Origin of the sequence: Sciscionella marina DSM 45152 (assembly GCF_000379465.1) — a bacterium.
GTDB classification, from domain to species: Bacteria; Actinomycetota; Actinomycetes; order Mycobacteriales; family Pseudonocardiaceae; genus Sciscionella; species Sciscionella marina.
This window is the reverse complement of the sequence record NZ_KB905401.1, coordinates 1-57,437: the sequence shown is the minus strand read 5'-3', so window position 1 is coordinate 57,437 and position 57,437 is coordinate 1. Positions and strand designations below refer to the sequence as shown.

The following is a 57,437-nucleotide window of genomic DNA, read 5'->3' as shown; positions in this document are numbered from 1 at the left end:
GGAACGCGGGAATACGGTGCCTCGGCCTCGTCTCCGACGAGGGTGATGGCGCCGTCGAAGCCCTTGGCCCGCAACGAGCGCACCGCGGTCGCTCCTGCCGCCGACCCGCCCACCACGACAATCTCCACCTGGCGTCCTTGCCCCTGCGCCGGTCAGTTGCTATGCAACGCGGCGACTGGGCAGAGATGGATCGCCGTCGTGGCGGCTGGTTCGTCCGCGGACGGCACCTCGCTCACCAACACATGTAGTTCGCCGTTCTCGTCCAGTTCGAACACCGACGGCGCGGCCTGCTCACAGAAGCCGAAACCCTCACACCGATCCCGGTCGACCTCGATGACCATCGATGCCTCCTCGTCCTGAAAATCAGGTTATTAATCTCTTTAAGTAGGACTACGTTAAGTCATGGCCGTGGTGACGTCAACCGAAGCTCCTGCTATTCTGACTCGTATAGTAGGAGTAACATCCTGTAAAACAGGACATAGTGAGGGACGTGAACGAGAGAGAACTGCCCAACGCGAACAACCATCCAGGCGCGGGGAGCTGAAGCAATGGATCTGGGAATCGCCGGACGTGCCGCGCTGGTCACCGGTTCGACGCAGGGCCTGGGGCTTGCCTGTGCGCGGGCGCTGCTCGCCGAGGGCGTAGCCGTCACACTGAATGGCCGGGACGCCGACTGCCTGGACCAGGTTCGTGCCGAACTGGCGGAACAAAGTGGTGGCGAGGTCAGCTGCGTGGCCGCGGATCTGGGCACCAAGGAGGGCCTGGACGCTGTTTTCGCCGCGTGCCCGACGCTGGACATCCTGGTCACCAACAACCGGGGCCCGAAGCCGGCGCCGATCAGCACGCTGGCCGATGTCGACCTCGACGAGGCGCTGCGCCTGCATTTGTGGGCACCGTTCAAGCTGGTGCAACACTATCTGCCGGGAATGTACGAGCGCCGGTTCGGGCGCATCGTGAACATCACCTCGGCGATGGTTCGCACACCGGGTGCGCTGATGATCGCCTCGACCGCGGCCCGGTCGGGACTGACCGGCGCGATGCACGGAACCGCGACGGCAGTCGCGCGGGACAACGTCACCATCAACCAGGTCCTGCCGATGCTAATCGACAGCCCCCGCCAGCACAACCTGGCGCGCCAGCGCGCGGAGAACGAGGGACTGAGCTACGACGAGGTTCGGGCCGAGCAAGGCCGGATGGCCGCGGCACGCCGGATGGGACGTCCAGAAGAGGTCGCCGCGGCGTGCGCGTTCTTGTGCAGCGAGTTGGCCGGGTTCACCACCGGCATGGAATTCCGGGTGGACGGCGGCGGTGTTCTCGCCGTCGACAACGAATGGGAGATGGGAAGCCGATGAGTCATGTAGAGCTGCGCACCTATGAGGTCGCCGAGGGCGGGATGGACGCGTTCATCGAATGGTTCCACGGGCTGGTCCCCATCCGGGAACGCTATGGCTACCGGATCCTGTTCGCCTTCGCCGACCGCGAGGCCAACCGGTTCACCTGGGCGGTCGAGCACGAGCAACCACTCGACGTGGCCCAGAAAGCCTACGATCCAGCACCCGAACGGGCCCAGCATTTCAAGACCAATCCGGGCGTGGTGACCGGATCCACCGCAGTGGAGGTGGACGTGGTGATCCCGACCAGGGGAACAGGGGCGCGCCCATGACTCGCGCGTTCGTGTCGACCGATGTGCTGGTGGTCGGCGCCGGACCTACCGGACTGGTGACCGCAGCGTTGTTGGAACGCCTAGGTGTGAGTACCCGCATCCTGGACCCGTACACGTCCCGGCTCGCAGTACCCAAAGCCCACGTACTGGGTCCGGTCAGCCTGGACGTCTGTGCACAGGCCGGTTTCGACGTGGACGCGATCCGGGCGGCGGCCCGGCCGATGGGCACGGACCGCTGGGTGAGCTTCCGTACCACCCTTTTCGGCAAGGAACTCAGCAGGTTGCCCTTCGAATACCAATCCACCGAGTGGACGGCGCGGCCGCGGGTGAATATTGCCCAGCCGCAGTTCGAGGCGATTCTCGAGAACGAGGTGCGGGCGCGGGCTTCGGTGGACTATGTGACGGGGCGATGGATCTCGATGCAGCAGGACGGCGAGCGGGTCGTATCGACGGCGACCGTGGATGGCGAAGAGGTGCAGTTGGTCAGCCGCTACCTGTTGGCGGCCGACGGTGCGCGCAGCGCGGTGCGCGCCGCGCTTGGGATAGCGAACAGTCCCTTCGGGCCGTCCAGCCAGTCGCTCAGTGTCCACCTGCACGCCGATCTGCGGGACTGGCTGGACGATCCGACGATCGTGCTCACGATGAACACCGATCCCTCCGCTCCGGGTGGATTCATCCTGTACGACCCGGGCCGTGAAGCGACCTTCGCGACCTTCGATGTCGGCGAGCGCGAGTTCACCGACGAACAGGCCACCGAACTGGTCCGCACCGCCTTCGGGCGCGACGATGTGCCCTTCGCGGTACGCGGCACGGCGAAATGGGAGATGGCGGCCGAGGTGGCGGACAGCTTCCGCGCCGGCGGCGTATTCCTGCTCGGCGACGCCGCACACCGGCTTCCGCCCACCGGCGGGCTGGGCATGAACAGCGGCATCCAGGACGGGGCGAACCTGGCCTGGAAGATCGCCGCCGTGCTGGCCGGCTGGGCCGGCGATGCTCTGCTCGACACCTACGAGGCCGAACGCAGGCGCATCGCCATCACCTACACCAGCCAGAGCAGCGCGAACAACGCCGCTCATCAGCGGATGCGGGAGGCGGTCGGGGGCGCACCGGAGGCAGCGGACATCGAACGGATCACCGAGGAGCAGTGGGTGGGCTTCAACTGTCCAGGACTGCAACTGGGGTATGGATATGCACCCGGCCAGGACGTGACCGACCCCGGCCACTACACACCGTCCGCGCAGATCGGCCGGCGGCTGCCGCACACGATCGTCGGGCGCGACGATGCGGCCCGGCCGATCGTCGACCTGGTGGACCGGTCCGGATTCACCCTGCTCACCCAGGGACGCCTCGATGAGTGGGCCACGCTGGTGACCGCCGCTGCAGTCCCGATCGCCGTGCTCGACCTCGATCGACTGGTCACCGATACCGAGTGGCTGGAATTGACCGGGCTCGCCACCCCTGGTGCCGCCATCGTGGTGCGCCCGGACGCGCACATCATCGCGCGCTGTTCCCGGCCCGAGGCGTGGCCGAACGCCGAACAGGCGCTGGCCGATCACGCCGAACACGGTGCCACCTTCGCGGTGACCGCCTCGTTCCGGGATTACGTCCCTCCGCCCGGACACCCGCGTTACACCGGCCTCGACCAAGACATCCGAACCTATTCCGACCGCACGATCGAACGGCTCGACGAGGCCGGCTTGATCGCGCCATTCCGCCAGGCCGTCGAGGTGCCGTTCACCGGCGTGACCAGCGATGGCGTCCGCCGGCCGGGGTTGTTCCCGGTCGACGACGACGGCGCGCCGACCGCAGAGGCCATGGCGGCGGCGCACGGCCTCGTCACGGCGGCGAGCGGCGAGCAACAAAGCCAGTTGATACATCCACTGGACTCGGCGAATTGGGCCAAATGGTCCAACCCGGAAATCTACCTGTACCGACACGGACTACGACTGGATGAGCTGGCGGAGCCAACCCGCGAGGCCATCATGACCGTGGTGCGCGCCAGCCTCAGCCCGCAAGGTTATGCGAAGGCACGCGACAGCATGCGGATGAACGCCTTCCTCGGGACGGTGATGGGCGCGCCACGGATCCTCAACGAGTACAGCTACAACTTCACCATCTTCGGCACCCCGTCGGAGACCGAGCCGTGGGGCTGGCAACTCACCGGCCACCACCTGGTGCTGAACTGCCTGTTCGCCGGCAAGCAAATGGTGATCTCACCGTTCTTCTTCGGTGCCGAGCCCAACCAGATCGACGGAGGTCCCCGGGCCGGCATGAAGATCCTCACCGCCGAGGAGGACACCGGCCTGGCCGTGGTCAACGGGCTGCGGCCCGAGCTACGCGCGCGGGCCGTGCTGTACGAGGATGCCTACGGGCCGGACGTTCCCACCGGACGAGTCCACCCCGTTGACCATCTGCATCTGGCCGGTATGGGACGAGACAACCGGATCATTCCCTACGAAGGTCTCCCGCTGAAGCTGTGTGACCAGACCGAGCGCGAGCTGGCGCTGCGGATCGTCGACGCCTACACCCGGCACCTTCCGGAGGGCCCGCGGCAGGCCCGGGTCCGCGCGATCCGAGAACACCTTCCAGAGACGTGGTTTTGCTGGATCGGTGGCTCCGGTCCGGCCGATCCATTTTATTACCGGCTGCAGAGCCCGGTCGCGCTGTTCGAATTCGACCACCATCCCGGCGTGTTCCTGACCAACGAGCGCGCAGAGAAGTTCCACATCCACACGCTGGGGCGGACTCCAAACGGCAACGACTACGGCATGGAACTACGTAATCCGGCTTAATTCTGGTTGACCAAACATCGTCGGGTCTCAACGGCAGGACCCGTGTATCGAAAGGATTGTTCCGTGATAGAAATTAGGGAGATCGACCCGTCCGCGTCGTTCATGACGCAACTACAGGAGGTCGACAGCGGGCCGGTCACCGTCATCAACACCTTCATATTCCCCGAAGGTGAGTACGAAGCCTTCCTCGACGTGTGGCAGAAGGATTCGTTCGTGATGATGGCCTCACCCGGTTTCATCTCCGCTCAACTGCACCGGGGCCTCGGTGACAGCCGGACAGTGACCAACGTGGCAACCTGGGAATCGGCCGCGCAACTAGGCGCCGCGCTCGCCAGCGACGAATTCCAGGAACTCCTCGCGCTTTACCCAGAAGGCACCGTCGTCTACCCGGCCCTCGAACGCAAAGTAGCCATACCCGGAGTCTGCGAGGCCTGACCTTGGTTCTTTTTACGGGATCCAAGTCCCGCCCAATAGCTCGATAAGGCTAAATCTGGGCTCATGCATCGTTCGGCTGAGAAAGACGGTGAGGCACATGGTGCGCATCGCGTCAACGGAAACTGTTGATGTGGTGATCTGCGGTGCGGGGCCGGTAGGGCTGACCGCCGCCGTATTGCTGGCCGCTCGTGATGTTCGGGTCGTGGTCCTGGAACAACATCGCGGCACCAGCGACGAACCGAAGGCGATCAGCATCGATGACGAGTCGCTGCGGGTGTTCCAACAGGCCGGTGTCGTCGATCGGGTCCTTCCCGTTGTGGTACCGGGAACGGGCACGCGTTACTACGATCAACGCGGGGCGGTGTTGTTCACCGCGCGCGGACCGCGGCCGTTCCGGCTCGGCTATCCGTTCAAGAATCCGTTCGCTCAACCGGATCTCGAGCGGGTCCTTGCCAGTACGCTGGCGGATGCGCGAAATGTGGAGCTGCGCTTCGGACATCGCGTCACCGGATTCGAACACCATGCGGACCGGGTGACCGTGCGCGCGGTCAACGACCTCGGCGAGATGGCAATCGACGCGGCCTACGTACTCGGCTGTGACGGTGGACGTTCGGCGACCCGGCTGTTGCAGGACATTGAGATGACCGGCCGCAGCTACCCCGATGTGTGGCTGGTCATCGACGCATTGGCCGACCCGCATACCCAACGGTTCGCCATGCATCACGGCGACCCGAAGCGCCCGCATGTGATCGTTCCCGGGCAAGGAGGGCGCTGCCGCTACGAGTTCCGGCTCTTCGAGGGCGAGGGCACCTCGGACCAGGTGCCACCGTTCGAGCTGATCGAGCGGCTGATCTCGCCGTATCGCCCGATCACCCCGGATCAGATCGAACGCGCGCTGAATTACCGCTTCAACGCGGTGGTGGCCGACCAATGGATGCTCGGACGTTCTTTCCTGCTTGGCGACGCGGCGCACATGATGCCGCCTTTCGCCGGACAAGGCCTGAATTCCGGTATCCGTGACGCGGCCAACCTGGTGTGGAAGATCGCCGAAGTACTGGCCGGGCGGCTGGATCCGGCGCTACTGGCCAGCTACGAACTCGAACGCCGCCCGCACGCGCTGGCCACGGTGCGCTTGTCCGAACGGCTGGGCCGGGTCGTCATGACGACCTCACAACGCAGCGCCGACCATCGCGATACCGTCATCGCGCGGGCCTTGGCCACCACGGAAGGCCGCACCTTTTTTGAAGAAATGCGGTATCGCCCCACCCAGCGGTACACCGAGGGCCTGCTCGCGTCGACCGACCGGACCGACCTTGTCGGAATACCGATCGGGCAGCCGCTGGTATTCGACACAGGCACGCACACGATGTGCCGGCTCGACGAGGTACTCGGGGCCGGGTGGTCGCTGCTCGGCGTCGAAGTCGCCGAAACCGACTGGGCGGCGGCCACTCCGCTACTGCGGGCAATAGCCGTGGATCCGGTGCAGATCACCATCGGGGAGTTGCTGCCGCACACCGGGCGCCGCGTGCTGATCGACGTCGACGGTGCGCTGGTGCGCGAATTCACCGAGTACACCGGGCGATTCGTGCTGATCCGGCCGGATCACTTCGTCGCCGCGGCCTGGCTTCCCGGCGACAGCGCCGATATCGCCACCCGAGTCCTGTCCTGGACCGGGTTCTCAGCAGAAGGGGTGCTCAGCAATGGATAAGCCACAACGCGTGATACTGGCCGAACACGGCGGCGCCGGGACGCTGACCCGGACCGCCGTCTCCCACCTCGGCCTGCGCATCCCCGATATCACCGCCGCCGCCGATTTCTACCGGCGGGTGCTGGGCCTTGTCGTGCACGAAGAACTACCGGAGGGCGGGCTGCGCCTCGGCTGGGGCAGCGGCCACCACGTCCTCGAGCTCACCGAGGGCGCCAAAGGCTTGCTGCATTACGGGTTCGAGGTCCGCGACGAGAACGGCCTCGAACAGATCACCGAGCGACTCACTGCGGCCGGGCACTCGGTGAGCGAACTGGAGACACAGTATCTGGATGCCGGAATCGGCGCCGTCCGCGGAATCATGGTCACCGATCCGCACGGCACGCCGGTACACTTCCACAGCGCGGTACTGCGCCAGGGCGAAACCGCCGCGGACACCGGCCGCAGGCCCATCAAGTACCAGCACATCACGCTCGGGACCGACGACGTCGAAGCCATGGTCTCGTTCTTCGTCGAACTGGTGGGCTTCCGCATATCCGATCAGCTCGACGACGGCCGGTTCGCCTGGCTACGCAGCGACCGCGACCACCACTCACTCGCCGTGGTCAATGTCGGCCGAGGCGGCGATATCGACCATTATTCCTACGATCTCGCCGAGTGGGCGGACTTCAAATCCTGGTGCGACCGGCTCACCGAAGAGGACGTCGACGTCACCTGGGGACCGGGCCGGCACGGCCCGGGAAACAACCTGTTCGTGTTCTTCGACGACCCCGCGGGCAATCACGTGGAATTGTCGGCGGAAATGGAGAAATTCCACGACGACCGGGTGACTTATGTGCCGCGGCGGTGGAAGCCCATGCCCAACACAGTGAACTTGTGGGGCGGACAGCTCGCCTCCTGGCGGCACACCAGCGAAGGGAAATAGTAATGGCCTATGTGACTTATGAACACGAAAAGGTGCGGCACGTCGGCGAGTTGACCGGGTCTTCCATGGTACCACTCGACGGTCTGACCGAGCTAGGTGTGCGAACTACTCCGGAAGTGTTACGCGCGGCGGTCCGCGACACCCGGGGCGCGGTTCCGGTTGACGCCGTGCGCTGGCTCCCAATCGTCCCGCAGCCGTCGAAAGTGTTCTGCGTCGGGCTGAACTACCGTGATCATGTCCTCGAGACCAGCCGCGAAATGCCCACCTATCCCGTGCTGTTCCCGAAGTTCGCGTCCAGCCTGCTCGGTGCCTACGACGATATCGTGTTGCCACCGGAATCGGACCAGGTGGACTACGAGGGCGAGCTAACCGTGGTGATCGGCCGCACCGGCCGGCGGATCGCCGAAGCGGACGCCCTTGACCAAGTACTGGGCTACACGGTCGCCAACGACATCACCATGCGCGATTTCCAGTCCAAAACTCACCAGTGGATGCAGGGTAAAGCCTGGGACGCCAGCACACCCGTCGGACCGCACCTGGTCACCCCGGACGAGGTCGATCTGTCGAGGGCGGGCATCAGAACCGTGGTCAACGGCGAAAAAGTGCAGGACTCGGATATCTCGATGCTGATCTTCGATATCCCACGCTTAATCGCCACCATCTCCACCTTCACCCAGCTGAACCCCGGCGATCTGATTCTGACCGGAACCCCCGGCGGCGTCGGCTTCCGCCGCGACCCACCACTGCTGCTGCATGACGGCGACCAGGTCACCGTCGAGGTCGACGGCGTCGGCGCGGTGCACAACCTGGTGAAAGGACCCCCCGCATGAACATCACCCATTACGGCCACGCCTGCGTGCTGCTCGAAGTCCCCGCATCCGGCCGGCCGGTCCGCATCCTGCTCGACCCAGGCAGCTACTCACCCGGCTTCGAGGACCTGCGCGATCTGGATCTGATTCTCATCACACACACCCATCCGGACCACCTCGACGTCGACCGGATTCGCGCCCTGAACACCCACGCCGAGCTGATACACAGCCCCGGCGCTTCCACCGCACTAGCCGGCTATCCGGGGCCGACCCGGGTGGCCAAACCAGGTGACACACTGGAAATCCACGGCGTCGGGATCACGGTGGCCGGGGGCCAGCATGCGTGTATCCACCCGGATCTTCCACGTATGGACAACAACGGCTACCTCATCGCGGACTCGGTGTATCACCCCGGCGACGCATTCGACCAGCCGCCCGCCGCAGCCGACACGCTACTGCTGCCGGTCGGCGGTCCGTGGATGAAGATCAGCGAGGGCATCGATTATCTCCGCTCGGTCGCCCCGCGGGTGGCCATTCCGATCCACCAGTCCGGGCTCGCCCCCGTCCATCAAGAACTGCACTACAACCTGCTGCGCAACCTGGGGCCCGCCAACAGCGAGATCGTCATCCTCGATCACGCCAGCACTCACACACTCTGAGCGATGTCGTGGGACATCGCGGCGACGGCCTCGCGGACCGCGCGCTCGATGGAGCTGAGCCCGCCAGGCGGGACCCGCGCGGCGGACGCGCGATGCTGGCGCTGGCGCAGACCGCCCCGCCCCGGAGCGGCGCCGCGGCACCGCGGACGTTTTCATCCAGCGTCGCTATGAGACACCACGGTCGCGGGATTCAGGTCGGCCGGCTGCGCAAGACATTCGGATCGGTCGCGGTACTGGTGGTGAAACGCGGCAACAGAGCCTGCCGCGACATCGCGCTGCCCCCATCGAATTCGTCCAGACGAGCAGCATTTCCCAGGCCGCGCCTGCGGTGATCGGCAGTAACAGGATGTCCAGCGCCCGGTCAGCAGTGGAGTTTCCGCACCCGATACCCACCCGCTCGTCCAGCCAAGCCGTCACACCATGAATCCCTATTTAGTACGATATATATCGAATTCAGGGCTCAGCGTGCCGTCAACGGGCTTTGCGAAGTAGGTAGGACCAGCCTGCGTGCAACTGGGCCGGATTCCATACCTGATCCCGTTTGAAATGGGCCTCCGCCTCGTCCGACCACGCGGCGGGACCGCCGGACGCGGCCGCGAGGAGCTGGGTGTGGCAGGCGCGTTCGAGCAATACCGCGTACATCACGGCGGTCTCGATATCGGGCCCGGCGGTGACCGCTCCGTGGTTGGGGATGAGCACTGCATTGGCGTCGGCCAGACTGCGGGCGAAGGCCTGACCGAGTGCAGGGGTGGCGATGAGGGCACCGGTGTCGGTGAAACGCGGAAGCTGCGGATAGGTGAACGGGACCGCGTCATGACTCAACGCCTTGAGGTCTGTGTCCAGTGAGGCGAACGCGGCGAGCGTCGGGGCATGGGTGTGCACCACGGCCCCGGCATCGGGACGCGCCGCGAGGATCTCGGTGTGGATCGGGTATTCGAGGTGGCGGCGGCCAGTGCCCTCGAGCACCGTGCCGTCCGGCGCGACGAGCACCACCTTGTCCTCGTCAATCTCCTCGAATCCCCAGCCGGACGCCTTCATCCACACGCCACGGCCCTCAGGGTCACGCACGGATGCGTGACCCCAGACCATGTCGCCGAGCCCGGCGCCGGCCAGTACCTGGCCGGCCTCGATCACCGCTTGGCGTGGCGGTTTCCCGTCCGCGTCTCCTTGGCTTTCGTCGCCGTTCGTGCCGATAACCCGCATTCGCGCGCTCACGGATTGATCACGCTCATCCACATGGGGTCCGTGCGTTGCTGCATGGCGTCGATCGCCTTGACCGCATCGCTGAGCGGGCAGCGATGGGTGATCAGCTCGTCGGCCGCCAGGGTGCCCTGCGCGAGCAGGTCCAGCACTTCCCGGGCGTCCGCGCGGGTACACGCCCGGGTGCCGACGAAACGCCAGCAATTGATCATCAGCAGCGCCGGTGGCAGCGGTAGCGGTGTGAGGTTGCCACCCATGTGCACGAGCGCGCCGCCGGTGGCCAGCGCGGCCATGGCCTGGCCGGTGACCGGGCCGGTCGGGACGTAGTCGAGCACCGCGTCGGCGCCGTCGGGAGCCAGCGCGCGCAAGTGCTGAGTGAGCGCGGCTTCGTCGGGCAGCTCTCCGGTGGCGACCACGGTCACCGGAGAGCTGCCCGCCAACGGAGTCACCGCATCGAGGCGCGCCCGGTCGCGGCCGACGAGGATCAGCCGGGCTGCGCCGTAGTGCTCCGCGAGCTTGACCGTGGCCGTGCCCATGGTGCCGGTCGCCGCGGTGATCACCAGCGTCGCGTCCGCGGGCAGCTCGGCGCATTTGAGCGCGCGCACGGCATTGGCCAGATCGTGCACCTTGGCCCCGATATCGAAGCCGACCGAATCGGGCAGGAGGTCGACCAGCCAGTGCGGTACCCGGACATATTCTGCCAGCCCGCCGTCGTGGTACTGCTCGTACATCGGTGCGGAGCCCGCACCGAAGAAGGCGTGGCCGACCATCGCCTGCTGGGCACACATCATGTCCAGGCCGGCGCGACAGTAACGACAGTCCCCGCAGTTCAGGTTCGGATGCATCCGAACCCGGTCGCCGACCGCGAGCCCGGTGACCTCGTCGCCGACCTGCGCGATGGTGCCGGCCGCCTCATGACCAACGGTGGTGGGCAGGTGCTTGAACGCGCCCGATTCGAGCAGCCGCAACATGCCGGGAGCGACACCGGCCGAGGCGACCTTGATGACCACATCCCGCGGCCCCGGATCCGGAACGGGGACATCCTCCAGCACCAGGGCGTCGGCGCCGCTATGCGCACGGAGGGCGAGCATGGAGGTCACTGTGCGGCCACCGTTCCGGCCAGGGCGGCGAGCCGCTCGGGTGTGCAGGCCTCGGCGTCACGGTCCGTTTCGGCGATCTGCGGAAGTTCCTGGTGGGAGAGTAACTTGAGGTAGCGGCCGGGCTCGGTGCTGACTTCGGTGTGCGCGATGCCCAGCGGCACCCGCACGAAATCGCCCGGTCCCAGTTCGACGATGCCGCGCTGGCTGATCACCGTGCGGCGCCCGCTTGCCTGGTACTGGATCTCATCGGCGTCCAGCGTACGGCGGTAACGGCGCTCGTCACCCGGATTGGTGCCCACGGTGCCGATCCGGACGTTCTTGGTGGAGTAGAGCCAGGTGGTGTCCTGGTTAGGGTTGGCGCGCTGGATCTGGATGCGGCGGGCTTCATGCTGCACCTGGTTGAGCAGGAGTTGTTCGTCAGCCCTGAAGACCGTGATGTCGTGGCCCGGTGCGCCCATGCACTGGGTGACCGCTTCGTTCACGTTGCCTGCGGTCCAGCCGGGGAACGGCGGGTCCGCCGGGGCGGACACCCGGTGCGGCGGCTCCAACTCGGTGACCGGAGCGGGGAAGTAGAACAGCAGGTGGCTTTCGGTGCGCCCGTAATTGTCGTGGGCGACTCCACGTGGGATGAGTGAGAAATCGCCAGGGACGTGTTCGACCACGCCGAGCTCGGTCATCAGGGTGCGGTCTCCGGCGATCTGGTAGGAGATCTCGTCCACATCGCAGTTGCGGTGATAGAACGGCTGGCGGTTGTCCATGGTCTGCCATTCGACGCGAAGTTCGTCGTTCTCATACAGGCCTCGCGGCGGGGCGAACGGCTGTGCTCGGTACTCCTGCGGGAAATGCACTACGGTCAGCGGCGGGTAATCGCGCCACAATTTGATCGGGAGGTCCGGCGCGTGTGGTGGCGAGAGGAGCTGGTGCTCGTCGCGGACGATGCTGCGCAGCGGTTGTGCCGCCCCGATGAGCATGATGTCTTCGACTACGGTCATGACTACCTCCTGGAGTGTTGAACTTACCGCCAGATTACCGCGCCGTCCCGTTAAACGACACGCGGCTCCTGCAAAGCAGGACTACGGGATTTGGCGAAGTGAATGAACCAATCGACCAATTCGGGATCGTCGGTGGCGCTCACATCGAGCACGGATGCGGGCGAAGCGCCCTGGAGCAGGCGTTTGAGCGGTACTTCCAGCTTCTTCCCGGTGCGGGTGTGCGGGATGCCGGGCGCCTCGATGATGTCGTCGGGTACATGTCGTGGCGACGCTCCGGTGCGGATTGCTTCGACGATGCGGCGGCGCAGGCCGTCGTCGAGTCGTGTGCCCGGTCGCACCACCACGAACAGCGGCATCCAGTACTCGCCCGTCCTGCCTTCGATGCCCAGTACGAGTGCCCCCTCGATTTCGCCGAGTTGCTCGACCACCTGGTAGATATCGGCACTGCCCATCCGCACACCGTTGCGGTTCAACGTCGAATCGGATCGCCCGTGGATGATCACCCCGCCGTGGCCGGTGATGGTGATCCAATCGCCTTGCCTCCAGACTCCGGGGAACATCGAGAAGTAGGTCTCGTGATAGCGGCGGCCGTCCTCGTCGCGCCAGAAGCCCAGTGGCATGGACGGCATCGGTCGGGTGATGACCAGTTCGCCGACCTTCCCGCGTAGGGAGTTGCCGTTGTCGTCGTAGGCGTCGACGGCGACCCCCAGACACGGCGCGGAGATTTCGCCTGCCCTGGTGGGTATCGTCGGCGCGCTGCCGACGAATCCGGTGACGACGTCGGTTCCGCCGCTGACCGAGGCGATCTGCACCGACGGCCCCAGTTCGGTGGCCAGCCACCGTGCCGTCGCGGCAGGCAAGGCGGACCCGGTCGTCGCGACACACGTCAACGCCGTGAGCGCGCGGCCGGCGCGCACCGTGAGCTGCTGTTGCCGGCAGGTCCGCAGGTATCCGGGACTGAGCCCGAGCACGCTCACCCCGAGCCGTTCGGCAATGTCCCAGAGCGCCGCGATGTGGGGGCCGCCGTCGTAACTGACGATCCGTGCCCCGACCAGCAAGCCGCCGACGAGGGTGTTCCACAGCATCCAGCTCGGCGTGGTGAACCAGAAGAACGTGTCGGCGGCGCCGAGGTCGAAGTGCAGCCCCATGGTTTTGTACTGCTCGAGCAGCACCCCACCGTGCCCGTGGATGATCCCCTTGGGTATTCCGGTGCTGCCGGAGGAGAACACCACCCATAACGGATGGTCGAAGGCCACCGGAAGCGGGGCGAATTCGGGATCACCCGCGGTGGCGGCGTCCCAGGACAGTGCGCCCGGCACGCCGCTGCCGATGCGTTCGACCGCGATCAGCAGGCGCACGCCGGGCAGCGCGGAAACCAGCTGAGCCACCGCCGCTGACCGGTCCTGCACCACGGCGTTGAAACGGTATCCATCGGCCACGATCAGCGCGGCGGGCTCCAGCTGGCCCAGCCGGGCGTGTGCCGCGGGCACGGCGTAATCCTGCCCACAGCAGGCCCAGATCGCGCCGACGCTCGCCGTGGCCAGGAACGCGATCACGGCCTCGGCGATGTTCGGCAGGTAGCCGGCCACCCGGTCGCCGGGCCCAATCCCGTGCTCGGTCAGGGTGGCCGCCAGTGCCGCGACCTGGCGGCGCACCTCACCCCAGGTTAGTCGCACCGGTGCGGTGCCGGGTTCGGACTCACCGACGATGGCGATGGCCTCGCTTTCACCATGGCGCAGCGCGTGCGCGGCGTAATTGAGCCGTGCTCCACGAAACCAGGAAGCCGACTGTGGCCTGGTCTCGTTCAGCGGGGCCCCGGCTCGGTTGTCGACTCCATGGCGAAGAAATCCCATACCGATTGCCAGAAATCGCCGAGATTCTCGGTGGACCAGGCGTGCAGTTCGGCGTAGCCCGGCAGGGCCAGTTGATGACGATCCGCGACGAAGGAGGTGAACTGGGCGATCCGCGATGCCGATATCGCATCAGGATCGGGCTGCCAGATGATGTCGCTCATCACGTCTCCCGGGGCTGGTGGTGGCGCGCGTAGTGCTGGCGCAGCACGTCTTTTCCGTAGTCGTTTCCGTTGGGGGTGCGCACGATGGTGTGCGTGTGGAACGGTTCGGCTTCCTCGTTGTCGAAGAAGATCCCGCCGTGGTTGTCGAATTCGATCAGGATCACCGGGCTCTGCACTTTGTAGTAGAAGGGTCCGTCCGGGTCGTCGGTGCCGATCCAGCCGAACCAGGTCTCGGACAGCCAGCGGTCCACCTCGGCGAATTTGGCCCGGCGCGGCCCGGCCGGCAGCCGATCCAGATAGGGCTCGACCACCTCGCGCAAGCGGCCGATTTGTTGTCCGGTAAGGTCTTTTGCCGGTATCCCGGAGTAGGGGATGAGCCGGTTGTCGTGACCGGCCCCGGACAGGTGGCGGCCTTCGATCAGCCCGGACAGTTCATGCGGCAGATCCCGGGCGCGCATGGACCGATATAGGGTCGCCTCGGCGCGCTGCCGGGCGGACAACGCGGCGTAGAAAGCGAATCCTGCCGCGCGCTCGGCGGCGAGTACTTCCGTTCCCCGGTAGGTTCCCGATTCGGCAAACCACGGCTCCGCGCCCATGAAAGTCGGGGTCAGTATCATTTGCCTGCCGACGAAGACACAGTTGATGTCGAGATGGTGCCCGGAAATCTGCCATCCCCACGGGCGCTCGGGATGCGGTTCACCGAAAACGCAGAGGTGATACATCCATTCGGTGAGCGTGTCGGCGTAGTCGTCGACGAGCTCACCGAGTGTACGATTCAGTCGCATCACATCCCGCGCGCTCCGGTAACCCGAGGCACTCAGACTCGCCTCGATGAGCCGCAGCGCGGCCTGCCTGGCCGCGGGTTCGAGCTGTTGCAGGCACACGCCGTGCGGTTCCCAATCAGGGAAGGCGTTGGTCCAGCGGCGCCAGGCGGAAGAATCCATCGGGAGCACCGCCCGCGCGCGCAGTGTCGCGGGCAGGGCGGCATGGAAGGCGCGGGCCGCGGCCACGGTGGGCGCGGTGTCGAAACCGTGATCCTCCAGGCCGTAAAGCGCGGGGATGACGTGGCCATCGTGGGTGATGCCACGCCACGGCTGTTCGGCATTCGCCACGACCGGGGGCATCGGATGATCGCCGAGCAGCGCACCGAGGGCGCGCACGTCCCCGGACAGATCGACCCGCCCGTTGTGCAGCGGAACCAGCCCCTTCGCTCGTGGCGCGTAGTTCCGCAGACGTTGTCGTGGGCTCGCCGAATCCGGAGCGGTCAAACGCAGGCGCAGCCGACCGTGTGATGCGCGGTCTTCTATATGGCCATCGGGCCGGATGAGCAGCGCGGAATTCTCCTCGTTCAGCCCCACGGTGGTCAGCCATTCGACGGGCACGGCCCAATCGCCGGGAATGCGTACGACGGTCAGTGGTGTGCGCAGATCCGGTACGTCCCGCGTCTGCGCGGAGCGGGTCAGCACGGTGTAGCCCCGGTCGTCCAGCAGGTCCAGTGTGGAGATACGGTCGCGTTCGCCGGCCTGGATCCAGGCGTGTGGCATGCGGTCGCCGATTTCCGCGGAGGGCCGGTAGTGCGTGACGCCGGGCTGCTGGCCGGCGCCGTAGCTGAAGCCGATCTGCCCGGCCAGGCTGTTGAAGTTCTCGTACATGCCGTTGATGGCGGTCCCCACCTCGGCAGGGGTGGAATCGGCGGTGAGTGCGAAGACGGCCGGGACGGCTTGGGCGTTCTTCATGCTCTGTTCGGTGTTGCGGATGGCGACGGGACGCCGTTCGATTTCATAGGTCTGCAACAGCGCCGGATCGGCCTGCCCGTTGTGCACCGCAGCCAGTTTCCAGGCCAGGTTGTGCGCGTCCTGGATGCCGGTGTTCATGCCCATGCCACCGGCGGGTGGGAAACTGTGACAGGCGTCGCCGACCAGGAAAACCCGGCCGGTCTGGTAACGGTCGGCCACCCGGCCCGCGAGGTTCCACGGAATCACGTGCCGCACGTCCAACTCGAGGTCGCTGCGCCCGATGGCCTGCCGCACATGTTCAAGTGCCTCGGCCTGGGATGGCGTGTGCTCGGGGGCGTCGAAGGACAGGTACACCCAGGTCTTGGCGATGTCGTAGGCGATGAAGATCCCGGGAATGCTGCCGGCCAGCGCCCAGTAGAACAACGCCGTCCGCTTACCGACCACGGCGCGCAGATCGGCCTCGAAATGGATGGTCAGACAACGGGCCACGTCGACCGGGCCCTCCAGGGAAATGCCCAGCATTGCGCGGACCGAGCTGTTCGCCCCGTCGGCACCCAACAGGTAGCGCGCAGGCAACCTATAACTGGATCCGTCCTCAGTGGACACCGTGGAGACCACCTGCTCGGCCGATTCCTCCGCCGAGCGCCACTGATGTCCGCTGCGGAGTTCTATGAGCGGTTCCTCGGCGATCGCGTCCAGCAGGATCCGCTCGAACAATGGCTGGGCGAGGTTGATGCGCGGTAACGGGGTGTGCGTGTCGTCGTGGGATTCGAAGGGCAGCCGGCCCAGTTCGGTGCCCGTCAACGTGGTCATGAACACCGACCACCGATCGTCGGTGGCCGGTGTGGCTTCCCGGCACATCCGGGCGACATCCAACCCGGCGGCGCGGGCGATTTCCAGGCTGCGCGGGTTCAGCACATGCGCTTTAGGGGCGCACGCCTGGTGACTTGTCCGTTCGAGCACTGTCGACGCTATTCCTTGCCGCGCAAGCAACAGCGCCGACATCAGGCCGGACGGTCCGGCTCCCACAATCACCACAGCCATGACGGCGTCCCTTCAACGGATCGGCAGCCCATCGTGTTGCTCGCCATTCGCGGCGAAACTGACGCCGACGTCCCACGGCCGGCCTTGTGCGGGCACCGGTGTGATGATCGCGAGATGCTTTTCCGATCCCGCGCCCTCGTTGTACTGGCGATGCGGCACCCCGGCGGGCAGGATAACCAGGCTGTGCGGGCCCACCACGTGCTTCTCCAATGCGACTTCGACGGTCAGTTCACCGTCCAGTACGAGGTAGTACTGGTCGAAATCGTGGATATGCGTGCCCGGTCCGCCGTGCCCCGGCTCGACCTCGGCCATGCTCACCACGATGTGCTCGGAACCGGTGGCCGGGGTGGCCAGTGGGGTCATCCGGAAACCCGGCATCGGCTCGGTCGACTCGGCCGCCTCCGCGGACATCACGTAACCACTCCGGTCGGTGCGATGCTCGGCAGGAACCTCGCCCGGGCCATCGACGAAATACACGATCGGCCACACCGGTGACGGCGCCGGGACAATGATCTCGAAGTGCGTCTCACTGTCCGAGCCGTCGTTCCAGTTGCAGTGCGGCAGGCCGGCCGGGATGAAGACGAGTGAGCCCGGTCCTGCGTGGTGCACTCCCTCGCCGAGCTGGACCTGCGTCGACCCGCTGACCAGATAATAGAGCTGATCGACCTGGTGGTAGTGCAGGCTCGGCCCGCATCCGCCGGAGCCGATGTGACTGGCCAGCATCAGCGCGCTTTCCAGCCGCGACAGAATCTGGGCACGGTAGTGCGGAAAACCGGTGTCGTAGGACTTGCCGATATCAAAGGAGCGGATGAACTCCATAGCGGCTCTATTCGTAAGAGTTGAGGTGTTGCGGTCGGGTACCGAGCCGCTCGGCGCCGCTCTCACGCACCACGAGCATGTCGCCCCAGCTGACGTCGTAGGCGCGCGCGACGACGCGTCCTTCGCTTGCCGGGAACGCGGTCGGCTTGCAGATGAACACCGAGCCCGCCTCGATGGGATCGTCGAGCACGGCCTCCGGCACGTCGTTCGGAATGAACAGCGGCCCGTCAAACCCGCCGTGCAGTAGGAAACACATCCCGAACTCGGTTCCCTTCGCGACGTCCAGCGCGGCCGCCTGCACCGCACGCCAGGTCGCGCCGGGTACGAGCGCGGAGCGGGCCGCCTCGAACGCGGCGATGTTGAGTTCGAACGCCGCACGTTGCTGCGGGCGGACGCGCCCGGCGACGAACGGGTCGGCGACCTGCACCACGTTCGGGTAGCCGGGCATGATTTCCGCCGCGACACACAACCCCTCTTCGACCGGCCCGGTCGGCGTCGCGACGAGGCGGGGCCGCGGGTTGCCCCACATTCCCGGGCACCAGGCGATGGACGGGAGACCGAGGCCAGGACGCATCATCGCCAGCATCCCGGCCCGGTACGCATCCGCCTGCTCGGCGCCGACCCGGAAAGCCGCACCGATCGCCCGGGCGCCCGCCTCGGCCACCTCGATCCCGGCCCGCAGCCCCGCGATCTCCGTCTCGCTTTTCACGTAGCGCGCCGCGGCCATCACCGGGGCCCCGTCGACGACCTCGGCGTCGCCGAGTGCACCAAGGATCCGGGACACCGTCGAATAGATCACGTAACCGTCGGCGTTCCGCACATGGGAATAGTTGTTCCCGTCGAGGCCGGCGATAGCCACGCGTGCGGCCCCGAGCTTCGTCGAGCGCAGCTTCGCGGCAACCACCGCGCCGTAGGGAACCTTGGTGGAACCGTTCGCGGTGGCACTCTCGCGCTGCTTGATCCAGCCCTCCCGGTCGACGGCGAGGTCACTGTCCTCGCCACCGAGCAGCACGAACGGCTCATCTTCCAGCGGGAACAGCACCGCCCCCGGTTCGCCTGCGAGGTACAGGGCATCCGTTGGGTTCGACTCCGGCAACGCGATCAGCAAGTCGATCTCGCGCGCCCGCATCTGCTCGCGTACCCGCCCCCAGCGCCAGTCCCGTTCGGTCACATCCACGTCAACACCCACCTTGTATGTCCTGTTTAGCAGGATATAACTCCTGCAATACGAACAACAATAGCAGGGCGGTGACCTGGTGTGCGCTCGGTTCACCCGTGAGTGCCCTAGGCTGTCCCGCATGTCAGGAAAAGTGTCTGGGACGTACCGCGCCCGCAATTCGACCGCCGATCGGGCACTGGACATTCTGAGCATGTTCACCGACACCGAACCGGTGCTGTCCGGAGCCGCGGTCGCCGACCGGCTCGGGGTCGCGCGCTCCACCGCGTACCGCTATCTGCAAAGCCTGGTCGCGACCCGCTTCCTGGAAGAGGCACCCGAGGGAGGATTCCGACTGGGACTGCGGATCCTGGAAATCGCCCGGGTCGCCCGGCGCAGCTACGGGCTCTCCGAAGCCGCGATGCCAATCATGACCGGGCTCTGCGAAGCCACCGGCGAGACCATCCTGCTGACCCGCCGCGTCGGCGATCTCGTGGTGTGCGTCGAGCGCGCCGAATCCAGGACGCGCGCGGCCAGGATCTCCTACGAACCCGGCAGCACCCTCGCCGTCAACGCCGGAGCCTCCGCACTGGCACTGCTGGCCTGGAGCCCGCCCGAGCAAGCGCGCGCCGTCCTGGAATCCGCGGCCCCATTCCGGCAATTCACCCCCGCCACGCTGACCGACGTCGACGACCTGATGAAACGGCTCGTCACGATCCGCGCGGACGGCTACTCGATAACCAGAGCGGAACTGGATCCCGACGTACTCGGGATCGCAGCGCCCATCCGCAACTCCGCGGACGACGTCGTCGCGGCCGTGAGCGTGGCCGCCCTGGCCACGCGCGTGGACACCAGCGCCGAGGCGAAGTTCATCGAACTGGTCCTCGACGCAGCCCGGGCGATCAGTGAGCGCATCGCCGCCATCAACGACTGACCTACCGGAACCCACCATCTCGAAGCCCAGAGTCTTGTCACCGACCGTCGCACGGTGGTTCCATCTCGGATCCGGCTGAGCGCACGGTCCGTCGAACTTCTTCGCGCGCTCCCGCACGAGGCGTCGGCCCACGATGTCGGGTCTGCGATCTGGTCGAGTAACAGTTGGAACCTGTCCCGACCGCCTTGGTCACGCACGGCGCGCTCGTCGCACCGATCCGGATGGACGGGTTGGACAGTCGGGTCGATCATGACGTCATAGAACTTCCAAGAAGCACCGCCGTGGGTGAAGCGTCCGTGTCCGACCATGCGCGCATCCAGAACACACGAGTCTCCTCGTCACGCGAGGCGGCGTCTGCGTCGACCATCCAGAACCTTGCGAACTCGTTCGCCGGTAGCCCTTTCCGACGCCGAAGTCGAAGCGACCGTGAGAAAGCTGGTCGCGGCCTCTGGTAGTCGACTCCGTCGGGAACGGTCAGTCCGGCGTCCTTGTGCCGCTCGACGGTTTCCGTGTATCCGGCGATCATGGTTGATGTCCGCCGATGTGCCAGACCGGTCGCGATGGGAAGCAGGAGCGCGAAATCCGGCAGGAGAGAACTACGTTTTAAGGAATGGCAGACCGGCCGTGCAGGCGGCCACTGGCTACGGCATCCACCGTGGAGGCCGTGGGAGGTCAACGACGAGCTGTGTTCGTCAGGATGATGCGTCCTGGCGCATGCCGCCCTTCACTCAGTGCGTGCGCCTCGGCAACCTGATCGAGCGGAAATGCCGCCGCGACAGGCACGCGCAGCAAGCCCTTATCTGCGAGCGTGACCGCGGTCGTGAGGCCGTGCAGAGCGAGTGGATCGGCGTGGGGCACAGTGGTTGCGCCTGTCCCGTCAGTGGGCGCGTCATTGGGGGCGCCGTGTGACAGGTGGACGCCGTACGCCGCGGCGTCCAGGTCCGCGATCGTCACCACACGCTCGGCATCGCCGACGATGGTAACCAGGTCGGGCAGGGCACCACCGGCGCAGTCGATGACCGCATCAACCCCGCTCGGCGCCAAGGCGCGGACCCGCTCGACAAGACCGGGTCCATACGTCGTCGGCACCACGCCGAGGGACTGCAGGAACTGACGATTGTGCTCTGAGGCCGTGCCGATGACGGTGGCGCCACGGGCGAGGGCGAATTGCACGACGACCGAGCCGGTCGCCCCGGCCGCGCCCTGCACCAGCACTGTCTGTTCGGCTCCGAGGGCCAGCCGGTCGAGGACGCGGGTCGCAGTCTCGACGCTGCCCGCGGCACCGCCCGCTTCCTCCCACGTCCACACGGCCGGCCGGGGCGCCCAGGCCACCAGCACCGCGAAGTCGGCGTTGGCGCCTCGGGTGGCCGAAGCGGTCATGCCGAATACCTCGTCACCGATGCTCACGCCTGCGACACCCTCACCGACCTCGTCCACGACACCCGCCGCGTCGAACCCCGTCCGGTAGGGCAACGATACGGGTACCATCGCCCGCAGCGCTCCGGAACGCACGCGTACCTCCCCGGTCGTGAGTCCTGAGGCCCGCACCCCGATACGGATCTGGCCCGGCCCGGTATGGGGCTCCTCGACCGTGGCGACCTGCATAACGGTGGGTGGCCCGTACTCATTGAATTGCACTACTCGCATGGTCCTCAACATAACGGGGCACGCCGCCCGTTTCGCTAATATGAGAGTGATGACGGCCCAACCGAGAACCCCTCTCCGATCGGATGCACGCGACAACCGGGAGCGCATCCTGGCTGTCGCCCGCGCCGTGTTCGCAGCCGAGGGCATCGATGTACCGATCCGGGAGATCGCCCGATGCGCCCAGGTCGGCGTCGCGACGGTGTACCGGCACTTCCCGACCAAGGACGTCCTGCTGGCTGCGGCCTTCGCCGACCAGAGGCCCTCATGCGCGAGCATCGTGGAGGACGGCCTGGCACACGACGACCCGTGGCGCGGGTTCGGTCTGGTGATCGAGAAGCTTCTGGAGGTACATGCACGCGATCGCGGCTCCGCCTCCAGGCTCCCCGGGACAGTCGACCTCGTAGCCGAGCGCGACCGAACACTGCGCCAGCTGCTCGACCTCATCCGGAGCGCCAAGGATACCGGCGAGCTTCGGGCGGACTTTGTACTGGAGGACCTCGTCCTCGCACTGATGACCAACGAGGGCATCCAAGCCGCGACACCCCAACTGAGGGCGGCGACGTCACGGCGCTTCGCCGCCCTCATGATTCAGTCCTTCCAAACCAGGCCCAACCTGACCACGCTCCCGCCGGCCGTCCCGCTCCCTCTCATCTCGGAACAAGCAACACACCATCCTCACGTCCGCCCCAAAACCCGGTCATGAAATCCATGCCCGCCAAGGGACCCTGCCGGGCGGCACGAACCGTCGATGAGGCGTCCGCGATGCGCAGGGCCAGAGCGACCAACGACCACCGCCCAAGACAGCCGTGTCCGCGCGACAGCCCAGCTCTACAGAGGTTGTACACGGCCATCCCGTGGCAATTCCTGCGCCAGGAGATAGGGAATGGCTCAGGCATGATCTGCTGGCGGTGGTTACGGGACTGGACCGAGGCTGGCGTGTAGTCACGCCCGCACGAGCTGCTGCTGGCCAGGCTGCTTGGTGAGGTTGATCGCCTGGTCGGGGGCGGCGTAACCGGCAGGATGTCACCCAACTCATGCCGCTGATCGAGGCAATCCTGCCGGTACGTGGCACATGCGCGTTGTCGTGGATGACGAGCGGGTCACGCAGTTGATGCGGACGGGACCAGGATCGCGCGGCCTCGAACCCGGTTCAGGGTGAGATCGTCGAGCGCTTCGGCGGCCGCGTCCAGTGGGTAGCGCCGAGTGCGCAGTGTCACCTTGCCGGTTTCGGCGAGCACCATCAGCTCCACCAGGTCGCAGTAGGTGCCGACCATGTTGCCGACGACGTTCTTCTCCTGCCCCACCAATGCCATGGTGGGGATCCGCAGTTCGCCGCCGTACCCGATCACGAACAGCGAGCCACCGGCCGCGGTGATGGCCCCTGCGTCATTCTCCGCACCCTGTTCGGCGACGAAGTCGAACACGACGTCCGCGCCGCGCCCGCCGGTCAGGTCCAGTACCGCGGCCGTCTGGTTACCGTCGGCCCGGACAGTCACGTCAGCACCGAGTTCGGTGGCAAGCGCGAGCGCGCCCGCGTCGCGGTCGACCACGACGATCCTCGTGCCGGTCAGCGCAGCCAGGACCTGAATGCCGATGTCCCAATCCCCCGGCGCCCTGCATGAGTGCGACGCTGCCCGGTGGCAGCAGTGCAACCGCCTTACGCACCGCGTGGTAGGCGGTGAGCCCCGCGTCCGCCAGCGCGGCTACGTCAGCGGGGTCGGTGGCCGGGTCGAGGCGGACACACGCCCGCGAACTCGTGCGCAGGTACTCGGCCATGCCACCGTCGTGATCGGACACACCGGGGAAAGCGCTTGCCGCACAAGCCATGTCGCGGCCAGCCCGGCATGCCGGGCACAGTCCGTAGGACGGTTGCGGGTGCAGGATCACGGTGTCGCCGACCTCGACGTTGGTGACGCTGGCGCCGACCGCGTGCACCCAGCCCGCGTTCTCGTGTCCCAAGGTGTAGGGCAGCCGCGGGCCCATTGCCTGGGCCCATTGCCTGGGCCCATTGCCTGGGCCCATTGCCCCTCGGTGATGTGCAGGTCGGTCCGGCACACCCCGGCTCCCCCGATCCGCACGATGACGTCCAGCGGGCCGGACAGCACCGGTTCGGGCACCTCCTCGACGGTGGGTTGCTTGTGGTAATCGCGCAGACGCACGGCCTTCATGTACTTCTCCTCGCAGAGTGCCGATCGGGTCAGGGCAGTTGAGCGGGCACCTCGGTGGGCACGACCTTGCGTAGCCGTCGGCGTGGCAGGGTGATCACGATGACCGCGCCGGCCACCACGACCAACGGGACGACGAGCAGTCCGAACAGTGAGCGGGGTGCCCAGGAGTGGTCGAGCAGCACACCGGCCAGCGCCGGTGCGGTCAGGGCGCCGATGCGGCCGAAGGTCAGCCCAGCCGACCCCGGTGGCCCGCACGGGCACCGGGTAGAGGCCAGGGGCGAGGGCGTTGAGCCCGTTTCGTACGCGCCACATGGGAATACGAGCTGAACGGCTCACCGACGCCCGGCGGATTGGCGTAGCTGAGCGTGTTCCGGTGCTCCTCGACAGTCATGAGCCCGCCATGGACGCGGGCGGACGGGCGAGAGTGCCGCCCGCGAGCACCCGGCCGAGCGCGACCGCGAGTTCGCCGTTTTCCCCCGCCCCTCGGGCACGCCAGGCGAGGTGCCCGTCCGGGCGCACGAGAGCAGCGCCCGTATGGCGGATCGACAGCGGTCCGAGCAGGTGCGGCAATCGTTTGACCTGGAACGGTACGAGGACCGACGCGACCAGGTCCTTCCCCGCCCGCTCCCAGCCTTCCGCGTCCGGGCCGCACACGAGCACGAACCTGGTGTCGAACCAGTCGATGGTCGACTCCGCCTTGCCGACGTCCAGCCAGAAGTGCGGGAACCGGGCCCTGGGCCGGTCGGTCGGCCAGTAATGCTGCGAGCCGTAGGGCGGTATCGGGGAGCCGTCGTCGACGATGGTTCCCCGACCGTAGACGTAGCCCAGAGTGTGGCCATCGCTGTGCAACTGCTTGTTCTGGTCGACGAGCAGATCGCGCCAGCGCTGTGGCTGCTCTTCGCGGCGCCGGAACGCCTCGTCCATCTCGTCTATCCGCGTCTGGTTGCGCACGGCTAAATCCGTGTTGGACTGTGCGACCGGGCGGCGCTCGGACTCGTAGGTGTCCAGCAGCGCGTCATCGGCTGGTCCGGACAGGACCAGCGCGAGCTTCCACGCGAGGTTGTGCACGTCCTGGACCCCGGAGTTGAGCCCGTTACCGCCTGAAGTGGGGAACCGGTGCGCGGCGTCGCCGGCCAGGAACACCCTGCCCGCGCGGAACCGCTGTGCGACTCGGGCGCTCATCCGCCAGTTCATAACGTTGATGCGCTCGACCTTCAGGTCGGGTAGTTCCCACTGCTCGCGGACCAGCTCGACCAGCTGCTGCTCGCCGTCGCGGAGCTTCTGCACGGCCAGCCAACGGTCACCGTCCGGGCCGGTGGCCAGTACATTGACGTGGGGACGGGTCGGCTCGGTCGGACGAAGAACCCGATGGCGCTGCACACGTGCGGCAGGTGCCCGAGGCCGGCGCGGTAGTAGCGGTTGGCCATGAGCTCCAACGTCTCCGGGGCATCCATCGCGATCCCCGCGATGTCACGCACCGGGCTGTTCGCCCCGTCGCACCCGACGAGGTACCGAGCGCGCACGTCGAACTCCGCGCCGCCCTCCCTCGGCCGTACCCGTGCGGTCACGCCATCGGCGTCCTGGGTGAACGACACGAGCTCGGTCAGCCGGCGCACCCGTGCCCGTGGCCGGGTGGACAACGCATCGTCCAGCGCCTCTTCCACCGCCTCCTGGGGCACGATCGACCGCGGTGCAGGGTGGGGGCGGGGTCGGTGTAGGCCACCAACGGCCCGTTCAGGCTCCCGCACCAGCACGCCACGTCCGACTCCTGGGGCAGGCCCGCACGGCGCACTCGGTTCTCGATGCCCCACACGCCGAACTGTTCCATTGTCCGCGGGTGGCAAACCCGAGCCTTGGGATGAGTGGTCGTGGCGGGCCGCCGCTCGACGAGCAGGCTGTCCAGACCTATTAGCAGATCACGCTCCGCCCGCACCGACGCCAGCTCAGCCCGAAACGTTTCACCTCAGCAGCCGGATCCTCGGGTATCCCATTGACCGCGCCGCGCTGCTCACGATCCTTTGTTACCCAGTTACCCAGTTACCCAGTTAAGCTGAGTTGATTCCCAGGTCACGGGCAACCTCGGCGACCGATTTGCCCGTGTCCAGAACCAAGTGCACCGCACCGTCCCGGAACTCCGGATCGAACTTCCGTTGTGACTCTGACATGCCCACCCCCTATAGCGCATGCCCTAAGATTGATCTTGTCTTCACGATTCAAGGGAAAGCTCATCGATTCTGAAACGTGGGAGCGGTTTGGGTAGGGACCACGTGATGGCAAACGATTCACAACCGGTAGGACACGCCATGAGCGGAAACTGCTCGAGAAGGACAGTTTCCCCTCGCGGACAGGCCAGCGTGCAGGTTTGGTTTCTGGCGCACGCGTATCCACCGTATGGCGAGTGTTTTGGGGGAGCGAATGTTGATTGCTCCCCACCAGAGGCCGGCGCCGTAGGCGAGGTCGTCGATGCGGCGTCCGAGGAATGTGTTGAGTGGGTTCTGGTTGCTGCCGGGTTTTGCCGTGATGAGGTCGATGATGGCCGCTGTTGTGAGGGCGCGGCGTGCGGTGCGGTTCGTGAGCGCGGCGAGGAGTGTTGCGGGCCACCAGTGTCGTAGTAGTAGTGCCGATTCCTGGCGTAGTGACCAGCCCAATCCGCGGATCGCGAGCCGGTTGGCGAGTCCGGTGCCGCGTACAGCGTCGGGCAGGCTGCGGGCGAGAGATCCGGTGCTGTAGGCGAGGCAGACGACCGCGATGGGGATCGAGTAACGGTGGCGTGTGAGCAGGGCTGTGGCGGCGAGTGCCATGGCGGGTGAGAGTCGTGCGACGGCGGTGTGGGTGCCGTGGCGTTGGGCGAGTGTGGCGCCGCCGGTGCCGTAGGCGAATTTGCGTTCGAGCCATCCGGTCAGGGTGGGTCGTGTGTCGTGTTGGGCGGTGATGGTGGGGTCGTAGCGGATGGTGTGGCCGCTGGTGGTGAGTCGCCATACGAGGTCGACGTCTTCGCCGATGCGTAGGTCGGGGTCGAAGCCGTCGCCGAGTTGGCTGATGCGGGCGAGTAGGCAGGCGCTGGGGATCCAGGCGACGGTGGCGCCTGGTTGTACGGAGCAGGGGCGGTCGCCGAGGTCGAGGGAGGAGGCGGATTCGTCGTATCGTTCGTGCCACCGCGGCCGCGTCGTGCGGGCGATACCGATGATTCGGGGGCCCACCATGGCTACGCAGGGGTCGGTGAAGTGTCGTGTGAGGCGTAGGAGGGCGTCCGCGGTGATTTCGACGTCGGAGTCGACGAACGCGACGTAGGGGGTTGTGACGTGAGCGAGCCCGGCGTTGCGTGCACCGGCTGGGCCCTGGTTGAGCTGAAGCGTGATCAGGTGCGCGTCGTGGCGTGCGGCTGTCTGCGCGACGGTTTCTGGGTCGGTGGAGGCGTCGTCGACAACGACCACCGGGAGTGGATAAAGGGCTGACAGGGCCCGGTCCAACTGTTCGGGGCGGTCTCGCACCGGGATGATGACGGTCAGCACATGGTTCGGCACTGCCGCACTGAGGACGGGGTCGGCGATGTTGGCGTCGAGTAGACGTCGAGCGAGTGCGGCACTGGCTGGGTCGACTACCCGGATCCGGTCGTGCTCGATCAGTGCTGTGGCCGCGTCGGTGAGGCGCAGCGCGCGCAAGGGAGTGCCACCTACCAGTACGTGCCCGTTCGCCAGCCGTGTCACATCCTCTCGGATCCGGACCTCAAAGCCGTCTGGAAGTCGGGCGGGTGTGGTGGTCATGATGCGAAGCCGCCGTCGGCGTGTACGACACTGCCGTTGAGCACACGTCCTGCCGGTGAGGCGCAGAGAGCGATGGTGTCGGCGATTTCGGCTGGGTCGATAGGTTGTCTGATCAGCTGGTGGTCGGTCAGTTCGTCGATGGTGACGCTGTAAAGGTCGGCGGTTGTCTGCAGCATTGGTGTGTTGGTGGATCCGGGTGAGACGGCGCATGCGGTGACTCCGGTCGCGACGAGGTCGGCGGCCAGGCCTTTGACGATGCCGACCACGGCGTGTTTGGCGGCGTTGTAGGCGGCAAGGTGGAACATGCCGTGGGTTCCGGCAGCGGACGCGATGGCCACGAATCGGCAGCCGGACGGATCGGGGCCGGTGAGCATGGCCGGTACGGTGGTGGCGGCGGTATTCCAGACACCTTTGGCATCAACCTCCCACAGCAGGTCCAGGTCGGTGTCGGGGGTTTCCCACAGCGGGGCTCCGCCGCGCATCACCGCGGCGCAGGCGACGACGACGTCGAGTCGATGCCAGTGTTCGAGTGTGCGGGTGACGGCTTTGGCGAGCGCGGAGCGGTCTCGGACATCGGCGATGTGTGCGACTACGTTGTCACTGTGGGCGGCTGTGAGGGCGTCGAGTTCGGCGCGGCTGGCCAGTGGTGGGCCTTCGCAAGAGTCCACTGCCATGATTTGGTATCCGTCGGCCGCGAGTCGCGCGACGGTTGCCGCGCCGATTCCGCGTGCGGCTCCGGTGACGATCGCTACTCGGGTCATACTGCTGCTGTGGTTCGTGTAGCGATGGTTTGCACCATTCGCGCGAGGGTCTGTTCGCCTTCCTCGGCTGTGGCGCCTGCTGGGTCTCCCAGCACTCCATTGGCCGAGACGCCGCCCACACCTTCCCTGACGAGTGCGGGTAGGAGTTGTTGCAGGGAGCCGGTGTTGCCCTGTTCCATGCGGTCGAGCCGCACCGATCGGGGGCGTAGATGCAGCATCAGCGAGGTTTCGGTGCGTCCGGCGTGCAGGTCGCTGTCATCGATTGCGCAGGGGGTCCAGGTCACGTCGTGATCTTCGTCCACGAGCTGGCCGATGGCGCGGTCCAGGGCTGGGAGGTTGCCGCCGTGGGCGTTGACGAACAGTACGCGACGGGCCCAGGTCCGCATGGATCGCACCAGCTCGATCAGCAGTAGTTGTAGTGCCTCGGTCCCGATGGAGCTAGTGCCGGGGAAGGCCTGGTGTTCGCCGCTGGAACCGTAGACGATGGCCGGTGCGACCCAGGCGCCGTCGACGATTTCAGCTACGCCCTGGGCGACGGCTGTCGCGATCGCGGTGTCGGTATCCAAGGGTAGGTGTGGACCGTGTTGCTCGATCGACCCGACCGGGACCAGGATGAGCTCGACGTGGTCGATCTCGGGCCAGGTGGCGTGCGTGAGGTGACCGGTCATCGGCCTGCGACCTCCGGTGTCGGTGCACCAAGCCGGCGTTCGAATCCTGGTGGCACCAGTAGATGCTCCGGTGTCAGTTCGTCGATCGAGGCCACGCCCAGTCCCATCAGCGCCGAGTCGATGCCACTACGCAAGACGTCGAGGACGTTCTCCACTCCTGTTTGACCGTTGGCGGCCAGCCCCCACAGGTAGGCGCGGCCGATCAGCACCGACCGCGCGCCGAGAGCAAGTGCTTTGACGACATCGGAGCCGCGGCGGATTCCGCCGTCGGTCACGACCTCGACGTCGTAACCGACGGCGTCGGCGATCGGCTTGACCATCCGGATCGCGCCCGGTGTCCCGTCGAGGTTGTTGCCACCGTGGTTGGAGACCGAAAGACCAGAGACACCAGCGTCGCGGGCGCGTAGGGCGTCGTCGATTCGGCACACACCCTTGAGTACGAACGGTGTGCCGCTGATCTGGGCCCATTGCTCGCGCATCCACGCCACGTCGGCCCATGAGGGTGGCGGGGTGGTCATCCACTCGTGATACGCCCCGAAAAACGTCGGCGCGGCACCGCCGGGTGGGGCCAGATTCGGCGCGGTGAGATCCGGGATCTGGCCGGTACGGCCGAATTCGTAGAGCCACCGCGGTTTGGTCACGACCTTCGGTGCCATCCGAACCATGGTCTTGAGATCGACCTTCTCCGGAATCTCGGGACTTCCCCAATCACGGCCCATCGAGAACGACCAGTCCAGAGTGGCGATCAGCCCGATCACACCAGCCGCGTGGGCGCGCCGCATCCGTTGGATCATGACATCGCGGTCACCGGTCCAATACATCTGAAAAAAGGTCGGTGCACCGGTGGCGGTGACCTCCTCGACGGACTTGGAGGCGAAGTTCGACAGCCCCATCACCGTCGCACGCGCCGCGGCCGCACGTGCCACGGCGACCTCACCCTCGGGATGCACCGCCTGGACACCGGTCGGGCTGATCAACACCGGCAACGAAACGTCCTGCCCCAAGACCGTCGTGGCCATCGACCGCTCGGGTCGCTGTCCCGCGACATGCGGTGCGAAACCGACCTCGCGGAACGCCGCCTCATTGTCATCGATGGTCTGGCCCCGCTCGGACCCGGCCACCAACGCACCGTAGACCGGGGCGGGCAACCGCTTCCGGGCGCGGCGTTTGGCCACGGCGACCGACTCGAACCACGGGTTCCGCTTCCACGGATTCTCCAGTGTCACGCGCAACAGCCTTTCTGCTCCGGGGCGCCCGGCGCGTAGTCGGCGAGCGGGCTTTCCGCGCACGCGGACACCGGCGGCCGGGACAGCAGCGTGAGCATCACCGGCTGGTTACGAGTCGGCGCGGCTTTGGAATGGTCCCGGCTCGCAGGCGGAACCGTCCGCTCCCCGGCCAGCGCGCTCTCGCCGAGACCCCGCACGCATTCAGGGTCTGGCCCGTCGAGCGGCAACCCGGTGAAGAACTTCGCCGCCATACACCCCCCGCGACACGCGTCATAGAACGAGCATTTCGCGCACGCGCCACCGGTCTGCGGTGAACGCAGCTCGGTGAACAACTCGGAGGCCTGCCACACGCGCTGAAATCCACCGTCGGACAACACGTTGCCCGCCAAGAAATTCTCGTGGATCGCGAACGGACACGCATACACGTCACCGACCGGATCGATCAAACACACCACACGGCCCGCACCGCACAGATTCAAGCCTGGCAGCTTCTCTCCGAAGGCGGCGAGATGGAAAAAGGAGTCCCCCGTCAGCACATCCTCACCATGCGCGATCAACCAGTCATAGAGCACCTTCTGCTGCCCGGGAAGCGGATGCAGCTCGTCCCACACATCCGCCCCACGCCCCGAAGGACGCAACCGGGTCAACCGCAGCGTCGCACCGAACCGGTCCGCCAGTGCTTTGAACTCGTCGAGCTGGCCGATGTTCTCGCGAGTGCACACCACCGAGATCTTCGCGTCCTCGAACCCCGCTTCCTGGAGATTTCGCAGCGCGGTCAGTGCCGTGTCATACGAACCAGGACCTCGCACGTAGTCGTTGACCTCCGCGGTCGCACCATCCAACGAGATCTGCACGTCGACATAGTCGGTCGAGGCCAGGAACCGGGCCCGTTCAGGAGTGATCCGCACGCCATTGGTGGAGAACTTCACACCGACCTGGTGGTCTACCGCGTACTCCAGCAGATGCCAGAAATCCGGCCGGATCGTGGGTTCGCCGCCACCGATGTTGACATAGAAGACCTGCATCCGCTGCAGCTCGTCGATCACCGCTTCACACTGCTCGGTGCTCAGCTCACGCGGATCCCGCCTGCCCGAGGACGACAGGCAATGCGCACACTCCAGATTGCACGCATACGTCAGCTCCCACGTCAAACAGATCGGCGCGTCCAGCCCCAACTCGAACTGGTCGACCAACGATCCACCGACCGGTCGTTCCTGCACGGCGGTCATGCAGCCACCTCCCGTGTGCGCGGTCGAACCATGTCGGTACCAGCCAGACTGTGCAATGCCGAACAATAAGCCCCGTACTCCACTTCGGGGACTCCCGCAGCCACCAGAGCCGACCGAACGTCTGGATGCTCGCCGAGTGTCTCGACGAGCACGACCAGCTCCCGACGTTTGAGGAACGTGAGTTTGCGGTTGCCGAAGTGATACGCCAACGCCCCGAAGGGCTCCGGGCGCAGCGCTACCGACGGTGAGAGCACCCACGCTTGATCCAAGATCGGGTCGTGTTGGGGATCAGACATCAGTACACACCGCACATACCGTCGATCGAGACCTCCTCGACCAGCAAATCCGACGTCACCACATCGGGCGCGTCCACGTCGTTTTCGCCTACTGCCACACGGGAATCGTCAGCCATGTCCGCTCCTTCACACGAAACCTTCAATATTCGGCACTCAGTGCCGAATAGACGGTACGATAACGTCACGGGGTGACACAAGCAATAGTTGCGACGGATAGAAGACAATGACCACGCCTCACCGCGACACCGACGCCCGGCGACGGGGACGCCCGCCGGCCACCAATGCGCGCGAACTCGAACTCGCCGCGCTGCGACTGTTCAGCGAGCACGGTTTCGACGACACCACCGTCGAGGAGATCGCCGCCGTCGCAGGCGTCAGCCGACGCACCTTCTTCCGCTACTTCGACTCCAAATCCGCCGCCCTCTGGCACCAATTCGACGGCGAAGTACAACGACTCCGCACCGCGTTCGACGCCGTCTCGCCCCACACACCACTCATGGACGCGATCCGCGAAGTCGTCGTCGGCGTCAACCACTACCGCGCCGAAGACGTCCCCGAACTACGCACCCGAATGCACCTCATCAGCACCGTCCCCGCCCTGCAAACCAGCGCCGGGCCCCACTACGACGCCTGGGAACGGGCCGTCAGCGATTTCGCCGCCCGGCGCCTCAACCAGCCCCCCGACACCCTCTACCCCCTCGCCATCGGACGCACCACACTCGCCGCCAGCCGCGCCGCCTTCGACCAATGGCTCACCACAGCCGACACCGACCTCACCACCTACCTCGACCTATCCCTCCACGCACTCGCCAACGGATTCGACACACGAACCCGATAACCCGCGAGGGAATGTCTGACCTCGCGGGGTTCGTCGACGACACAGCGTTGAACGGCGGCTCGCTCTCGGCCAGCTGACAACCGAACCACGGCGACCGGCGTCGACGACCCGGACTTGCGCGCGCAACCAGCTCAGCATGATGGCACACTCGACCAGGTCGTATCGTCGGGCAATGGACTCGGCGTTGCGCCCCAATTGCGTAGGCGTGGATTGGCGAACGTAGACGACCGCCGCGCGGGAGCGGTGGGATGCGGTCACCTTGGTGTGCTCACTCTTCATCGTCCACCTGGCCCTCGGCCGCTGCCATCGCGATCAGGTGCGCCAGCAACGTGATGGCCTCGGTCACGCCGGTGTCGGGCAGCTCGGCCGGCACCAGCTGCGGTGACGTCGGAAACTCGGGCGGGAGCAGACTGAGCTGGGCACGAGCGTGTTCCCCCAGTGCCGTTGACAGCAGCACCGCCGACAGATCTTCGACCGTGCCCAAGATCGTTGGCCGCCAGTCGAGATTCTCGTGCGCATGCACGGTACTGGCGAGTACACCATCGCCGACCTTGTCGACGTGTTCACCGTCTCCGCGTCACGGTGTGCCGAACCTTGCATCGACACAACGTTCCGCGGCGCTGACCCACCTACCGTTCAATCAACCCATACCGGCTCTCCACCGAACCTCAGCTCTGTCAGCTCGGCGACGACCTCGGCGGTGTGTTGACGGAGCCCCAGCGGCGGGCGGCTGGCCGTCGAATTTCCACGGCCCGTTGGGGACGCTGATCTCGTCGGCCCCGCCTTGCATCATGGTCAGTACCATGTGCCGGTCCGTCGTATCTGGATCCGCGAAGACTTAGTACTGCAACGACAGTTTGTGATGTCGATGGGGCTCTGACGCACTTTCGGTGGTGACGGACGGTAGTCACAACGATAAGGCTCTGGCGAAGTAAGGATCCGCAGGTCACGGATGCCGAGCTGCCATCGGGTGAGAGTTGGCGAGCTTGCGCCACGGCCTCTGCGGCGCACCGACACACCGAGGTCGCAGCCTGATTGCGACACTATCCGCCCACGGAACATCGAGGCCAGAGCACCGCGATTCCTGCTGTTACCGAATGCAACTAACCGTCACAATAAGTTACGACCGGATTTGAGCCAGAGCCGTTCGCCGGACACTCCCTCGATGCGCGCTCTCCTTGGTCAGGTCAGCAGTAGCTCGGTTTTCGGTCGGTGCAGGATTTGGCCAATTCTGCTGAGCGCCTTGCTTGCGAGCTCGCCGTCGACGATGCGGTGGTCGAACGAGAGGGTGAGCCGAGTGACCCAGCGCAGTTCGATCCGGCCGTTGTGTTCCCAGGGGAGCCTGCGCACCGCTCCGAGACACAGGATGGCAGCTTCGCCGGGGTTGAGGATCGGCGTTCCGGCGTCTATACCGTAGATGCCGATGTTGGTGATGGTGATCGTGCCACCGGTCATCTCCTGTGGGCTCGATCGCCCTTTGCGGGCGGTATCAACCAGTTCGGTGATGGCGCGGGCAAGGCTGGGCAGGGTCAGCGATTGGGCGTTCTTGATGTTGGGTACCAGCAGTCCACGGGGCGTTGCGGCCGCGATTCCCAGGTTGACAGCGGGGTGTTCGAGGATCTCGGTGTCTGCCCAGGACGCGTTGATGGCCGGGTGCTCGGATACCGCGGCCAGGAGGGCACGAGCCACCGGCAGCAGCATCGAGACCTTCGATTGCCCGAACGCGGGGTGGGTTTTGAGCTGGCCGACCAGCTTTACCGATCGTGTCACGTCGACGACGTGATACTCGCTAGCATGTGGTGCGCTGAACGCACTAGTGGTCATTGCCGCCGCAGTGGCCTTACGTACTCCGGTGACCGGGGTCCTCCGAGCCTCGTTGTCTGGCCGGGTCGCTGCTTGTGCCATCGGTGCGGGATCGGGTAGATGATCTGTGGCCCGGTCGGCGTGTCGGAGCAGATCTTGGCGTGTGACAGTGCCGTAGGGTCCGGTCGCGGTGACGGTCTCGATGTCGATGCCCATCTGCTTGGCGTGTCTCCGGACCGGGGGTTTCGCCCGCGCTGCGTTGGGTTGTACGGACCGCGCCACGGGTGGCTGCTCCTGCGAGGTCTGCCTGCGGCGCCTTCGAGCCGGAGCGCTCGTACCAGGGCCGTAGCCGACAAGCACTTCCGGCGCGGGTTCGGCCGGTTCTTCCGTGGCAGTGCCGATGGAGACGACCGGCTCGCCAACCCGTACGGTCTGCCCCGGTTCGGCCAGGATTTCCAGGACGGTGCCCTCGTATGGGGACGGCAGTTCCACCAGTGATTTGGCGGTCTCGATCTCAGCGAGTGGCTGGTTATTGCCGATCGAGTCGCCCACCGCGACATGCCAGGTGACGATCTCGGCTTCTTCGAGTCCCTCGCCGACATCGGGTAGGTGAAATTGTTGGGATTTCGCAGAGGTGTTCATGGGTGGCTCACCACGCAAACGATCGGTCGACCGCGTCGAGGACCCGGTCGAGGTCGGGGAGGTGCTGGTCCTCGTACTTGGCGGGTGGATAGGGGATGTTGAATCCACCGACCCGCAGAACGGGGGCCTGGAGGTCGTAGAATGAGTATTCGGTTATCTCGGCGCCGACCTCGGCGCCGAGTCCCGCGAAGGTCGGTGCCTCATGGGCGACGACGCAGCGCCCGGTCTTGCCCACCGAGGCCGCGATCGTCTCCATATCCAGTGGGGACAGGGTCCGCAGGTCGACAACCTCGATCTCACGGCGGTCTTCCTCCGCCGCGACTGCCGCGGCCCGTTGGCAGGTGTCCACCATGCCGCCGTAGGTGAGCAGTGTCAGGTCGTCTCCCGACCGTAGTATCCGTGCCCGATCAAGTGGCAGCGTTGACTCGGCGGGTGTGTCGGTGACCTCGTCTTTGGCCCAGTAGCGCCGTTTAGGCTCGTAGAAGATGACCGGGTCCTCGGAGGCGACGGCCTGCCGCAGCATCCAGTGGCCATCCTGTGGGTTCGAGCAGCACACCACGCGGAGTCCCGCGGTGTGCGCAAAGTACACCTCGTTTGATTCGCTGTGGTGTTCCACGGCGCCGATCCCCCCGCCGACCGGAATGCGGATCACCACGGGCAGCGCAAGCTGGCCGTGGCTGCGGGCTCGCATTTTTGCCAGTTGGGAGACGATCTGGTTGAAGGCAGGATAGACGAAGCCGTCGAACTGGATCTCGCAGATTGGCCGATAACCGCGCAGCGCTAGTCCGATTGCGGTGCCGACAATGCTCGCCTCGGCGAGAGGGGTATCGATCACGCGCTGTGGGCCGAAGTCCTTCTGCAGGCCGTCGGTGACGCGGAAGACTCCGCCGAGTCCGCCGACGTCCTGGCCCATGACGATCACTTTGGGGTCGTTGGTAAGCGCCTGTTGCAGGCCGGTGTTGAGCGCCTTGGAAAGAGTGAGCTGAGACATGGATTTCCCGTCGATAGGGCCGTAGGTCGGTGCGGCCAGTGCGGAAAGAGGTGCAGAGGCTTACTCCGCGAAAGAGGCGACCAGCTCGGCGTAGCGCCGGTGTTCCTCGGTCAACAAGGGAGTCGGCTCGGCCAGGACCGTATTGAACAGTGTGGACACGTCTTGCAGTGGCAACTGCTTGCATTCCTGGCTTGTACGGTTGGCAAACACCTCGCACTCGGCTTCCAGGTCCGCGCGGAATCCGTCATTCATCCATCCGCGTTCCTCGAGCAGCCGCTCGAGGCGATGGATCGGGTCGCGGGTCTTCCAGCTGTCCAGTTCGCTCGCGTCGCGGTAGCGGTCTGGGTCGTCAGAGGTGCTGTGGCCGGCCATCCGGTAGGTTTGCGCTTCGATCATTGCCGGGCCTCCCCCGCTGCGCACGCGCTCGGCGACCGCAGCGGTCACCGCGTGTACGGCCAGGATGTCGTTGCCGTCGACGAGGTGGGCTTCGAGGCCGAAACCCTGCGCACGCTGGTGCAGCGATGTGCGCGTCTGGGTGTGCGCAGGTGTGGAGATAGCCCACTGATTGTTCTGGCAGAACAACAGCAACGGTACCTCGGTTGTGGCCGCCCAGTTGAAGGTCTCGTTCGCTTCACCCTCACTGGCCGCTCCGTCACCGAAATAGGCGAGCACGATTTCGTCTGTGCCGTCGCGCTGCACGCCCATCGCGTAACCGGTCGCGTGCGGTAGCTGCGCGGCCAGAACCAGAGTGTAGATGTGGAAACGATAGGTCGCCGGATCCCATCCGCTGTTGCGGCTACCGCGCCACTGCACCAACAACTCTGCCGGAGTGATACCGCGGCACAGCGCGGCGGCGTGCTCGCGGTAGCTCGGGAACACATGGTCGTCGGGCCGCACTGCGCTGATCGACCCCACCTGAGCCGCCTCCTGACCAAGCGACTGCAGCCACAAGCCGAGCTCGCCTTGCCGTTGCAGGACGTATGCCTGTTCGTCGAACCGACGCGCGAGGCGCATTCTGCGGTACAGGTCGCGACATAGTTCGGGGGTGAGCTCTAGCGGCCAGTTCTCGTCCTGGGTCAAGCGGCCGTCGGGGTCGAGTAGCTGCACGGGTTCCATGCGGTTCTCCCTAGGATTGATCGGTTGGCCGCAGCGCCCTGTGGAGCGCTGCGGCCGTGGATGCCCCGCCGGTTGGCGAAGCGCAACCACGAAGGTGCCGGAGGACGGCCACGGACCGTCGACGCGGTGGCGTCGGGTGTCGCCGTCATCGGTGGTCATTGATCAGTGAAGATGCCTGCCACGTTCGGCCGTTCCGGTAGTCCGTGCAAGCGTTCGGCGAGGTCGGTGGGAACGTTTGCGCCACCGAACGCGACGCAGTCGTCGAACTTGGCCAGCACATCTGCCATCCGCGCGGGACGATCGGCGTGTCCGCGGGGTGCGTCGCAGCGGATTGCCGTCGTGTCACCGGTTCGGGTCCGCACGGTAGTCTCCGCGGCGAACACCAGCCTGCCGGTCTGCACAGTCGGGAGGGTGTCGGTAGCGGTGATGCGTGCGGCGAGGTCCAGCACCGGTGCGCGATCGACCGCGGCGTCGGTGAACGCGTCGAGTCTGAGGTGCCCGTCGGCGAGGCAAGACGCGACGACGTAGTGGACGCTGAATTTGGCTTCCAATCCCGTCCGGGGAGCGGATTCGATCAGTGGCTGCAGGCCCCCTGCGGGTACGGCTACCTGGACTGTGTCGATGTCTTCGATCCGCAACCCGGATGCTTGTAGTTCGAGTGCGGCGTCTGCGGCGGCGTTGGTTGCGTAGCAGCATGGGAAAAGTTTGAGGTTGAGCGCTGCGCGGCCCGGGTCGCGCAGCGTCGCGACGATGCGTTCGGTGGCGGCGCTGCGCTGTGCCTCCGTGAGGGTGGCTGCTCCGGAGTACAGGCCGAGATAGCCGTATGGGCCGCCGACCGGGTCACTTCCAGCGGTGAGTCCGGCCTGTGCCAGTACGGCGGCGAGCACTCCATCGCTTGCCGCGAGCCCGGCGTGCAGTGGCTTGGTCATCGACCCGAAGTTGTGTCGCGACCCGGCTGCGCGGGATACGGCGATGCCCAGTGCGTGCGCGGTCTGCTGCGCGTTCAGGCCCAGTACCGTGGCGGCCGCCGCCGAAGCGCCGAGCACGCCGAGGGTCGCGGTGGAGTGCCAGCCTCGGGTGTAATGTTCACCGACGCCAAGTCCAGCGGCCAGCGCCCGTATCACGGTAAGGCCACGCCAGTAGCCCTCCGCGGCGAGTGCACCGCTGGCTTCGGTTTGTTCAGCGACGGCCAGCACTGCGGGCACCAGCACGGCGCTCGGGTGACCGGTGAACAGGTCGTCAACGTCGTCGAAGTCAAGGGCGTGTGCGGCGGTGGCGTTGCGCAGTGCGGTCCTGCTTGGGTCAGCGCTACGGCCGTCGAGCCAGGTCACGCAGGGGCCGCTGATTTCGCCGAATACAGCGCCCAGCGCCGAGACTACGGGTTCGCGGGCGGCTGCCAAGGCGACGCCAACCGTGTCGAGCACCGCGGTGCGGGCTAGCTCTATTGCCTCTTGGGGTACCCGCTCCGGTGGCTGCGCGACATACTCGGCCAGGACCCGGGTCGGGGTAGTCTCGCTCGTCTGTGGCGCAGCCTCCCGGTTTGAGCCGTGCAGGATATCCTCCGCTGCGATCTCGGGCATCAGAATGACCTCGGCATGTTGAGCACGTGCTGGCCAATGTGGGCGAGGATGAGGTTGGTCGAGATGGGCGCAATCTGGAACAGGCGTGCTTCGCGGAACTTGCGTTCGATGTCGTATTCGGAGGCCATGCCGAATCCGCCATGGGTTTGCAGCGCGGCGTTGGCCGCTTCCCAGGATGCGTCTGCGGCGAGCAGCTTGGCCATGTTCGCCTCGGCGCCGCACTCTTTGCCCGCGTCGAACAGCTCGGCCGCGCGCCAGCGCATCAGGTCGGCTGCCTCGACATGGATGTGTGCGCGGGCGATCGGAAACTGTACGCCTTGGTTCTGCCCGATCGGGCGGTCGAAGACTACTCGTTCGGTGGCGTAGCGGCTGGAGCGCTCAACGAACCAGCGACCATCGCCAATGCATTCCGCCGCGACGAGGATCCGTTCGGGGTTCATGCTGTCGAGCACGTAGCGAAAGCCCTGTCCCTCTTCTCCGACAAGCGCGGAAGCGGGCACACGCACGTCGTCGTAGAAGACCTCGTTGGTTTCGTGGTTGACCATGGTTCGAATCGGCCGGACCGTGATTCCCTCGATCTCCCGCAGATCGAGAAGAAACAGCGACAGCCCATGAGACTTCCTCGCGACCTGCTCCAGCGGGGTTGTCCTGGCCAGTACCAGCATCAGCTCGGAGTGTTGCAAGCGTGAGGTCCAGATCTTCTGACCGTTGAGGATGTAGGAGTCGCCATCTCGGCGGGCAAAGGTGCGGATCTTGGTGGTATCGGTGCCGGCGATTGGTTCAGTGATGCCGAAGGCTTGCAGCCGCAGCTCGCCGCTGGCGATCTTCGGCAGGTAACGCTTGCGCTGTTCGTCGGAACCGTGCCGCAGCACGGAGCTCATCGTGTACAGCTGAGCGTGCACCGCGGCGGCGTTGCCACCGTTGCGGTTGATTTGCTCGACGATCACCGAGGCATCGCCGACCTCGAGGCCAAGTCCGCCGAATTCCTCGGGGACCAGTGCGCCGAGCACTCCGGTCGAGGTGAGCGCATCGACGAACTTCTCCGGGTATGCCAATTGGTCGTCGAGTTCGCGCCAGTACGCGTCGGGGAAGTCCGCGCAGACCCGGTCGACAAGCCCACGCAGGTCGGCGCGGACCTCGGTATCGGTGGTGGTGCTCATGCTTGCTCCTCCTGTGCGCCGTTTGTAGCTCGCGGTCCGTGCCCGGTTCGATAGACCAGCAGTGTCCTGGTGAAGCGGATGACGAGGTCGTCGCTCTGGGTGAAGCCCTCGGTCTGCACCTCGACCACACCGAGCGTGGGCCTCGACTGCGAGGGGCGGGTGCCGAGGACAGTGCTGCGTGAGCGAATGGTGTCACCTTCGAACACGGGGTGTGGGAGTTCGATCTGTCCCCAGCCGAGGTTTGCGTAGACGTTTTGCGAGACATCCGTGACACTCTGGCCAGCGACCAGTGACAGCGTGAGGCAGGAGTTGACCAGTGGCTTGCCGAAGTCGGTCCGTGCCGCGTACACGTGGTCGAAATGCAACGGTGCGGTGTTCTGAGTCAACAAGGTGAACCAGATGTTGTCTGTGGTGGTGATGGTGCGCCCGAGCGGGTGCTCGTACACATCGCCGAGAACGAAGTCCTCGAAGAAGCGGCCTTGCCATCCGGTGTGAACGGTCATGTCATGCCTTCCGCGAAAGCTCCTGGGACAGGAACGGGTCAGATCACCTGCTGCTGGCGCAGCCGGGCTATCTCTTCTGCCGAGTAGCCGAGTTCGGTCAACACCTGGTCGGAGTGCTCACCGAGCAACGGGACCGCACCGAGATCGGTTCGGCGTTGCCCCGGGATTCCCGGCGGATAAACGGTCTCGACATCGCCGGTCGGGATCGGAGTCCGTATCCAACGGTCCCGTTCCAGCAGCTGTGGGTGTCCGGCGAGGTCGGCGATGTCGGTGATCCGCGCGTTGGCGATTCCCACCTCGGTGAGCAGCGCTCGGATGGCGACGCCGTCGGTGCCGACCAGACGATCCGCGATCAGCGCGTCCAGCGCCGACCGGTGTGCTACGCGGTCGCTGTTGGTGGCAAACCGCGGATCCTCAGCCCGTTCAGGATCGCCGAGGACCCGGTCGCAGAAGCGCCGCCACTCGGCGTCGTTCTGCACCGCAAGCAGCAGCCACTGCCCATCTTTCGCTTCGAAGGCACCGTACGGAGCGATCGTGGGATGGTTGACACCCATTCTGGTGGGCGTCATCCCGCCGAAATGGGTGTAGTACAGCGGATACGCCAGCCATTCCACCAACGAATCGAACAGGGAAATCTCGACTGGCGGTGCCTGACCGGTTCGCATCCGCTGCATCAGCGCCGCGAGAATGCCGGAATAGCCGTACATTCCTGCGGATATATCAGCGATCGACACTCCCACCTTAGCCATCTCCTCCGGTGTCCCGGTCACCGAGAGCATCCCCGCCTCCCCCTGCACGAGCAGGTCGTAGGCTTTCGCGTCGCGCAGCGGTCCGCCAGAGCCGTACCCCGATACCCCGCAGACGACCAGATTCGGATGCCGGTCCTGCACAGCGGCGGGATCCAGCCCAGCCCGCTCTGCTGCCGACGGCGACAGATTCTGCACGAACACATCCGCGCTCGCCAACAGCCTCTCCAGCAGCTCGCGGCCGTCCTCGGACTTGAAGTCCAGCGTCAGGGACTCCTTCCCACGGTTGAGCCATACGAATACGCTCGAAGTGCCCTTGACGGCGGCGTCGTAACCGCGGGAGAAGTCGCCCGTACCTGGCCGCTCGATCTTCAGGACCCGGGCTCCGAGATCGGCCAGTTGCCGCGTGGCAAACGGAGCCGCCACTGCCTGCTCGATGCTCACCACAGTCACCCCGTCCAATGGACCCGGCGTCGGCGCCGTCACGGGTTCACCGCCGAAGCCCCTCGCGCAACTGCCCTTTGCCGCGTATCAGGGTAGTCGTCAAGCAACGCCTTTGCGCGCCGCAGGATCGGCTCGTCGACAAAGGTGCCGTCGTCGAGCCGACACACCGCGCTGCCGTCCGCGGCGGCGGCCGCGGAAGCCGCGACCACCTGCTGGGCCCACGTGATTTCATCGGTACGCGGGCCGAAACCCTTATGTACGGCCGGAATCTGTTCCGGATGAATCACTACCTTGCCACCGAACCCGAGCGTGCGGGCCGCATGGGTTGCCCGGATCAAACCGTCGCGGTCACCGAGCACCAGGTGTGGACCGTCCAGCGGCGCGCGAAGCCCGGCCGCCGCGGCGGCTAGCACCACCTGGGCGCGAGCGTTGGCGAGCTCGTTGCCCTCTGCGGTGGGCTCCACGCCGAGGTCTGCGGACAGGTCCGCTGGCCCGAACAGTAGTGTGGCGACCTGCGGTGAGGCCGCCGCAGTGGAGCGCGCCTCGAAGACCCCTACCGCCGTTTCGACGATCGGTACCATCGCAGGAACCGCCATGCCCGTGAACAGTTGTTCGAGGCGCAGCACGTCGGAACCGCTTTCTGCTTTGGCTAGCAACACGCCGTCGACCTGCGGCCATACCGGGCGAAGCTGCTCGATGTCGCGTTCGAGCAGACCGCTGTCAACAGCGTTGACTCGCACCAGTACCGGGCCGGTCAGCCCGGCACGGAGCTGTTCCACCGCCATAATTCTAGCCTGGTCTTTGCCTTCCAGCGGGACGGCGTCTTCGAGGTCGATCGCCACGGCGTCGGCACCGCAGCGGGTCGCTTTCGCGACACGGTCGGGTCGGTCACCCGGGACGAACAGCACGCTGCGCCAGTGCTGTCGGTTCATTCCCACTCCATTTCCGAAAACAGCCAACGCTCCCGTCCCCTGGGGAGCATGCGGACATCGTCGCGGTGTGATGCCGTTCAGGCCGAGGATCCCCCGTCCACTGGCAGGTTTACGCCGCTGATGTAGGCGGAATCAGGTCCGGCGAAGAATAACGCGGCGTTGGCGACGTCCTCAGGCTCCGCGAGCCGCCCAAGCGGAATTCCCTGCGCGAAGGTGTTGGCGGCATTGTCGGGTTCCATGTATCCGTTCATAAACTGCGCCCACATCGGGGTCTCGGAGGCGATGGGGCACACCGAGTTGACCCGGATCCCGTATGGTCCGAACTCTTTGGCCAGCGACCGAACAAGCATAGTTGCCGCCCCTTTGGATGCCTGGTAGGCGGACGCGTCGGGCCTACCTTTGAGCCCAGACAACGACGCGGTGAGGATGAACGATCCGCCACCCCGTGCTTGCAGTGCGGGCAGCGCCGCCCGCGCGCCGAGCCATGGTGCCCGAGCGTTGATGGCGACGAGCTTATCGAACTCGGAGGGGTCGATCTCGGCGATCCTGCGAAATGCCTGCGGAATGCCTGCGTTGGCCCAGAAGATGTCCAACCCACCATAGGTTTCGGTGGCAGTTCGGACAACTGCGATGTTGTCTTGCTCGGTGCCGACATCACAGCTGACCGCGACCGCACTGCCACCCTGGTCGACGATCTGCTCCGCCACTTCCTTCGCGCCGGCCTCGTTCAGGTCGGCCACAACGACTTTGGCGCCTTCCCTGGCGAAACGATGCGCTCCGGCCCGGCCCATTCCCGATGCCCCACCCGTGACGAGGGCAACCTTGTCCGCGAGTATCACAGTCGTTCTCCTTGTGCTGTCCGGTGTTCAGTGGATGATCACGTCGCTCAACGGCGCCTCGCTGCGCCTGCGCACTTCAACGTCGAGTGAGACGCCACAGGACGGGCACGCGTGCTGCGTGATCGTCATCGAAGAATCGAGGCGAACCAGCGGTAGCACTTCATCCGGCCTCAGTTCGATCCGGGCCGCATGTGACTTCCACGGTTCACCTGTCGGCCCCAATGAGGCCGAGCAGACGCCGCACCGGAAGTACTTCACTCCGTCGGATTCGACGACTTCCAGCGAGTCGCCCAATGTGAAAAGCGGTATCGCGCCTGCCGGGATTGCCTGCGCGGGAGAGTCAACGGTGCCGCGCTCGATGCGCGCGTTCATCATGGTGTGGCGCAGCTGTTCGGTTGCTGCGCTATCCACCGTGCCATCGACGAGCACCACGCCGTAGATCGTGTTCGCAGTGGCGACGGTGACCTTCTGCTTGCGCACATCTTCGGCGACCGAATGTGGGTCCCGATACAGCGGATCGCCGTAGCCGCCACCGCCCTGTGGCTCGACGTTGAGTACATCACCGGGGCTCATACCGAACAAAGAGGTCTTGGCCTCGAGGTCAACCCGCTCACCGCCGAGGTTGGACATTCCGGTGACCGGCGAACCCGCGTCGAACCGGTCGAAAACATCGGAGCGGCGGACCAACTGGTACCCGGCTCCGCTGCCCGGGTAGCCGCCGAAGATGCCCGCGCAGTTCGGCTGGGTGACGCCGTGGGTGGCCAGCGTCGCGCCGGTGGTGTCGGACAAGTACGGCGTGATACCCATCTCGATCGACACCCCACCCCTGTTGCGGCCCGGTCCGCCGGTGTCCGCCCGCTCACGACGCCACAGATACAGCGCGGGCACAGTATTCTCACGCATCTCCACATCCTGGATCTGGCCGCGGACGACGATGAACGCACCGCCGGTGTCCACGCCGTCACGGCTGGCGTAGGCGCCGCCGCCCCAGGCGATCAGGTCCAGGAACATGTCCCCGAACGGCTGGCCGAACCGGTCGATGCCACCGAAGTTCACCAGTGTCCATGAGCCATCGGTCATCCCCGTGCTTTCCTGGCCATACCGGGGATGTGCGGCGATCAGCTTGCCGATGGCGCCGATCACCGCGTGGCTTGCCGTCCAAGCTGCCGCCACCGATGACGCGCTGACCGGAGCCGGGGGCTCTGCCGCCAGCAGGCTGCCCGGCTTGAGCTTCACGTCGACGGGCTTGAGCACGCCTTCGTTCCAGCCTGGCGCGTCCATGCCGAGCAAGCCGAGCATCCCTGCTGCGATCGAACCGAGGGTCGCGGGCTCGGTGGCGTTGATGAACCCCGGTGCCTGTGGTGAGGTGTCGGTGAGATCGACGGTGAGCTGGTCACCTTCCTTGATCACCACGCAGACCGTCGAATAGATCTCGTTGTTGCGCCCGTCGTGGTCGATGTAGTCCCGGTGCGAGTAGCGCCCGTCGGGCAACTCAGACAGCGCTTTGCGCACCGCCGCTTCGCTCTGCTCGATGGCGGTCTTCATGGCACAGACGACGTTCGCCGCACCGTAGCGGTCACACACTTCGGTCAGCCGCCGCTGGGCAACCTGGTTGGCTGCCAGCATCGCGGTCATGTCCATGCCCAGCATGATCTCCAGGCGCGAGTTGTGCATCATCATGTCCCAGAGAGCCTGGTTGAACGTGCCTCGTTCCTTGAGCTTGCTCGGCGGGATCCGGTATCCCTCCTGGTACATGTTCTCGGCCTTCGGGCACCAGCTGCCCGGTTCCATACCGCCGACGTCTGCTTCGTGCGCGGTCGCCCCGGTCCAGCCTGCCAGCTTGTCCTCGTGGAAGAACGGTGCCACGACCTGCACGTCGTTCTGGTGGGCCGCGGCGATGAAGGGGTCGTTGCAGACGAACACATCGCCTTCGGCGATGTTGTCGCCGAACCTGGCCAGAATCTCTTTGACCATCCTTGCCATCGTGCCGACTGGGATCATGTAGTAGGTGCCGATGACGGCCACGTCCCCGTCGGGGGTATAGATCGAGACGTTGAAATCCCCGACGTGCACGACCGGCGAACCGGACGCGTGCATCATCGTGATGCACGCTTCGTCGTTGACACTCCAGAGCCGGTGTCGGATCACCTCATAGTCAGCCGCGCCGAGGTTATCGGCCGGTGTTTGGAACTTCAGTGGGGACGTGTCGATCGCCGTATCCGTCGTCACTGTCATGTCAGTTCTCCTTGGTGATGACGAGGTTGAGGAGGTCGTCGACAACGGCCCGCTGGCCTGAGTCGACGAAGGCGGTTGTCGTCGTGTAGTCGATCAGCGCAGGTCCGGTGACCGTGTCCTGCGACGCGAGGTTCTCCCCTTCGTAGACCGGCAGCGCGGTGTGCTCGCCGCGCAGGAAAACAGTGCGCTCACGAGCGGGTTCCACGCCCGCACCCGACCGAGGCCGATGACGTGACAACGCCGGTTTGGGGTTGCGGATCAGCGCCTGGGCCCGGAAGGTGACGATCTCGATTCCACTTGGTGCGTAAGCGGAGCCCTCACCGTAGAGCGACTCGTAGGCGCGGACGAAGCCATGCTTGAGGTCATCGACGTCCGCAGCGGTGAACGAGGTGTTCTGCACCGGTGCGGAAACTTCGTAGATCTGGCCACGGAACCGCATATCCAGTACGTGGTTGATCACGACCTCGCCTGGGTCGCCGCCCTGTCCGGCGAGCTCCTGCCGGGCTTGCGCGTCGAGCTGGTCGAAGATCTCGGTGATCTCGGTGTGGCTGAAATGTTCGGAGAATCGTTCGGCCAGCGGCGGCGCGGCCATCGGCTGCGAGCGCTCGGTGGTAACGCGCAAATCCGAGGTGGCGATACCGTACGCGGAGTGGCTGGCTGCCGTCGCGGGAACAATGATCGCCTTCGCACCGACCTCTTCGCCGTATCCCGCAGCATGCGTTGGGCCGGCGCCGCCGTATCCGAAGATGACGAACTCACGCGGATCGTAGCCCTGTTCGATGGTGGCGCGCCGGATCAGGTCGGCCATCTTGTTGTCCGTAATCGACTTGATCGCCTCGGCCGCTTCCTCGACGCTGACCCCGAGCGGAGTGGCAACCTTGTCCTTGACGGCCTGCCACGCGGCCCTGGCGTCGAGCTTGAGCCGTCCGCCGAGAAAATAGTCCGGGTCGATGATGCCGAGCACGACGTCGGCATCGGTGACTGTGGGATCCTCGCCACCCTGCGCGTAGCAGGCCGGTCCCGGTACCGCACCCGCACTTTCCGGCCCCACCTCGAGATAACCGTTGACCACCTTCGCGATGCTGCCACCACCGGCACCGATCGCCGATACCTTCACCGAGGACATTCCCGTCAGGTACTTGTCGATGATCGCCTCGGACGCGGTGTGCGGTTGCTGGTCGACCACGATTCCGACATCGAAGGAAGTGCCGCCCATATCGGCGGTGACAATGTTGGGCTGGTCGAGCAGTTCACCGAGATACGCCGACCCCGCGACCCCGCCCGCCGGACCGGACATCAGCGTTCCAGCGCCGCGCTCCATGCTCTTGGCGAAGGAAGCCAAACCACCGTGTGATTGCATGAGCAACGGCTCGACGCGCATCCCTTCCTGTTTGAGCCGTTCTGCCAAGGTACCGAGGCTGCGACTAAGTTCCGGGCCGACATAGGAGTTGATCACGGTGGTGACCGTGCGCTCATACTCCCTGATACGTGGCAGCAGTTCCGAGGACAGGGTCAGATACAGCCCGGGTGCCTCGGCTTCCACCACCTCGCGGATCAGCCGCTCGTGCACATCATTCTTGAACGACCACAGCAGTGATACCGCGATCGCCTCGGCTCCACCCTCGCGCAGATCCGCGACGGCGGCGGAAACCTCGTCGCGGGACAACTCTGCCAGCACAGTGCCGTTGACGTCGACCCGCTCATGCAGCTCGACGACCATGTCCCGCTCCACGATCGGAGCTGGCTTGACCAGCTTGCTGAACAGCTTGATTTCGGCTTCCGGGACGCCGGCGGTCCGCGATCCAGCACGTTGGATAAACATGGTATCGCCGAATCCGGCTGTTTGCAGCAGGCCGATCTTCGCGCCACGCCGCTGCACGAGGATATTCGTAGCCACGGTCGTGCCTTGCGAATAGATCTCGGTGTTCTCAAGTAGTTCACGCAGTTCGATGTCCTCTGCCGCTGCAGCCAGCCGCAGCGCGGCGATAATTCCTTCGCTCACATCGTTCGGCGTGGTCGGCGACTTGAATTGCGCCAGTCGACCAGTCTCCCGCTCGACGACGACGACATCGGTAAAAGTGCCTCCGACATCGCTCCCGATGCTATACGTGCTCATTCTGTCTCCTTTGACAGCTCCAGTTGGTGTATACGGACCAGCGACCCCGTCAGAGCCGCGTAGTCACCGTCTTCAGCTGCGCGTAGTGACGCAGCGCCTCGACACCCTTCTCCCGGCCGAACCCACTGGCTTTATAACCGCCGAACGGTGTCTCGACACCGCCAGCGAAGTACTCATTGACGAACACTTGGCCGGCTTCGAGTTGTGCGGCCACCCGATGTGCGCGGCTGATGTCTCGGGTCCAAACACCCGCTGCAAGCCCGTAGCGCGTGTCATTGGCGATCGACACCGCCTCCTCTTCCGAGGAGAATCGGATCGCACACAGCACCGGCCCGAAAATCTCTTCCTGAGCGATCCGCATCCCGTTGTTGACCTCACCGAAAATAGTCGGGCGAACGAATCGGCCCCGCTTCAGCTCACCCTGGTCGGCGATGCCACCACCGGCAAGCACGGCAGCGCCCTCTTCGCGGCCAAGCTGCAGATAGTCCTGGACCTTCTCGAACTGGTCGGCGGTAGCGAGTGGCCCCAGATCCGGGTCTTCCAGTCCGGGCGCGATACTGGCGGCCACGGCCCGCTGTGTCAGCTGCCCAAGCACTTCGTCGTAGACGCTGTCGTGCACCAACAGCCGCGAACCCGCCGAGCAGATCTGCCCAGTCTTCAATGTGAACGCGGTCCAAGCGCTGCGCGCGACCGCCTTCAGGTCGGCATCCGCGAACACGACATTGGGCGATTTGCCACCAAGTTCCAGCGTTACCGGAACCAATCGGTCAGCGGCCAATCGCATGATTTCACTGCCGGTAGCCACCGATCCGGTGAAGGCCACCTTCCGTACCAGCTCGTGACTGGCCAACGCGCGCCCAGCGTCTTCGCCGAAACCAGTCACCACGTTGAGCACACCGGGCGGAAGCCCGCACTCGAACGCGATCTCGGCCAGCCGCAGTGTGCTCAGCGGAGTATCCTCCGCGGGCTTGACCACCGCACAATTGCCGACCGCAAGCGCGGGCGCGAGCCCACGCGCAGCTTGCTGAAGCGGCGCGTTCCAGGGCAGCACAAATCCGATCACACCGAAAGGCTCATAAGCAGTGTAGGACAAGTAGTCCAGTCCCAGCGGGATCGTCTCTCCGTGTAGCTTGTCCGCCGCTCCAGCGAAGAATTCGAAATAGCGGGCCGCGACCTCGACATCCCCGCGGGACTGAGACAGCGGCTGACCGTTGTCCAAAGTCTCTGTACGGGCAAGCTCGTCCACCTCGGCACGCACCGCGGCAGCGATCCGCGTCAGGATGCGCCCCCGTTCGGCCGGGTGGATCTGACGCCAACCGGCAGCCGCCGCAGCTGCGGATCGCACCGCACGGTCGACATCCTCAGCCGTGGAACGAACGACTTCGGCCAGCACCGTTCCCGTGGCTGGATCGATTGTCGGATAGTAAGCACCATCGGCCTCCGCGTAGACCCCACCGACAAACAGTCCCAATCGCTTAACCATCGCACCTCTCTGTGCTCAACGTGGATCGGACTTCTCGCTTTGGCGGTGTTCCGGAGATCGGTACAGCGCCAAAGCGAGAGAACCTATACTCAACACACGCAACACGACTGTCAAGTCCGTACATATTCATGCAGTTCACAGCTCATTTTGAAACAACCCGAACCTGGTGCAACCGAGAGTTTCGAGCCCTTGCGCAACACCGCACAACATATGCTGTACCGTAGAGTGGTACACATACAAGGAGGTCCTGTGACCGCGCAGCACGGCATTGCAAGCGTGCGCACCACATTGCGGGTGCTCGAACACGTCGCCCAGCGACAACCCGTCGGCGTGTCCGAACTCGCACGCGCGATGGACTTACCCAAAACCACTGTCCAGCGATGCCTTGTCACTCTCCGAGAAGTCGGTTGGCTCCGGGTCGTCGACGATCAGAGTCGCTGGGCAGTGACCTCGAAACCCCTCGACATCGGCCTGCGCGCCGTTGGTAAAGATCAGATCCGAGCGATCGCCGACTCGTACCTCGAAGATCTGCGCGCCCGCACAGATGAGACGATCCACCTCACCGTGCGGCAAGGTGACTCGCTTATCATCATTTCCCGCAAAGACTCCCGGCAAGCCGTCCGCACCTACGTCGAGCTCGGCACGCGCGCCCCACTGCACGCGACCTCTTGCGGTCTGGCCACCCTGGCACAACTACCTGAAAACGAAGTCGAGAACATTATCAATCGTGGCCTCAATTCCTTTACCGGCACCACGATCCTCGACCCCACCGGGCTACGAGACGAGATCGAACGGACCCGCAAGCGCGGCTACTCGGTCAACGCGGCAGCATGGTGGCGCCCCCAGGTGTGCGCCGTCGGCTCCGCCATCCTCGACAACGAACGCTGCCCGATCGGCGCCATCGCGATCTCTATTCCCAGCAGTCGCTTCAACACCCTGCAGGTGCCATACTTAGGCTCCTGTGCCATCGAAACGACACAAGCGATCTCGCAGGCACTGCCGATCTAACCCTAGGAATCGAACCCGATCAGCGCACTCCTTCTTCGAAATCAACCAGACACTCCTGACCGGGACGCAGACCGTAGGAGAGGTCCTTGCTGGAGCGCACACTGCTGTCCCCGAACTGTTCCCGGTGGGCTTCGAAATCCTTGATCGGCGCGGTAAAAGCAGCCGGTTGAGAGTTGCACGAGGCTGCTCTGCAAGGCCAGTGCCCGGCGAATGCGGGTCGAGCGTCTTGATTTAGTTGGGCGTCCTACTATATGGTGTCCGAAGGTCCATGGTGTCTGGGAATCCGGTGTGAGTCCGGAGCGGTCCCGCCACTGTGACCGGGGAGCGGCGCTCCATCTGTGCAAGGCCACTGGCGTGAGCCGGGAAGGTCGGAGTTGTCGTTGATCCGGGAGCCAGGATACCGGCCGTGGATGTCCGTGTTCGTCCACGAGGATGGAGTTGAACGCATGCGGATTCGTCCTGCTTGCGTGCGAGAAATCGCCCTGCCCCAATAGTTGCGTGCCGTTTCGGCACACACGTCCGGCCTTCCTGCCGGGCGATGTCGTTCTGCTTTCCTTTTCCCGAAAGGCCAGTCATGCCAACCGAACTGCATCATTTTGTCGCCGGGAAGCTCGTTTCCGGTGTATCGGGCCGGTTTGCCGATGTGTTCGACCCGAGTACCGGTTCCGTCCAGGCCACGGTGCCGCTGGCCTCCGCGGCCGAGGTCACCGCAGCGGTCTCGGAGGCCGCGCAAGCCCAGGCTGAATGGGCGAGCTGGAATCCACAACGCCGTGCCCGGGTGCTGATGCGGTTCGTGGAACTCGTGCGCGCCGAGGAGGACAAGCTCGCCCGGCTGCTGTCCGCCGAGCACGGCAAAACCATCGCTGATTCGCGGGGCGACATTCAGCGGGGGCTGGATGTGGTGGAATTCGCCATCGGGGTCCCTCATCTGCTCAAGGGCGAGTACAGCGACAACGCGGGGACCGGGATCGATGTCTACTCGATGCGCCAGCCTCTCGGCGTGGTCGCGGGGATCACTCCGTTCAACTTCCCCGCGATGATTCCGCTCTGGAAGGCCGCCCCGGCGATCGCTTGTGGCAACGCGTTCGTGCTCAAACCGTCCGAGCGCGACCCGTCGGTGCCGTTGCGGCTGGCTGAGTTGTTCCTCGAGGCGGGTCTCCCTGCTGGGGTGTTCACTGTCCTCAACGGCGACAAGGAAGCGGTCGACGCGTTGTTGACCGATCCACGCGTGGAGGCGGTGGGGTTTGTTGGTTCGTCTGCGATCGCCGAGTACATTTATGCTACGGCGGCCGCGCAGGGTAAACGCGCTCAGTGCTTCGGCGGGGCGAAGAACCACATGATCGTCATGCCCGACGCCGACCTGGATCAGGCCGTGGATGCGCTCATCGGCGCGGGCTATGGCTCGGCGGGCGAGCGCTGCATGGCGGTCTCGGTGGCCGTACCGGTCGGGGAAGAAACCGGGGACGCACTGGTCGAACGACTTACCGAACGAGTGCGCGCCTTGAAGCTCGGCGCCGCGCATGACGAGACCGCGGACTTCGGTCCTCTGGTCACCGCGGACGCCCTGCGCCGCGTGCACGAGTATCTCGATATCGGTGTTGCCGAGGGCGCGGAGCTGGTCGTCGATGGCCGCGGTGTCACCGTGCCGGGCTACGAGAACGGTTTCTTCCTCGGTGGGTGCCTTTTCGACCGGGTGCGTCCGGAGATGCGGATCTACCGGGAGGAGATCTTCGGTCCGGTTCTCTCGGTCGTCCGCGCCACAGAATATGAGCAAGCGCTGCGGTTGCCGAGTGAACACGAATACGGCAACGGTGTTGCCGTATTCACCCGCGACGGAGATACGGCGCGTGATTTCACCACGCGGGTGGACACCGGCATGGTCGGGGTGAACGTGCCGATTCCGGTCCCGATCGCCTACCACACCTTCGGTGGGTGGAAACGGTCTGGTTTCGGTGACCTCAATCAGCACGGCCCGGACTCCATTCGCTTCTACACCAAGACCAAGACAGTCACATCCCGCTGGCCATCGGGTGTGAAGGAAGGCGCCAGCTTCGTCATCCCGACCATGCGATAGGAGCGGACATGCGACTGTCCGAGGAACAGCGCGCACTGCGCGACACGACAACCGAGTTCGCCGCCGAACATCTGGCACCGCACGCGGTGGAATGGGACCAGACCAAGCATTTCCCGGTCGAGGTACTGCGCAAGGCCGCACAGCTCGGACTCGGCGGCCTCTATCTCCCCGAGAAATTCGGTGGTGCGGCGCTGGGCCGGTGGGACGGGACGCTGGTGTTCGAAGCACTCGCGGGTGGTTGCCCGTCGATCGCCGCCTATGTCTCGATCCACAACATGGTGGCCACCATGATCGATCAATTCGGCGACGAGGCACAGCGCCACCGGTATCTGCCGGGAATGTCCACGATGGACTCGCCCGGCAGCTACTGCCTCACCGAACCCGATGCGGGGTCCGATGCGGGCGCACTGTCTACCAGGGCTCGCCGCGAGGGCGAGCATTATGTGCTCGACGGGTTCAAGCAGTTCATCTCCGGCGCGGGGCACTCGGAGGTGTATGTCGTGTTCGCCCGCACCGGTGGGCCCGGGCCACACGGGATCTCGGCGTTCATCCTCGACCGGGACACCCCAGGGCTCTCGTTCGGACCGAATGAACACAAAATGGGGTGGAACGCCCAGCCGACCCGGCAGGTGATCCTGGACAGCGCCCGCGTCCCGGCGGCCGCCCTCCTCGGCACGGAGAACGGCGGATTCGGGATCGCGATGTCGGCTCTGGACGGTGGGCGGCTCAACATCGGGGCCTGCTCACTGGGCGGAGCCGAAGCCGCGCTCGGGATGGCGGTACGGCATCTGTCCGAACGGTCCGCATTCGGCGCCAGACTCAGCCAAGCCCAGGCGCTGCAATTCCGCCTGGCCGATATGCGCACCGACCTCGAGGCGGCCCGGTCCCTGCTCTGGCGGGCGGCCACGGCACTCGACCAGGATGCGGAGGAAGCCACGCATCTTTCGGCGATGGCCAAGCGAATCTGCACCGACACCGGATTCGAGGTCGCCAATCAGGCGCTGCAACTGCACGGCGGCTACGGCTACCTGGCCGAGTACGGCCTCGAGAAGATCGTCCGCGACCTGCGGGTGCACCAGATCCTGGAAGGAACCAACGAAATCATGCGGGTCATCATCTCCCGCCGGATGCTGGCGGAGGCCGCCTGATGAGCGATGTCGAATTCCTCGTCCACAGCGGGATCGGCCATATCCGGCTGAACCGGCCACGCGCACTCAATGCGCTGACCCACGACATGGTGAGTGCCATCACGGCCCAGCTTGCGCAGTGGCGCGATGCCCCGGCGGTCAGGGCGGTTCTGGTCGACGGCGCGGGTGACCGGGGACTGTGCGCCGGAGGTGACATTCGGTCGATCTATGACGATGCCCGCGCCGGGGGCAGCGCCTCGCTCGAGTTCTGGGCCGACGAATACCGGCTCAACGCCAGCATTGCCGGCTACCCGAAGCCCTACATCGCGATCATGGACGGACTGGTGATGGGCGGAGGCGTCGGTATCTCCGCGCATGGCAGCCACCGGATCGTCACCGAACGGACCCGGATCGGCATGCCCGAAGTCGGGATCGGTTTCGTCCCCGACGTCGGCGGTACCTACCTGCTCTCCCGAACCCCAGGCGAGCTCGGCACCCATATCGCGCTCACCACGGCCCAGATCACCGGCGCCGACGCGATCCACTGTGGACTCGCCGACCACTACCTACCCACCGACCGGCTCCCGGATCTATTCGATGCCCTCGCCTCGAGTGTTCCCCAGACCGCGCTCGCCACGATTGCCGAACCGGCACCATCGAGTGCCCTCGCGGACGAGAGCACCTGGATCGAGCACTGCTACACCGCCGACACAGTCACAGAAATCCTCGCCAGGCTCAAACAGAGTGGTGACCACGCGGCCGCCGCGGCTACGGAGATCGAAACGAAATCCCCAACCTCGCTCACAGTGACGCTACGCGCGCTACGCTCCGCAGCGAAACTACCGGATCTGGAAGCCGTGCTGACCCAGGAATACCGCATATCGCATCGGGCCTTCCGGTCCGCCGAGTTCGTCGAAGGCATCCGCGCCCAGATCATCGACAAAGACCGCGCGCCACGCTGGTCCCCAGCCACCCTCGCCGAGATCGACAAGGACCTCGTGGACAGTTACTTCGCCGATCTCGGCGCGAACGAATTGACGGGAGTGACACGATGAGCATCGCCTTCCTCGGCCTGGGCAACATGGGAAACCCGATGGCGGCGAACCTGCTGGCCTCAGGGGCGGACGTGATCGGATACGACCCCGCCGAGCAGGCCCGTGCCACCGCGACCGGCAACGAAATCACGCTCGCCGACACCACGCGGGCCGCGGTCGCCCAGGCGGAAGTGGTGATCACCATGCTACCCAGCGGTGACCACGTGCTCGACTGCTACCGCGAAATCCTTCCTGCCGTGCAGCCAGGGGCACTGTTCCTGGAGTGTTCCACCATCGATGTGGATGCTGCCCGCGAAGCCGCGGAACTCGCCACCGCGGCGGGACATCTCAGTGCCGACGCACCCGTGTCCGGCGGCGTCGTCGGAGCCGAAGCCGGAACACTCACGTTCATGGTCGGCGGCACCAGCGAAGCCTTCACCGTCGCCGAACCACATCTACAGCACATGGGCGCCCGCGCCATCCACTGCGGTGGGCCCGGTGCCGGACAGGCCGCCAAGGCATGCAACAACCTCATCCTCGGGATCTCCATGATCGGCGTCGCCGAAGCCTTCGTCCTCGGCGAACGACTCGGACTCACCCACCAAGCCCTGTTCGACGTCGCCTCCACCGCCTCCGGCCAATGCTGGGCACTAACCACCAACTGCCCCGTCCCCGGACCCGTACCGACCAGCCCAGCCAACCGGAACTACACCGCAGGGTTCGCAGCCGGGCTCATGCTCAAAGACCTCCGCCTCGCCAACACAGCCGCACAAGCCCAGGACGTCGACACAGCGCTCGGCAAGCACGCCCGCGAACTCTACGACACCTTCGTCGGCAAACACGGACCACACCAGGACTTCTCGGCCATCATCAACGCCATCCGCGACAAACAACTCGACGATGCCAAAATCGACGAAGACCAACTCGACAAGGACAACACGAAATGACCAACTACCAAACCATCATCCTCGACCACCCCGCCGAGCGAGTCGCCCGCATCACCCTCAACCGACCCCACGCGCTCAACGCACTCAACCAGGAAACAATGCGCGAGCTCACCGGGCTCGCCACCGAACTCGACCGCCACCCCGACATCGGCACCATCCTGCTGACCGGATCAACGAAAGCCTTCGCCGCGGGCGCCGACATCAAAGAAATGGCACCCCAAAGCTTCAGCGAGGTCTACACGGCAGACTGGTTCGCCGGCTGGGACACCCTCACCCGCATCCGCACCCCACTGATCGCCGCCGTCGCCGGATACGCACTCGGCGGCGGCTGCGAACTCGCCATGCTCTGCGACATCCTCATCGCCGCCGACACCGCCAAATTCGGACAACCAGAAATCACCCTCGGCGTCATTCCCGGCATGGGCGGATCCCAACGCCTCACCCGCGCCATCGGCAAACCCAAAGCCATGGACCTCTGCCTCACCGGCCGCACCATCAACGCCACCGAAGCCGAACGCGCCGGACTCATCTCCCGCCTCGTCCCCGCCGAGAAACTCCTCAACGAAGCCCTCACCATCGCCACCACCATCGCAAGCATGTCGAAACCAGCAACCCAAATAGCCAAAGAAGCCATCAACCGAGCCTTCGAAACCACCCTCACCGAAGGAATCCTCTTCGAACGCCGCACCTTCCACGCCACCTTCGCCACCCACGACCAAAAAGAAGGCATGCAAGCCTTCACCGAAAAACGCCAACCAAACTTCAAACACCAATAACACCAGCACGCCGGGACTGGTCGCCGGGTCTGTTGCAAGATCGGGTGACAAGTGAGATGGCTTGGCCGATGGTCGGGCTGGAAGGATGTCACTGTGCCGAAGCCTTATCCCCGTGAGTTCGGTGAGGACGTTGTCCGCGTTGCTCGGCAGCGTGAGTCGGGTGTGACGCTCGAGCAGGTTGCCGCCGATTTCGGCGTGCATCCGATGACGCTGTCGGAGTGGATGCGACAGTCGGATGTGGACGATGGTGTCAAGCCCGGCGCTAGCTCGAGTGAGAACGCCGAGTTGCGCGCCGTGAAGCGTCGGATCCGGTTGCTGGAGCAAGAAAACGAGGTGCTCCGCCGCGCGGCTGCGTATTTGTCGCAGTCGAACCTGCCGGGAAAATGATTTACCCGCTCGTCCGTGGGTTGGCCGCCGACGGCATCCCCGTCGCGGTGACGTGCCGGGTGCTCAAGATCGCTGGGCAGCCGTATTACCGGTGGCTGGCCCGGCCGGTCACCGACGCAGAGCTGGCCGAGGCGTATCTGGCGAACGCGGTGTTCGATGCGCACCGCGACGACCCCGAGTTCGGTTACCGGTTCCTGGCCGACGAAGCCGCCGCGGCCGGGTATCGGGCAGCGGAGCGGACCGTGTGGCGGATCTGCCGGGATAACCGCTGGTGGAGCGCGTTCGGTAAGAAACGCGGCGGCAACGGCAAACGGTCGGGGGCGTCGGCGCACGACGACCTCGTCCAGCGTGATTTCACTGCCAAGGGCCCGAACCAGCTCTGGCTCACGGATTTGACCGAGCATCGCACCGCTTGAGTTCTAACCGTCGTCGCAACACCTTGACGGGATGGTGGTGTGGATGGTCGCGAATGCGGGGCGGGTTGGTTCGTCGCATAGGGTTGCGGACTGGGTGCGGGTCGAGTTTTTCCGGAGGCTTGATCGTGGTGGAACGGTCCGTGTGATCGCTGTTGAGGTCGGGGTGAGTGAATCGGTTGCTTACCGGTGGCGACGCGAGGCGGGTATGTCGCGTCCGCNCAAGCGGCNGCGCTCGTATACGCAGGCGGATAAGGATGAGTTTTTCNGACGTTTGAAGGAAAATCCTAACGTTGCCGCTGTCGCCGTAGAGCTGGAATTCGTTGCGGTGACGTGTTACAAGTGGGTTCGCGAAGCGGGAATGACCACCCGGCGTGATATGNGNGCCCTACGGGAGGAATTCTTCGCCCTGCGTGCTCGCGGTGTGATTCGTGCGCACGCCGCGCGTTGTGTGGGGATCGATAAACGGGTAGCTCAGGATTGGGATAAAGGGATCCGCCA

At 65.5% G+C, this 57,437-nt stretch carries 55 protein-coding genes, 1 pseudogene and 1 riboswitch (1 of these 57 running past the window's edge); of the genes and pseudogenes, 19 read left to right on the top strand and 37 right to left on the bottom strand.

The features are described from left to right. A protein-coding gene (locus tag A37U_RS45105; protein ID WP_020499262.1) for an NAD(P)/FAD-dependent oxidoreductase crosses the window boundary here: on the bottom strand, positions 1–128 show its start. It extends 994 nt beyond the left edge of the window; 128 of the gene's 1,122 nt are visible here — the first part of the coding sequence; the start codon lies at positions 126–128; its stop codon lies off the left edge, out of view. Positions 129–152: 24 nt separating this feature from the next. Beyond that, positions 153–341, bottom strand: a complete 189-nt coding sequence (locus tag A37U_RS0124225; RefSeq protein WP_020499261.1) for a ferredoxin — start codon at positions 339–341, stop codon at positions 153–155. Between the two features lie 207 nt (positions 342–548). On the opposite strand from A37U_RS0124225, the gene A37U_RS0124220 reads away from it, so the two are divergent. The 8 genes from A37U_RS0124220 (at position 549) to A37U_RS0124180 (ending at position 8,988) form a co-directional block, all read left to right on the top strand. Further along, complete coding sequence (locus A37U_RS0124220) at positions 549–1,352, top strand: SDR family oxidoreductase (RefSeq protein WP_020499260.1); 804 nt, start codon at positions 549–551, stop codon at positions 1,350–1,352. After that, positions 1,349–1,663 carry a hypothetical protein gene (locus tag A37U_RS52685; protein WP_020499259.1) on the top strand — a complete coding sequence of 105 codons (315 nt, stop codon included), beginning with the start codon at positions 1,349–1,351 and terminating at the stop codon, positions 1,661–1,663. The genes A37U_RS0124220 and A37U_RS52685 overlap by 4 nt, the downstream gene beginning before the upstream one ends. Then, positions 1,660–4,455: a DUF3500 domain-containing protein gene (locus tag A37U_RS50995; protein ID WP_020499258.1), complete on the top strand. Its 2,796-nt coding sequence runs from the start codon at positions 1,660–1,662 to the stop codon at positions 4,453–4,455. The genes A37U_RS52685 and A37U_RS50995 overlap by 4 nt, the downstream gene beginning before the upstream one ends. Before the next feature lie 42 nt (positions 4,456–4,497). Next, a complete protein-coding gene (locus A37U_RS0124200) occupies positions 4,498–4,890 on the top strand; it encodes an antibiotic biosynthesis monooxygenase family protein (protein ID WP_169526935.1) in 393 nt (130 codons plus the stop codon). Positions 4,891–4,987: 97 nt separating this feature from the next. After that, positions 4,988–6,598, top strand: a complete 1,611-nt coding sequence (locus tag A37U_RS0124195) for a bifunctional 3-(3-hydroxy-phenyl)propionate/3-hydroxycinnamic acid hydroxylase (RefSeq protein ID WP_040588674.1) — start codon at positions 4,988–4,990, stop codon at positions 6,596–6,598. Continuing rightward, positions 6,591–7,520 (top strand): VOC family protein, encoded by a 930-nt coding sequence (locus A37U_RS0124190; RefSeq protein ID WP_040588672.1) that lies wholly within the window; start codon positions 6,591–6,593, stop codon positions 7,518–7,520. Before A37U_RS0124195 ends, A37U_RS0124190 begins: the two co-directional genes overlap by 8 nt. Before the next feature lie 2 nt (positions 7,521–7,522). Further along, positions 7,523–8,350: a fumarylacetoacetate hydrolase family protein gene (locus A37U_RS0124185; protein ID WP_020499254.1), complete on the top strand. Its 828-nt coding sequence runs from the start codon at positions 7,523–7,525 to the stop codon at positions 8,348–8,350. Continuing rightward, on the top strand, positions 8,347–8,988 hold the full coding sequence (locus A37U_RS0124180; protein ID WP_020499253.1) for an MBL fold metallo-hydrolase: 642 nt from the start codon (positions 8,347–8,349) through the stop codon (positions 8,986–8,988). The genes A37U_RS0124185 and A37U_RS0124180 overlap by 4 nt, the downstream gene beginning before the upstream one ends. Before the next feature lie 471 nt (positions 8,989–9,459). Here the strand turns inward: A37U_RS0124180 and A37U_RS0124170 are convergent, their stop codons facing one another. From A37U_RS0124170 to A37U_RS0124140, 8 genes are read right to left on the bottom strand one after another with little or no spacing between them, the layout of a single operon-like run. Beyond that, entirely contained in the window at positions 9,460–10,203 is a 744-nt protein-coding gene (locus A37U_RS0124170) for a class II aldolase/adducin family protein (protein WP_240437669.1), read from the bottom strand. Further along, on the bottom strand, positions 10,200–11,279 hold the full coding sequence (locus A37U_RS0124165) for a zinc-dependent alcohol dehydrogenase (protein ID WP_240437668.1): 1,080 nt from the start codon (positions 11,277–11,279) through the stop codon (positions 10,200–10,202). The genes A37U_RS0124170 and A37U_RS0124165 overlap by 4 nt, the downstream gene beginning before the upstream one ends. Positions 11,280–11,284: 5 nt before the next feature. Beyond that, a complete protein-coding gene (locus A37U_RS0124160) occupies positions 11,285–12,280 on the bottom strand; it encodes a cupin domain-containing protein (protein ID WP_020499250.1) in 996 nt (331 codons plus the stop codon). 50 nt (positions 12,281–12,330) lie between these two features. Continuing rightward, positions 12,331–14,133, bottom strand: coding sequence for an acetoacetate--CoA ligase (locus tag A37U_RS45090; RefSeq protein ID WP_205623008.1), 1,803 nt, complete (start codon positions 14,131–14,133; stop codon positions 12,331–12,333). Continuing rightward, positions 14,085–14,294, bottom strand: a complete 210-nt coding sequence (locus tag A37U_RS53080) for a hypothetical protein (RefSeq protein WP_020499249.1) — start codon at positions 14,292–14,294, stop codon at positions 14,085–14,087. Before A37U_RS53080 ends, A37U_RS45090 begins: the two co-directional genes overlap by 49 nt. Further along, positions 14,294–17,074 (bottom strand): DUF3500 domain-containing protein, encoded by a 2,781-nt coding sequence (locus tag A37U_RS48520; RefSeq protein WP_083933813.1) that lies wholly within the window; start codon positions 17,072–17,074, stop codon positions 14,294–14,296. Before A37U_RS48520 ends, A37U_RS53080 begins: the two co-directional genes overlap by 1 nt. A gap of 12 nt (positions 17,075–17,086) precedes the next feature. Further along, entirely contained in the window at positions 17,087–17,893 is an 807-nt protein-coding gene (locus A37U_RS0124145; protein WP_020499247.1) for a cupin domain-containing protein, read from the bottom strand. Positions 17,894–17,900: 7 nt separating this feature from the next. Continuing rightward, positions 17,901–19,082, bottom strand: coding sequence for a M24 family metallopeptidase (locus A37U_RS0124140; RefSeq protein WP_169526933.1), 1,182 nt, complete (start codon positions 19,080–19,082; stop codon positions 17,901–17,903). A gap of 109 nt (positions 19,083–19,191) precedes the next feature. Between A37U_RS0124140 and A37U_RS0124135 the strand changes: the two genes are divergently transcribed. Further along, entirely contained in the window at positions 19,192–19,983 is a 792-nt protein-coding gene (locus A37U_RS0124135; RefSeq protein ID WP_026197544.1) for an IclR family transcriptional regulator, read from the top strand. Between the two features lie 672 nt (positions 19,984–20,655). On the opposite strand, the gene A37U_RS0124130 is transcribed toward A37U_RS0124135, so the two are convergent. After that, positions 20,656–21,630, bottom strand: coding sequence for an NADP-dependent oxidoreductase (locus A37U_RS0124130; RefSeq protein ID WP_026197543.1), 975 nt, complete (start codon positions 21,628–21,630; stop codon positions 20,656–20,658). Positions 21,631–21,679: 49 nt separating this feature from the next. On the opposite strand from A37U_RS0124130, the gene A37U_RS45080 reads away from it, so the two are divergent. Next, positions 21,680–22,333: a TetR/AcrR family transcriptional regulator gene (locus A37U_RS45080; protein ID WP_051111725.1), complete on the top strand. Its 654-nt coding sequence runs from the start codon at positions 21,680–21,682 to the stop codon at positions 22,331–22,333. Positions 22,334–22,730: 397 nt separating this feature from the next. Here the strand turns inward: A37U_RS45080 and A37U_RS45075 are convergent. From A37U_RS45075 to mftA, 13 genes and pseudogenes are all read right to left on the bottom strand, one after another. Further along, positions 22,731–23,798: pseudogene (locus A37U_RS45075) on the bottom strand (NAD(P)-dependent alcohol dehydrogenase). Positions 23,799–23,827: 29 nt separating this feature from the next. Continuing rightward, entirely contained in the window at positions 23,828–23,980 is a 153-nt protein-coding gene (locus A37U_RS53870) for a hypothetical protein (protein ID WP_020499241.1), read from the bottom strand. A 205-nt stretch (positions 23,981–24,185) separates the two neighbouring features. After that, entirely contained in the window at positions 24,186–25,121 is a 936-nt protein-coding gene (locus A37U_RS55025) for an FAD-dependent monooxygenase (protein WP_420806259.1), read from the bottom strand. After that, positions 25,013–25,477, bottom strand: coding sequence for an FAD-dependent monooxygenase (locus A37U_RS55020; RefSeq protein WP_420806258.1), 465 nt, complete (start codon positions 25,475–25,477; stop codon positions 25,013–25,015). Before A37U_RS55020 ends, A37U_RS55025 begins: the two co-directional genes overlap by 109 nt. Beyond that, positions 25,402–25,731 (bottom strand): FAD-dependent monooxygenase, encoded by a 330-nt coding sequence (locus A37U_RS55015; protein WP_276142282.1) that lies wholly within the window; start codon positions 25,729–25,731, stop codon positions 25,402–25,404. The genes A37U_RS55020 and A37U_RS55015 overlap by 76 nt, the downstream gene beginning before the upstream one ends. Positions 25,732–25,843: 112 nt before the next feature. Further along, on the bottom strand, positions 25,844–25,963 hold the full coding sequence (locus A37U_RS55010) for a transposase (protein WP_083933810.1): 120 nt from the start codon (positions 25,961–25,963) through the stop codon (positions 25,844–25,846). A 117-nt stretch (positions 25,964–26,080) separates the two neighbouring features. After that, complete coding sequence (mftF, locus tag A37U_RS45065; protein ID WP_157183007.1) at positions 26,081–27,562, bottom strand: mycofactocin biosynthesis glycosyltransferase MftF; 1,482 nt, start codon at positions 27,560–27,562, stop codon at positions 26,081–26,083. After that, a complete protein-coding gene (locus A37U_RS0124100) occupies positions 27,559–28,323 on the bottom strand; it encodes a mycofactocin-coupled SDR family oxidoreductase (RefSeq protein ID WP_020499237.1) in 765 nt (254 codons plus the stop codon). Before A37U_RS0124100 ends, mftF begins: the two co-directional genes overlap by 4 nt. Further along, on the bottom strand, positions 28,320–28,991 hold the full coding sequence (mftE, locus tag A37U_RS45060; protein WP_020499236.1) for a mycofactocin biosynthesis peptidyl-dipeptidase MftE: 672 nt from the start codon (positions 28,989–28,991) through the stop codon (positions 28,320–28,322). The genes A37U_RS0124100 and mftE overlap by 4 nt, the downstream gene beginning before the upstream one ends. Further along, positions 28,988–30,217, bottom strand: coding sequence for a pre-mycofactocin synthase MftD (gene mftD, locus A37U_RS0124090; protein ID WP_020499235.1), 1,230 nt, complete (start codon positions 30,215–30,217; stop codon positions 28,988–28,990). Before mftD ends, mftE begins: the two co-directional genes overlap by 4 nt. Beyond that, on the bottom strand, positions 30,214–31,446 hold the full coding sequence (gene mftC, locus A37U_RS0124085) for a mycofactocin radical SAM maturase (protein ID WP_020499234.1): 1,233 nt from the start codon (positions 31,444–31,446) through the stop codon (positions 30,214–30,216). The genes mftD and mftC overlap by 4 nt, the downstream gene beginning before the upstream one ends. Beyond that, positions 31,443–31,742 carry a mycofactocin biosynthesis chaperone MftB gene (mftB, locus tag A37U_RS50045; RefSeq protein ID WP_083933808.1) on the bottom strand — a complete coding sequence of 100 codons (300 nt, stop codon included), beginning with the start codon at positions 31,740–31,742 and terminating at the stop codon, positions 31,443–31,445. The genes mftC and mftB overlap by 4 nt, the downstream gene beginning before the upstream one ends. Beyond that, a complete protein-coding gene (mftA, locus tag A37U_RS49165) occupies positions 31,742–31,858 on the bottom strand; it encodes a mycofactocin precursor MftA (protein WP_020499232.1) in 117 nt (38 codons plus the stop codon). The genes mftB and mftA overlap by 1 nt, the downstream gene beginning before the upstream one ends. A gap of 107 nt (positions 31,859–31,965) precedes the next feature. Here mftA and mftR point away from each other — a divergent pair, with 107 nt between their 5' ends. Further along, a complete protein-coding gene (gene mftR / locus A37U_RS0124070; protein WP_020499231.1) occupies positions 31,966–32,580 on the top strand; it encodes a mycofactocin system transcriptional regulator in 615 nt (204 codons plus the stop codon). 268 nt (positions 32,581–32,848) lie between these two features. Here mftR and A37U_RS0124065 read toward each other — a convergent pair whose 3' ends face one another. The 13 genes from A37U_RS0124065 to A37U_RS0124005 all read right to left on the bottom strand — a co-directional run bounded on the left by A37U_RS0124065 (position 32,849) and on the right by A37U_RS0124005 (position 49,170). Beyond that, positions 32,849–33,103 (bottom strand): hypothetical protein, encoded by a 255-nt coding sequence (locus A37U_RS0124065; protein ID WP_020499230.1) that lies wholly within the window; start codon positions 33,101–33,103, stop codon positions 32,849–32,851. A gap of 659 nt (positions 33,104–33,762) precedes the next feature. Beyond that, a complete protein-coding gene (locus tag A37U_RS0124060) occupies positions 33,763–35,025 on the bottom strand; it encodes a dihydrolipoamide acetyltransferase family protein (protein ID WP_020499229.1) in 1,263 nt (420 codons plus the stop codon). Between the two features lie 7 nt (positions 35,026–35,032). After that, positions 35,033–36,016: an alpha-ketoacid dehydrogenase subunit beta gene (locus A37U_RS0124055; RefSeq protein WP_020499228.1), complete on the bottom strand. Its 984-nt coding sequence runs from the start codon at positions 36,014–36,016 to the stop codon at positions 35,033–35,035. A gap of 60 nt (positions 36,017–36,076) precedes the next feature. Continuing rightward, positions 36,077–37,132 carry a thiamine pyrophosphate-dependent dehydrogenase E1 component subunit alpha gene (locus A37U_RS45055; RefSeq protein ID WP_020499227.1) on the bottom strand — a complete coding sequence of 352 codons (1,056 nt, stop codon included), beginning with the start codon at positions 37,130–37,132 and terminating at the stop codon, positions 36,077–36,079. Positions 37,133–37,287: 155 nt separating this feature from the next. Continuing rightward, the gene (locus A37U_RS0124045) at positions 37,288–38,712 is read right to left on the bottom strand and encodes an MmgE/PrpD family protein (protein ID WP_020499226.1); all 1,425 of its coding nucleotides are present in this window, start codon (positions 38,710–38,712) and stop codon (positions 37,288–37,290) included. Beyond that, on the bottom strand, positions 38,712–39,872 hold the full coding sequence (locus A37U_RS0124040; protein ID WP_020499225.1) for an acyl-CoA dehydrogenase family protein: 1,161 nt from the start codon (positions 39,870–39,872) through the stop codon (positions 38,712–38,714). The genes A37U_RS0124045 and A37U_RS0124040 overlap by 1 nt, the downstream gene beginning before the upstream one ends. After that, positions 39,869–40,375, bottom strand: coding sequence for a MaoC family dehydratase (locus A37U_RS45050; RefSeq protein WP_020499224.1), 507 nt, complete (start codon positions 40,373–40,375; stop codon positions 39,869–39,871). The genes A37U_RS0124040 and A37U_RS45050 overlap by 4 nt, the downstream gene beginning before the upstream one ends. Before the next feature lie 38 nt (positions 40,376–40,413). Next, positions 40,414–41,607 carry a CaiB/BaiF CoA transferase family protein gene (locus A37U_RS0124030; RefSeq protein WP_040588669.1) on the bottom strand — a complete coding sequence of 398 codons (1,194 nt, stop codon included), beginning with the start codon at positions 41,605–41,607 and terminating at the stop codon, positions 40,414–40,416. Then, positions 41,604–42,497 (bottom strand): HpcH/HpaI aldolase/citrate lyase family protein, encoded by an 894-nt coding sequence (locus A37U_RS45045; protein ID WP_020499222.1) that lies wholly within the window; start codon positions 42,495–42,497, stop codon positions 41,604–41,606. Before A37U_RS45045 ends, A37U_RS0124030 begins: the two co-directional genes overlap by 4 nt. A gap of 77 nt (positions 42,498–42,574) precedes the next feature. Next, a complete protein-coding gene (locus A37U_RS0124020; RefSeq protein ID WP_026197541.1) occupies positions 42,575–43,336 on the bottom strand; it encodes an SDR family oxidoreductase in 762 nt (253 codons plus the stop codon). A 27-nt stretch (positions 43,337–43,363) separates the two neighbouring features. After that, positions 43,364–45,616, bottom strand: coding sequence for a hydantoinase B/oxoprolinase family protein (locus A37U_RS45040; RefSeq protein WP_157183006.1), 2,253 nt, complete (start codon positions 45,614–45,616; stop codon positions 43,364–43,366). Next, complete coding sequence (locus A37U_RS0124010; RefSeq protein WP_020499219.1) at positions 45,573–47,687, bottom strand: hydantoinase/oxoprolinase family protein; 2,115 nt, start codon at positions 47,685–47,687, stop codon at positions 45,573–45,575. Before A37U_RS0124010 ends, A37U_RS45040 begins: the two co-directional genes overlap by 44 nt. 49 nt (positions 47,688–47,736) lie before the next feature. Then, complete coding sequence (locus A37U_RS0124005) at positions 47,737–49,170, bottom strand: aldehyde dehydrogenase family protein (RefSeq protein ID WP_026197540.1); 1,434 nt, start codon at positions 49,168–49,170, stop codon at positions 47,737–47,739. Between the two features lie 249 nt (positions 49,171–49,419). On the opposite strand from A37U_RS0124005, the gene A37U_RS0124000 reads away from it, so the two are divergent. From A37U_RS0124000 to A37U_RS53075, 8 genes are all read left to right on the top strand, one after another. Continuing rightward, on the top strand, positions 49,420–50,178 hold the full coding sequence (locus tag A37U_RS0124000) for an IclR family transcriptional regulator (RefSeq protein ID WP_020499217.1): 759 nt from the start codon (positions 49,420–49,422) through the stop codon (positions 50,176–50,178). Positions 50,179–50,430: 252 nt separating this feature from the next. Continuing rightward, positions 50,431–50,601: riboswitch (cobalamin riboswitch) on the top strand. Positions 50,602–50,752: 151 nt separating this feature from the next. Further along, complete coding sequence (locus A37U_RS0123995; RefSeq protein WP_020499216.1) at positions 50,753–52,252, top strand: CoA-acylating methylmalonate-semialdehyde dehydrogenase; 1,500 nt, start codon at positions 50,753–50,755, stop codon at positions 52,250–52,252. A gap of 8 nt (positions 52,253–52,260) precedes the next feature. After that, positions 52,261–53,400, top strand: a complete 1,140-nt coding sequence (locus A37U_RS0123990; RefSeq protein WP_020499215.1) for an acyl-CoA dehydrogenase family protein — start codon at positions 52,261–52,263, stop codon at positions 53,398–53,400. Further along, a complete protein-coding gene (locus A37U_RS0123985; RefSeq protein WP_020499214.1) occupies positions 53,400–54,434 on the top strand; it encodes an enoyl-CoA hydratase/isomerase family protein in 1,035 nt (344 codons plus the stop codon). Before A37U_RS0123990 ends, A37U_RS0123985 begins: the two co-directional genes overlap by 1 nt. Next, positions 54,431–55,360: a 3-hydroxyisobutyrate dehydrogenase gene (gene mmsB / locus A37U_RS0123980; RefSeq protein WP_020499213.1), complete on the top strand. Its 930-nt coding sequence runs from the start codon at positions 54,431–54,433 to the stop codon at positions 55,358–55,360. The genes A37U_RS0123985 and mmsB overlap by 4 nt, the downstream gene beginning before the upstream one ends. Beyond that, on the top strand, positions 55,357–56,136 hold the full coding sequence (locus tag A37U_RS0123975) for an enoyl-CoA hydratase (RefSeq protein ID WP_020499212.1): 780 nt from the start codon (positions 55,357–55,359) through the stop codon (positions 56,134–56,136). Before mmsB ends, A37U_RS0123975 begins: the two co-directional genes overlap by 4 nt. Before the next feature lie 93 nt (positions 56,137–56,229). Next, a complete protein-coding gene (locus A37U_RS0123970) occupies positions 56,230–56,523 on the top strand; it encodes a transposase (RefSeq protein WP_020499211.1) in 294 nt (97 codons plus the stop codon). Between the two features lie 20 nt (positions 56,524–56,543). After that, positions 56,544–56,939: a hypothetical protein gene (locus tag A37U_RS53075; protein WP_205623007.1), complete on the top strand. Its 396-nt coding sequence runs from the start codon at positions 56,544–56,546 to the stop codon at positions 56,937–56,939. The last annotated feature ends 498 nt before the right edge of the window (positions 56,940–57,437 follow it).

Excerpts from the sequence above, each read along its gene's own strand:
- A37U_RS0124190 (WP_040588672.1), top strand. The coding sequence starts at position 6,591 with ATGGATAAGCCACAACGCGTGATACTGGCCGAACACGGCGGCGCCGGG.
- A37U_RS53080 (WP_020499249.1), bottom strand. The coding sequence starts at position 14,294 with ATGAGCGACATCATCTGGCAGCCCGATCCTGATGCGATATCGGCATCG.
- A37U_RS45045 (WP_020499222.1), bottom strand. The coding sequence starts at position 42,497 with ATGAACCGACAGCACTGGCGCAGCGTGCTGTTCGTCCCGGGTGACCGA.
- A37U_RS0124010 (WP_020499219.1), bottom strand. The coding sequence starts at position 47,687 with ATGAGCACGTATAGCATCGGGAGCGATGTCGGAGGCACTTTTACCGAT.
- A37U_RS0123990 (WP_020499215.1), top strand. The coding sequence starts at position 52,261 with ATGCGACTGTCCGAGGAACAGCGCGCACTGCGCGACACGACAACCGAG.
- A37U_RS0124040 (WP_020499225.1), bottom strand. The coding sequence starts at position 39,872 with ATGAGCACCACCACCGATACCGAGGTCCGCGCCGACCTGCGTGGGCTT.
- mmsB (WP_020499213.1), top strand. The coding sequence starts at position 54,431 with ATGAGCATCGCCTTCCTCGGCCTGGGCAACATGGGAAACCCGATGGCG.
- A37U_RS0124165 (WP_240437668.1), bottom strand. The coding sequence starts at position 11,279 with ATGCTCGCCCTCCGTGCGCATAGCGGCGCCGACGCCCTGGTGCTGGAG.
- A37U_RS45090 (WP_205623008.1), bottom strand. The coding sequence starts at position 14,133 with ATGGGATTTCTTCGCCATGGAGTCGACAACCGAGCCGGGGCCCCGCTG.
- mftF (WP_157183007.1), bottom strand. The coding sequence starts at position 27,562 with ATGACCACCACACCCGCCCGACTTCCAGACGGCTTTGAGGTCCGGATC.
- A37U_RS0124145 (WP_020499247.1), bottom strand. The coding sequence starts at position 17,893 with ATGGAGTTCATCCGCTCCTTTGATATCGGCAAGTCCTACGACACCGGT.
- A37U_RS0124055 (WP_020499228.1), bottom strand. The coding sequence starts at position 36,016 with ATGTCTCAGCTCACTCTTTCCAAGGCGCTCAACACCGGCCTGCAACAG.
- A37U_RS0124100 (WP_020499237.1), bottom strand. The coding sequence starts at position 28,323 with ATGACCCGAGTAGCGATCGTCACCGGAGCCGCACGCGGAATCGGCGCG.
- A37U_RS55010 (WP_083933810.1), bottom strand. The coding sequence starts at position 25,963 with ATGTCAGAGTCACAACGGAAGTTCGATCCGGAGTTCCGGGACGGTGCG.
- A37U_RS45080 (WP_051111725.1), top strand. The coding sequence starts at position 21,680 with ATGACGGCCCAACCGAGAACCCCTCTCCGATCGGATGCACGCGACAAC.
- mftA (WP_020499232.1), bottom strand. The coding sequence starts at position 31,858 with ATGGCTGACGATTCCCGTGTGGCAGTAGGCGAAAACGACGTGGACGCG.
- mftC (WP_020499234.1), bottom strand. The coding sequence starts at position 31,446 with ATGACCGCCGTGCAGGAACGACCGGTCGGTGGATCGTTGGTCGACCAG.
- A37U_RS0123975 (WP_020499212.1), top strand. The coding sequence starts at position 55,357 with ATGACCAACTACCAAACCATCATCCTCGACCACCCCGCCGAGCGAGTC.
- mftE (WP_020499236.1), bottom strand. The coding sequence starts at position 28,991 with ATGACCGGTCACCTCACGCACGCCACCTGGCCCGAGATCGACCACGTC.
- A37U_RS0124045 (WP_020499226.1), bottom strand. The coding sequence starts at position 38,712 with ATGCCCGAGATCGCAGCGGAGGATATCCTGCACGGCTCAAACCGGGAG.
- A37U_RS48520 (WP_083933813.1), bottom strand. The coding sequence starts at position 17,074 with ATGGCTGTGGTGATTGTGGGAGCCGGACCGTCCGGCCTGATGTCGGCG.
- A37U_RS45050 (WP_020499224.1), bottom strand. The coding sequence starts at position 40,375 with ATGACCGTTCACACCGGATGGCAAGGCCGCTTCTTCGAGGACTTCGTT.
- A37U_RS0124195 (WP_040588674.1), top strand. The coding sequence starts at position 4,988 with ATGGTGCGCATCGCGTCAACGGAAACTGTTGATGTGGTGATCTGCGGT.
- A37U_RS0124180 (WP_020499253.1), top strand. The coding sequence starts at position 8,347 with ATGAACATCACCCATTACGGCCACGCCTGCGTGCTGCTCGAAGTCCCC.
- mftR (WP_020499231.1), top strand. The coding sequence starts at position 31,966 with ATGACCACGCCTCACCGCGACACCGACGCCCGGCGACGGGGACGCCCG.
- A37U_RS50995 (WP_020499258.1), top strand. The coding sequence starts at position 1,660 with ATGACTCGCGCGTTCGTGTCGACCGATGTGCTGGTGGTCGGCGCCGGA.
- A37U_RS0124060 (WP_020499229.1), bottom strand. The coding sequence starts at position 35,025 with ATGAACACCTCTGCGAAATCCCAACAATTTCACCTACCCGATGTCGGC.
- A37U_RS0124005 (WP_026197540.1), bottom strand. The coding sequence starts at position 49,170 with ATGGTTAAGCGATTGGGACTGTTTGTCGGTGGGGTCTACGCGGAGGCC.
- A37U_RS0124225 (WP_020499261.1), bottom strand. The coding sequence starts at position 341 with ATGGTCATCGAGGTCGACCGGGATCGGTGTGAGGGTTTCGGCTTCTGT.
- A37U_RS52685 (WP_020499259.1), top strand. The coding sequence starts at position 1,349 with ATGAGTCATGTAGAGCTGCGCACCTATGAGGTCGCCGAGGGCGGGATG.
- A37U_RS0124220 (WP_020499260.1), top strand. The coding sequence starts at position 549 with ATGGATCTGGGAATCGCCGGACGTGCCGCGCTGGTCACCGGTTCGACG.
- A37U_RS0124135 (WP_026197544.1), top strand. The coding sequence starts at position 19,192 with ATGTCAGGAAAAGTGTCTGGGACGTACCGCGCCCGCAATTCGACCGCC.
- A37U_RS45055 (WP_020499227.1), bottom strand. The coding sequence starts at position 37,132 with ATGGAACCCGTGCAGCTACTCGACCCCGACGGCCGCTTGACCCAGGAC.
- A37U_RS0124160 (WP_020499250.1), bottom strand. The coding sequence starts at position 12,280 with ATGACCGTAGTCGAAGACATCATGCTCATCGGGGCGGCACAACCGCTG.
- mftB (WP_083933808.1), bottom strand. The coding sequence starts at position 31,742 with ATGTCTGATCCCCAACACGACCCGATCTTGGATCAAGCGTGGGTGCTC.
- A37U_RS0123995 (WP_020499216.1), top strand. The coding sequence starts at position 50,753 with ATGCCAACCGAACTGCATCATTTTGTCGCCGGGAAGCTCGTTTCCGGT.
- A37U_RS0124130 (WP_026197543.1), bottom strand. The coding sequence starts at position 21,630 with ATGCGAGTAGTGCAATTCAATGAGTACGGGCCACCCACCGTTATGCAG.
- A37U_RS0123985 (WP_020499214.1), top strand. The coding sequence starts at position 53,400 with ATGAGCGATGTCGAATTCCTCGTCCACAGCGGGATCGGCCATATCCGG.
- A37U_RS0124185 (WP_020499254.1), top strand. The coding sequence starts at position 7,523 with ATGGCCTATGTGACTTATGAACACGAAAAGGTGCGGCACGTCGGCGAG.